41 protein-coding genes (1 of these 41 cut by a window edge) are annotated in these 57,671 nt (G+C 61.4%); 19 read left to right on the top strand and 22 right to left on the bottom strand.

Going from position 1 to position 57,671, the window contains the following annotated elements:
- Positions 1 to 848: the 5' end (the start) of a phosphogluconate dehydratase gene (gene edd, locus BLT26_RS04635; protein ID WP_091509323.1), read on the bottom strand. 970 nt of this gene lie to the left of the window's left edge; the window shows 848 of its 1,818 coding nt (coding positions 1–848); its start codon is at positions 846 to 848; the stop codon falls past the left edge of the window.
- A gap of 1,095 nt (positions 849 to 1,943) precedes the next feature.
- Between edd and BLT26_RS04640 the strand changes: the two genes are divergently transcribed.
- Positions 1,944 to 2,993: a LacI family DNA-binding transcriptional regulator gene (locus tag BLT26_RS04640; protein WP_091509327.1), complete on the top strand. Its 1,050-nt coding sequence runs from the start codon at positions 1,944 to 1,946 to the stop codon at positions 2,991 to 2,993.
- Positions 2,994 to 3,077: 84 nt separating this feature from the next.
- Here the strand turns inward: BLT26_RS04640 and nagA are convergent, their stop codons facing one another.
- The 3 genes from nagA to nagK all read right to left on the bottom strand — a co-directional run bounded on the left by nagA (position 3,078) and on the right by nagK (position 6,299).
- Entirely contained in the window at positions 3,078 to 4,214 is a 1,137-nt protein-coding gene (nagA, locus tag BLT26_RS04645) for an N-acetylglucosamine-6-phosphate deacetylase (protein ID WP_091509331.1), read from the bottom strand.
- A 27-nt stretch (positions 4,215 to 4,241) separates the two neighbouring features.
- On the bottom strand, positions 4,242 to 5,234 hold the full coding sequence (gene nagB-II / locus BLT26_RS04650) for a glucosamine-6-phosphate deaminase NagB-II (protein ID WP_245720592.1): 993 nt from the start codon (positions 5,232 to 5,234) through the stop codon (positions 4,242 to 4,244).
- A 108-nt stretch (positions 5,235 to 5,342) separates the two neighbouring features.
- On the bottom strand, positions 5,343 to 6,299 hold the full coding sequence (gene nagK / locus BLT26_RS04655) for an N-acetylglucosamine kinase (protein ID WP_091509340.1): 957 nt from the start codon (positions 6,297 to 6,299) through the stop codon (positions 5,343 to 5,345).
- 360 nt (positions 6,300 to 6,659) lie between these two features.
- On the opposite strand from nagK, the gene BLT26_RS04660 reads away from it, so the two are divergent.
- The 3 genes from BLT26_RS04660 to BLT26_RS04670 all read left to right on the top strand — a co-directional run bounded on the left by BLT26_RS04660 (position 6,660) and on the right by BLT26_RS04670 (position 10,414).
- The gene (locus tag BLT26_RS04660) at positions 6,660 to 8,003 is read left to right on the top strand and encodes a substrate-binding domain-containing protein (protein WP_091509347.1); all 1,344 of its coding nucleotides are present in this window, start codon (positions 6,660 to 6,662) and stop codon (positions 8,001 to 8,003) included.
- A 216-nt stretch (positions 8,004 to 8,219) separates the two neighbouring features.
- The gene (locus BLT26_RS04665) at positions 8,220 to 9,038 is read left to right on the top strand and encodes a DUF6279 family lipoprotein (protein ID WP_091509353.1); all 819 of its coding nucleotides are present in this window, start codon (positions 8,220 to 8,222) and stop codon (positions 9,036 to 9,038) included.
- A 101-nt stretch (positions 9,039 to 9,139) separates the two neighbouring features.
- Positions 9,140 to 10,414 carry an aspartate aminotransferase type Ic gene (locus tag BLT26_RS04670; RefSeq protein ID WP_091510925.1) on the top strand — a complete coding sequence of 425 codons (1,275 nt, stop codon included), beginning with the start codon at positions 9,140 to 9,142 and terminating at the stop codon, positions 10,412 to 10,414.
- Between the two features lie 1,149 nt (positions 10,415 to 11,563).
- On the opposite strand, the gene BLT26_RS04675 is transcribed toward BLT26_RS04670, so the two are convergent.
- The 3 genes from BLT26_RS04675 to BLT26_RS04685 form a co-directional block, all read right to left on the bottom strand.
- A complete protein-coding gene (locus BLT26_RS04675) occupies positions 11,564 to 12,352 on the bottom strand; it encodes a hypothetical protein (RefSeq protein WP_175453022.1) in 789 nt (262 codons plus the stop codon).
- Positions 12,349 to 13,722 (bottom strand): hypothetical protein, encoded by a 1,374-nt coding sequence (locus tag BLT26_RS04680; protein ID WP_139169403.1) that lies wholly within the window; start codon positions 13,720 to 13,722, stop codon positions 12,349 to 12,351. Before BLT26_RS04680 ends, BLT26_RS04675 begins: the two co-directional genes overlap by 4 nt.
- A 337-nt stretch (positions 13,723 to 14,059) precedes the next feature.
- Positions 14,060 to 14,392, bottom strand: a complete 333-nt coding sequence (locus BLT26_RS04685) for a DUF1820 family protein (RefSeq protein WP_175453023.1) — start codon at positions 14,390 to 14,392, stop codon at positions 14,060 to 14,062.
- Positions 14,393 to 14,593: 201 nt separating this feature from the next.
- Between BLT26_RS04685 and miaB the strand changes: the two genes are divergently transcribed.
- From miaB to lnt, 5 genes are all read left to right on the top strand, one after another.
- Positions 14,594 to 15,973 carry a tRNA (N6-isopentenyl adenosine(37)-C2)-methylthiotransferase MiaB gene (gene miaB, locus BLT26_RS04690; protein WP_091509363.1) on the top strand — a complete coding sequence of 460 codons (1,380 nt, stop codon included), beginning with the start codon at positions 14,594 to 14,596 and terminating at the stop codon, positions 15,971 to 15,973.
- 235 nt (positions 15,974 to 16,208) lie between these two features.
- Positions 16,209 to 17,243: a PhoH family protein gene (locus tag BLT26_RS04695; RefSeq protein WP_091509367.1), complete on the top strand. Its 1,035-nt coding sequence runs from the start codon at positions 16,209 to 16,211 to the stop codon at positions 17,241 to 17,243.
- Between the two features lie 20 nt (positions 17,244 to 17,263).
- Entirely contained in the window at positions 17,264 to 17,764 is a 501-nt protein-coding gene (ybeY, locus tag BLT26_RS04700) for an rRNA maturation RNase YbeY (protein ID WP_091509369.1), read from the top strand.
- Positions 17,765 to 17,837: 73 nt separating this feature from the next.
- On the top strand, positions 17,838 to 18,734 hold the full coding sequence (locus BLT26_RS04705; RefSeq protein ID WP_175453024.1) for a CorC family transporter: 897 nt from the start codon (positions 17,838 to 17,840) through the stop codon (positions 18,732 to 18,734).
- A gap of 31 nt (positions 18,735 to 18,765) precedes the next feature.
- Complete coding sequence (gene lnt, locus BLT26_RS04710; RefSeq protein WP_091509373.1) at positions 18,766 to 20,334, top strand: apolipoprotein N-acyltransferase; 1,569 nt, start codon at positions 18,766 to 18,768, stop codon at positions 20,332 to 20,334.
- Here the strand turns inward: lnt and BLT26_RS04715 are convergent.
- The gene (locus BLT26_RS04715; protein WP_091509376.1) at positions 20,331 to 20,801 is read right to left on the bottom strand and encodes an acyloxyacyl hydrolase; all 471 of its coding nucleotides are present in this window, start codon (positions 20,799 to 20,801) and stop codon (positions 20,331 to 20,333) included. The two genes, lnt and BLT26_RS04715, sit on opposite strands and share 4 nt — an antisense overlap.
- A gap of 346 nt (positions 20,802 to 21,147) precedes the next feature.
- Here BLT26_RS04715 and BLT26_RS04720 point away from each other — a divergent pair, with 346 nt between their 5' ends.
- Complete coding sequence (locus BLT26_RS04720) at positions 21,148 to 22,062, top strand: TIGR01777 family oxidoreductase (protein ID WP_091510936.1); 915 nt, start codon at positions 21,148 to 21,150, stop codon at positions 22,060 to 22,062.
- A gap of 48 nt (positions 22,063 to 22,110) precedes the next feature.
- Here BLT26_RS04720 and BLT26_RS04725 read toward each other — a convergent pair whose 3' ends face one another.
- From BLT26_RS04725 to BLT26_RS04735, 3 genes are all read right to left on the bottom strand, one after another.
- Positions 22,111 to 22,479 carry a hypothetical protein gene (locus tag BLT26_RS04725; protein WP_091509380.1) on the bottom strand — a complete coding sequence of 123 codons (369 nt, stop codon included), beginning with the start codon at positions 22,477 to 22,479 and terminating at the stop codon, positions 22,111 to 22,113.
- A 183-nt stretch (positions 22,480 to 22,662) separates the two neighbouring features.
- Positions 22,663 to 23,442 carry a YdcF family protein gene (locus BLT26_RS04730; RefSeq protein WP_091509392.1) on the bottom strand — a complete coding sequence of 260 codons (780 nt, stop codon included), beginning with the start codon at positions 23,440 to 23,442 and terminating at the stop codon, positions 22,663 to 22,665.
- Positions 23,442 to 23,891: a zinc ribbon-containing protein gene (locus BLT26_RS04735; protein ID WP_091510939.1), complete on the bottom strand. Its 450-nt coding sequence runs from the start codon at positions 23,889 to 23,891 to the stop codon at positions 23,442 to 23,444. Before BLT26_RS04735 ends, BLT26_RS04730 begins: the two co-directional genes overlap by 1 nt.
- A gap of 91 nt (positions 23,892 to 23,982) precedes the next feature.
- Here BLT26_RS04735 and leuS point away from each other — a divergent pair, with 91 nt between their 5' ends.
- From leuS to BLT26_RS04760, 5 genes are all read left to right on the top strand, one after another.
- Complete coding sequence (leuS, locus tag BLT26_RS04740) at positions 23,983 to 26,580, top strand: leucine--tRNA ligase (protein WP_091509396.1); 2,598 nt, start codon at positions 23,983 to 23,985, stop codon at positions 26,578 to 26,580.
- 91 nt (positions 26,581 to 26,671) lie between these two features.
- Positions 26,672 to 27,148, top strand: a complete 477-nt coding sequence (locus BLT26_RS04745) for a hypothetical protein (protein ID WP_091509398.1) — start codon at positions 26,672 to 26,674, stop codon at positions 27,146 to 27,148.
- Complete coding sequence (locus BLT26_RS04750; RefSeq protein ID WP_091509403.1) at positions 27,145 to 27,672, top strand: LPS-assembly lipoprotein LptE; 528 nt, start codon at positions 27,145 to 27,147, stop codon at positions 27,670 to 27,672. Before BLT26_RS04745 ends, BLT26_RS04750 begins: the two co-directional genes overlap by 4 nt.
- Before the next feature lie 12 nt (positions 27,673 to 27,684).
- Positions 27,685 to 28,686, top strand: a complete 1,002-nt coding sequence (gene holA / locus BLT26_RS04755) for a DNA polymerase III subunit delta (protein WP_091509405.1) — start codon at positions 27,685 to 27,687, stop codon at positions 28,684 to 28,686.
- A gap of 187 nt (positions 28,687 to 28,873) precedes the next feature.
- Positions 28,874 to 30,544: an acyl-CoA dehydrogenase family protein gene (locus BLT26_RS04760; protein WP_091509410.1), complete on the top strand. Its 1,671-nt coding sequence runs from the start codon at positions 28,874 to 28,876 to the stop codon at positions 30,542 to 30,544.
- A gap of 20 nt (positions 30,545 to 30,564) precedes the next feature.
- Here BLT26_RS04760 and BLT26_RS04765 read toward each other — a convergent pair whose 3' ends face one another.
- The 7 genes from BLT26_RS04765 to BLT26_RS16205 form a co-directional block, all read right to left on the bottom strand.
- Entirely contained in the window at positions 30,565 to 31,308 is a 744-nt protein-coding gene (locus BLT26_RS04765) for an SDR family NAD(P)-dependent oxidoreductase (RefSeq protein ID WP_091509415.1), read from the bottom strand.
- 16 nt (positions 31,309 to 31,324) lie between these two features.
- Positions 31,325 to 33,346, bottom strand: a complete 2,022-nt coding sequence (locus tag BLT26_RS04770) for an aminotransferase class I/II-fold pyridoxal phosphate-dependent enzyme (RefSeq protein WP_091509419.1) — start codon at positions 33,344 to 33,346, stop codon at positions 31,325 to 31,327.
- 128 nt (positions 33,347 to 33,474) lie between these two features.
- Positions 33,475 to 33,879 carry an NUDIX hydrolase gene (locus BLT26_RS04775; protein ID WP_091509422.1) on the bottom strand — a complete coding sequence of 135 codons (405 nt, stop codon included), beginning with the start codon at positions 33,877 to 33,879 and terminating at the stop codon, positions 33,475 to 33,477.
- 65 nt (positions 33,880 to 33,944) lie between these two features.
- Complete coding sequence (locus BLT26_RS04780) at positions 33,945 to 35,057, bottom strand: phospholipase A (RefSeq protein WP_245720593.1); 1,113 nt, start codon at positions 35,055 to 35,057, stop codon at positions 33,945 to 33,947.
- Positions 35,058 to 35,515: 458 nt separating this feature from the next.
- Entirely contained in the window at positions 35,516 to 36,238 is a 723-nt protein-coding gene (locus BLT26_RS04785) for a hypothetical protein (protein ID WP_091509423.1), read from the bottom strand.
- Between the two features lie 257 nt (positions 36,239 to 36,495).
- The gene (locus tag BLT26_RS04790) at positions 36,496 to 36,996 is read right to left on the bottom strand and encodes a GNAT family N-acetyltransferase (protein ID WP_091509426.1); all 501 of its coding nucleotides are present in this window, start codon (positions 36,994 to 36,996) and stop codon (positions 36,496 to 36,498) included.
- Between the two features lie 17 nt (positions 36,997 to 37,013).
- Complete coding sequence (locus tag BLT26_RS16205; RefSeq protein ID WP_139169404.1) at positions 37,014 to 37,226, bottom strand: hypothetical protein; 213 nt, start codon at positions 37,224 to 37,226, stop codon at positions 37,014 to 37,016.
- 211 nt (positions 37,227 to 37,437) lie between these two features.
- Here BLT26_RS16205 and can point away from each other — a divergent pair, with 211 nt between their 5' ends.
- From can to BLT26_RS04810, 4 genes are all read left to right on the top strand, one after another.
- Positions 37,438 to 38,094, top strand: a complete 657-nt coding sequence (can, locus tag BLT26_RS04795) for a carbonate dehydratase (protein ID WP_091509429.1) — start codon at positions 37,438 to 37,440, stop codon at positions 38,092 to 38,094.
- 145 nt (positions 38,095 to 38,239) lie between these two features.
- The gene (locus BLT26_RS04800; RefSeq protein ID WP_091509432.1) at positions 38,240 to 39,904 is read left to right on the top strand and encodes an FAD-dependent oxidoreductase; all 1,665 of its coding nucleotides are present in this window, start codon (positions 38,240 to 38,242) and stop codon (positions 39,902 to 39,904) included.
- A gap of 126 nt (positions 39,905 to 40,030) precedes the next feature.
- A complete protein-coding gene (locus tag BLT26_RS04805) occupies positions 40,031 to 40,543 on the top strand; it encodes a flavin reductase family protein (RefSeq protein ID WP_091510946.1) in 513 nt (170 codons plus the stop codon).
- Positions 40,544 to 40,692: 149 nt separating this feature from the next.
- Positions 40,693 to 41,466 (top strand): glycerophosphodiester phosphodiesterase, encoded by a 774-nt coding sequence (locus tag BLT26_RS04810; RefSeq protein WP_091509436.1) that lies wholly within the window; start codon positions 40,693 to 40,695, stop codon positions 41,464 to 41,466.
- Between the two features lie 72 nt (positions 41,467 to 41,538).
- Here the strand turns inward: BLT26_RS04810 and BLT26_RS04815 are convergent, their stop codons facing one another.
- The 4 genes from BLT26_RS04815 to BLT26_RS04830 form a co-directional block, all read right to left on the bottom strand.
- Positions 41,539 to 44,130, bottom strand: coding sequence for a TonB-dependent receptor plug domain-containing protein (locus BLT26_RS04815; protein WP_091509440.1), 2,592 nt, complete (start codon positions 44,128 to 44,130; stop codon positions 41,539 to 41,541).
- A 516-nt stretch (positions 44,131 to 44,646) separates the two neighbouring features.
- Entirely contained in the window at positions 44,647 to 46,977 is a 2,331-nt protein-coding gene (gene katG / locus BLT26_RS04820) for a catalase/peroxidase HPI (RefSeq protein ID WP_175453025.1), read from the bottom strand.
- A gap of 359 nt (positions 46,978 to 47,336) precedes the next feature.
- A complete protein-coding gene (locus BLT26_RS04825) occupies positions 47,337 to 47,915 on the bottom strand; it encodes a hypothetical protein (protein WP_091509443.1) in 579 nt (192 codons plus the stop codon).
- Between the two features lie 9 nt (positions 47,916 to 47,924).
- The gene (locus BLT26_RS04830) at positions 47,925 to 57,431 is read right to left on the bottom strand and encodes an RHS repeat-associated core domain-containing protein (RefSeq protein WP_175453026.1); all 9,507 of its coding nucleotides are present in this window, start codon (positions 57,429 to 57,431) and stop codon (positions 47,925 to 47,927) included.
- Positions 57,432 to 57,671 lie beyond the last annotated feature (240 nt).

Raw genomic sequence — 57,671 nt, forward strand, 5'->3', positions numbered from 1 at the left:
GTAAGGATTTTCGCGATCGGGGTGTGATGGCTTGGTTCGGTAATCTGCACAAGCTGCTTCACGGCCGCTTCGTTCAGGGCCTCGCGGAGCTCGGTACCGGGATTGACAAAGGAGCTGCCCGGCAGCTGCAGGCCCATGATCTCCACCAGCATCTGGTTGCTGTTGGCAGTGCCGTAGAAGGTGCAGGTACCGGGGCTGTGATAGGAGGCGCTCTCGGCGGCCAGCAGCTCGTCGCGTCCGACCTTACCCTCTGCATACAGTTTCCTGACCCGTGCCTTTTCCGGGTTGGACAGGCCCGACGGCATCGGCCCTGCCGGCACGAACACCGCCGGCAGGTGACCGAAGGCCAGGGCGCCGATTACCAGCCCGGGGACGATCTTGTCGCAAATCCCCAGGTACAAGCTGCCTTCAAATACGTCATGGGACAGGGCAACCGCGGTGGCCATGGCAATGACATCCCGTGAAAACAGGCTCAACTCCATGCCCGCACGGCCCTGGGTCACTCCGTCGCACATGGCGGGTACGCCGCCGGCCACCTGTGCGGTTGCCCCATTGCGCAGGGCGGCCTGCTTGAGCAGTTCCGGATAGGTACCGTAGGGCTGGTGCGCGGAGAGCATGTCGTTGTACGCAGTGACGATGGCCAGGTTAGGCCCGCGGCCAGAAGCGATCAGGTTCTTCTCCTCCTGGCTGGAGGCAGCAATGGCGTGGGCGAGGTTGCCGCAACCGAGGTGGCTGGCCGCCCGGCCCTCGATATGTGCCTTTTCAATCTGGTCGAGATACTCGGCGCGAGTTTGCTCACTGCGCTCGATAATGCGCTCGGTTACCGATTGGACCTTACTGTGTACCATAAACTTTCTGCTCTATTGTGTATTCGTCCGGCAACGTGTGGGATCCAGCCCCCAGCTTCGCGGAACGGCATTCCTGGCCGGGATAGGCTGCAGGAGCACTATCGGAGCGCTCCCGCGCCTGCTGACAACAACACCACCGCTTTCGTTGTAGTGCCGACAGGGGACCTTCACCCAATTGCGGGCCCCGGCGGCATAAAGAAGAATTTTCCAGGCCGCGATCTGTGGCAGAACCTTGTGCTTATATAGCGCAGCCGAGGGGCGCGAACCCGGCGGCTCTGCACGCCGGGGCGGGAAACTGTTTCCCTGGCGTTTTCTCGCCTCCTCCGACAAGGCACCGCTTCCCGGGGGGGGGGGTACCCGCCACTGCTGGCCGGGAGGCGACTCTCGGCCGCTGCCAGCCCCGGAAAATCGGCTCCGGCGCCACTGAAACGGCGCTCGCGATACTCCGTTACCGCGTACGCCGCCATTATGTAGTAAATTTACAAACTCTTTCAAGCCGGCGCACTCACACAGGGTCCTGCAGGTTATTTTTTGAACGCCCCACTGTAGTAAGCCTGCATTCGGCCAACCCGTGAGACCGGATTCGGGACCCGCCCTCACCCGCCACTCCATACGCCCCCCTCCCCCCTCTTCTGCGCTCGCGCCATCCCCAACTGCCGGCCGGCCATGGGCCAACGAGGGAGCGACCGTCCGCCATTGCGGTCCAGCCCGTGCCGGCAGAAAGAATGGAACCGCAAGGGCGAGCGATACTGACCGGCACGAGAATCAGCGGTCACATCGCTGCCTCATCCACGGGAGCCGTGCCGGGAAAGCCGCGCCTGCCCACCCACCTTGGCGAGTGTCGGCGGACTGAGGAAGGCCGGAGGCTGCGCTGCCAGACACGGGGCTGCCAGCATGCACCGGGATCGACAGAGTGTTTTGTAGTATTACTTCAGGAAGTCGGGAGATTCCGGTGCAGCCGCGCTTCCCGCCCGCGGATCTCTGAGGTGCCGGCTATAGTTGCGCCGCGGGGGAAGGCGATGCGGGCGGGGAATACTGATAGACTGCGGGACAGCGCCCCGAGGGACCGACACGGGAAAGACAAGGCCGCTACCAATGACAGTTACCATCACTGACGTCGCCGCTCGTGCAGGCGTATCCATAAAGACCGTTTCGCGCGTGATCAACAACGAGCCCTCCGTGCGTCCGGCCACCAGGAAAAAAGTAGAGGATGCGGTCAAGGCCCTGAATTACCAGCCCAACCTGGCAGCGCGCAACCTGGCCGGCTCCCGCGCCTATACGATTGCGTTCATCTACGACAATCCAAACGCCTACTATGTCATCGACATGCAGAACGGCATTCTCGAGGCCTGCAAGGCGCAGGGTTACGAACTCCTGATTCACCCAAGCGACTCGAAGTCGCCCACCGCACACCGGGAACTCAAGCAGCTTGTCGACCACTCGAAAGTCGCGGGGCTGGTGCTCACACCACCCTTCTCGGAAAGTGAGTCGATCATTGAAACCCTGGACCAGCTGGATGTCGCCTATGTCCGCATCGTCTCCAAGGCGGTGCAAGTGGCGAAGGCGGATAACTGCATCCAGGTAGACGACGCTGCGGCGGCGTTCGAGCTGACCGGACACTTGCTGGCACTCGGGCATAAACGGATTGGCTTTCTTTGCGGAGGCGAAGAGCACGTCTCGACCCACGGCCGTCTCGAGGGCTATCGGCGGGCGCTGGAACAAGTCGGCCTCTCGATCGACGAGTCGCTGATCCTGCGGGGCGAGTATTCATTCGAATCCGGTGTAGACGGGGCGAAGAAACTCATGAATGGCGACGCCCCGCCCACCGCGATCTTCGCCAGCAATGACGAAATGGCGGCCGGGGCGCTGTTTGCCGCGCGGCTGATGAACATTGAGATCCCCGGCCAGCTGTCGATTGTCGGTTTTGAAGACAGCCCCTTTTCCCGCCAGACCTGGCCCAAGCTGACCACCGCCCACCAGCCAAACAATGAAATTGCAAAGTGTGCTGCGGCGCTTGTGCTCAGCAAGGCTCGCGGCAAGACATCAAGCGAGGGTGGCACTGGCAGCCAGGAAAGCGCTATCCAGCGCGAATTCACGCCCGAACTGGTGATACGGGACTCCAGCGGGCCAGCCCCCGGCCTGTAACAGCTCCCCCGGCGGTAAAGCTGCTCCCCCCTGGCAGTTTTCCCTGGGCATTCCTCCTATCGTGGATATTTTCCAATCCGCGCGCTACCGCGCAGGAAATACCTCCCTTCCCGAAATCCAGGTCCGGCTAACACTGCAGTCACTGTCCAGCAGGATCATGTCCGCGGCCCTGCCGGGCTCGAGCCGTCCCCCATCAAGCCCGAGGAACTGCGACGGGTAGAGCGACGCCATGCGCAGCGCCTCCGTCAGCCCCACCCCGCACCACTCGCTGATATTGCGCACCGCACTGATCATGTCCAGCTGGGACCCGGCCAGTTCACCGGTGCTAGAGGTAAGACGGTCACCTTCCCGGGTCACGATGCGGTCAAACAGTGGAAAGCTGCTTTCATTGCTGCCCACCAGGGACATGGCATCGGTCACCAGCATGACTTTCCCGCGCGGCTTGGCTTTCAGGGCCAGGATCATGGCCGCGGGACTCACGTGATGGCCATCTGCGATTAGCCCACACCATGCGTCATCACTGATCAGGGCCATCCCCACCATGCCCGGCTCCCGCGAATGGAGCGGGGACATGGCGTTGTACAGGTGGGTGAAGCCGGTGGCGCCCGCCTCCAGCGCGGCCGCGACGGTAGCCCCGTCAGCATTGCTGTGGCCGAGGCAGACCTTGACCCCCAGCTTCACCAGCCTGTGAATATCGCCGGTGGCGACGTTCTCCGGCGCGATGGTAACCACCTTTATGCCCAGGTCGTCGCGGGCGTAAATCTCCAGCTCTGTATCTGTAAGCGGCCGGATGAACCTCTCCTCATGAGTACCCTTCTTGGGCGCGCTGAGGTGGGGCCCCTCGAAATGCACCCCCAGGACGCCGGGAATCCCTTCGCGCAGTGCTGTGCTGACCGCGCCAGCCGCCTGATGCATTACCCGGATTTCATCGGTAATCAGCGTGGGCAGGAAGCCGGTGGTGCCGTAGCGGGAGTGGGCAGCGCTCATCTTCCTCAGCGAATCGACGGTTGGATCGTTGTTGAACAGAGCCCCGCCGCCACCGTTAACCTGGACATCGACCAGGCCGGGAGCGAGCAGGCCCTGCAGCCGCTCCCCTTCTCCCGAGATACCATCGCCGACGGCAAGGATTTTGCCGGTGCTGTCAATCTCGAGCGGAATATCAGCGTGCAGTTGTTCACCATCAAAGAGCTGCTCCGCGATGAGAATCCGTGACTCCGCCATATTTCACTCCCTTTTTTTATGCGGTGCTCAGACAGTCTGGGTAACTTTTTTGAGGCCGGCCGGCTCGTCCGGGTTAATCCCGCGACTCACCGCCACATGGGCAACGTCGATATAGAAACGCTGCAGGAGCGCCAGTGGCGCCACACGGGGATGCACGCCCTGGCTCGGCACATGCAGATTGATCAGGGTACCGCCGCGGCGAATAATGTCGGCGATCTGCTCGCTGTGGGTCTGGAAGGATTCATCTTCAATCGGTACGTTGATCACGGTCAGTTTCTGCTCCACGAGCGTTACAGGTCCGTGCAGGAATTCGGCACTGGAAAAAGACTCCGCATGGATATTGCAGACTTCCTTTAGCTTCAGGGCCAGCTCCCGTGTAATGCCGTAGCCGGGCCCGCGCCCCAGGACCACCAGGTTCCTCACCGAAGCCACATCCTCCGGCCGCAGCTGGATTTCCGCCGCTACTGCGTCGCGCAGGGTCTGGGGCAGCGCTTCAACTGCCCCCAGCAATCCCTGGTCCTCCGTCCAGTTGGCCACCAGCTGGAGTACCGCAGAGAGGGTGGCGAGGTAACTTTTCGTGGCTGCGACGGCTTTTTCAGGGCCCGCCTTGAGCGGGACCATAAGGTGGACGATGTCTTTGATCGGCGCCGACTCATCATTGACCATCGCCACGGTGTAGGCACCGGCCTCCCGCGCCATTCGCGCCTGGGCGAGTATGTCGGGACTGCGGCCGGACTGGGAAATGACCAGTACCAGGGCCCCTTCCAGTTTGAGCCTGCGTCCATAGACGCTGGAAACCGAAGGTGCGGCGGCAAAAGTCGGCACGCCGGTTTCGATCTCTATCAGGTACTTGGCAAAGACCCCGGCATGGTCAGAGGAGCCGCGCCCCACAATCATTACAAACCGCGGTGGGTCGCGACGCAGCCTTTCACCCAGCTCCGCCATTATGTGGGCATTACCCTGTAACTGCTCGGCAATCCTGTCGGGCGCCTCGCGGGCCTCCGTTTCCATAACCGTCATGACCATTGTTCTGCCTACCTGTGTTATCCCGTCGGGATCCCCTGAAGCCATAGTATTGTCACGCCGCTCTCCCTGTTAACCGCCCTTCTGCTAACCGGGCACTCCCTGTTAGCCCAGCACGGTTCTACTGTCATTTTGGGGGAATCCGTCTGCACCGGCGGCGCCCGCTCTCAGTTCCGCTGCCAGTGACTGCCGGGCAAAGTACACACAACCGATTTCGGGCGGATCCAGTGGATCCGCCAGGCGCTCGGCGATGGGAGGCGCCAGCCAGGGACGCAGCCGCAGTGCCAGCCCACCCATAATCGACAGCCGCGGAGCGCCGGACTCCAGCAACTTGCCGGCAAGATCACTGATATAAGACGCTCCATCCCGCATGATCTCGCTGGCTATCGGGTCACCCGCCTCCGCACACTCAACCACCTGTACTGCAAGACGAGCGTAGTGACTGGAGGGCCCGCCTCCAATCTTTTCAAACACCTCGTTCGCATCGCGACTCTCCAGTGCCCGCAGGAGTTCGCCCTTGAGCTGCGAATCCGGCGCCAGCCCGTCGAGGGCGAGGAACAGGTACTTCACCGCCTCCATGCCCATCCAGGCGCCGCTGCCTTTGTCGCCATGGGGAAAGCCGTGTCCTCCCAGGACTTTGGCACGCCCGCCTACCCATGCGTAGCCACAGGAGCCAGTGCCGGCAATGATCACTGCCCCGTCCTCGCCGCCATGGGCGCCCAGGCAGGCCGAATGCTGGTCAGTGGTCAGGTACATTTTGCCGAACGGGTGTGACCAGGAAGCCACCCTGTTATAGAGGCTGGGCATATTCACGCCGGCAAGTCCCACCCCGGCCACAAGTTTGCCCAGCAGATTGCTGGGAAGCCCCGCATCGGCCAGCGCCAGGGAAGCGGAACGGACCACCGAGTCGATCGTTTGTGCGAAGCCGTGGTGCGGGTTGGCGGGCCCGGCGACTCCGCTACCCAATACGCGGTTACGGGCATCGACGATAGAGGCACGGCACTTACTGCCGCCGCCGTCGATTCCGATAAAAAGGCAGCCACTGTCTCTCGCCGTCACCATCTACATCTGTCTCCCGGAATATCCGCTGTCATGCGCTTGCCTGAGTTCCCGCTATTTCTCTCCCGTGACGCCCGGGCAGCGGCGCTGAAGAAACGCGCCAGAGCAGCTGGGTCCTGATCTCCGGGCATACTACAGCATGACTGACAGCGCTGTCATAAATTTCAGGTCCTTTAGCGATTTTGTGCCGCCATTCCGCCCCAGCTCTCCAGGTTGGCGCCCCCCCCCACAAACCGCGCCGTACGGCAATGCAATAAATCTGTCACATTCTTTTGCGATAACGGCGCCCGCTTCGCAGTCCCCCGGCCGTAACACCAGGTGGCCTCGAGAAGGAATAACAACAGAATATACGAGGATGTATCGATGCGGTTTACGCAGGCTTTCGCCCTGACATTAACACTGTGGATCGCCACAGCCCCGGTGGCCGGCACCCCGGTGGCCGGCACCCCGGTGGCCGGCATGGAGTCGCAGGTCCTGTTCAGGCTGACAGGTTCAAACACCATCGGCGCGGAGCTGGCCCCGGCCCTCGTCATGGGTTACCTCGAAAGCCTCAACGCCCGCACTATCACCCACCGAAGTGAGGGTGAACGCCACTTGGTCAGGGCCGAGCTGCATGGCCGACAGGTAGAGGTGCCGATCATTGCCCTCGGTTCCGGCACCGGCTTCAAGGCCCTGGACGCTGGCACAACAGACATCGCCATGGCCTCGCGCAGAATCAAGGAGGGGGAGATAAACCGCCTGGGCCGCTTCGGCGACATGACCGGTGCGGCGGCGGAGCATGTCATTGGCCTGGATGCACTCGTGGTAGCGGTCCACCCGACGAACAGTGTGCGGCAGCTGGCTCTGGGGGACTTGCGCGATATTTACTCCGGCAAAATACGCAACTGGAGGGAGCTCGGTGGCGCCGATCTCGCTATCCGGCCCCTCCACCGCGATATTGAATCCGGCACCCGGGCGACCTTCGACAAAGAGGTATTCGGCGCCGGCCGCCCGGCGGCCTCGCACGTGTACGAGGTCTCTGGCAATGCAGAAACACACCAGCTAATCACCTCCGAGGCAGCCGCCATCGGTTACCTGCCTTTCGCCGATGCCGCCGACATACACAAGGTGGCGATCAAGGCTGGTGAACTGGCCGCCGTGGTGCCGCACAGGGGCATCGTAGCCACGGAAGATTTCCCCCTCACCCGGCGGCTCTACCTTTACCGCAATCCCGGCCATTACGATCCACAAGTGGACGGCTTTCTCGACTTCGTCGAGTCGGGGGTCGGCCAGGCACTCGTTGCGCAGACAGGGTTCATCGACCTCTCTCCCGTGACCCTTAAAATGGCGCCCTATCCCAATGCGCCCGAGGCCTATCAGTCGCTTATGCGCGAGGCGGAGCGACTGAGCATCTCCTTCCGCTTCACAGACGGCAGCGCCGAGCTCGACAATCGCGCGCTGAAAGACCTGCGCCGCCTGGAAGAGTTTCTCGCACAGGCCGATCGGGAAGTGGAGTTGACCCTGGTCGGGTTCTCGGACCAGCGCTCCAGCGACAATGTCTCTGAACTGATCTCCCGCTTCCGTGCGCTCAAGGTGCGGGGCGCGCTGTTGCGCGATCATGACATCAGCCGTATCAGGGTGCTGGCCCTGGGGGCCTTTGCGCCCCTCACCGCCGATGCCGAACACGCTCCGCTCAAGAACGGCCGGGTGGAAGTCTGGGTCAGATAGGAACCGCCTCCTCCCGACTACCGACAAATTCGCGCCACTTCGCACCCTGAACCCGAATCGGAGCCCCCAAATTGTGTCTTAATGAAAAGGAGACTTTCCTGTTCCAGCGGGAAACGGTGTCGCATAAGGAAGGCGTGAATGGTTCCCGGTCCTTTCAAAACCAGATCTGTTCAACCGGGGCCCGGGGCTTTCCGTGCCAGGCTGCATGGATACCTTTTGCTCCTGGCCCTCGTCCTTCTGCTCCCCGGCTGCTCCAGCATCCAGTTCGCGTACAACCAGCTGGACCGCTGGATGCGCTGGCAGATTGACGACTATGTAGATTTCACCGACCAGCAGGAACAGCAGCTGCGCCGTGCCCTCACCCAGTTCCATGCCTGGCACCGGCGCACACAGCTACCTGAGTACGCGGACTACTTCGAGAACCTCGCCGCCCGCATAGAGTCGCGGCAGCTGGGTCCCGGGGACCTGCCCGCCGTCGAACAGCAGGCCACCGCTTATTGGGAGACATCCAGCGCAAAACTATACGATCTGTTGCTGCCTCTCACTGCGACCTTGCAGCGGGAGCAGGTTCAGGAACTCGCATATAACCTGCGCGAGAAGCGGGAGGAAAGCCTGGAGAAGTGGCGCAAGTCGCCGGAAAAGGTCCAGAAGCGGCGCCTGAAGCGGATCCGCAAACAGAGTGAACGCTGGCTCGGCTCACTCAGCGACACCCAGGAACAGCTGATTGCCGCCTGGGTAGAGCAGGTTGCCTACAATCCGCTCCTGCGCGACCAGCAGCGCCGCAAGTGGCAGGCCAGCTTCATCGACCTGCTGTGGCGACGCCCCGGGAACTGGCTGGCCCGGCTGCGCGACCTCATCGATAATCCCGAGCAGCTCTGGTCGGCGGAGTACCGCCTGATACAGCAGGAAAGGGAGAGGCGGGCCCGGGAACTCGCAGAGCAGATTTTCGCCACTATCACCGACGAGCAGCGCCAGCACCTGACCCGCACCCTGCGGGAATACGCCGCCGATTTCCGCGCTCTCAGCGCGCAATAAATGATCGGATAATGGACGCCCCGCCAACAATAGTTGCTGACGTCGCCCATCCAGGCCTGCTAAGCTCGCCCCCTCAGTAAGCAGCTACACGAGGCATGACCGTGCGAATCGACTCCGCCACCCGCAATCAATTGCAGGAATGGGAAAAGGAACTGGAAACCCAGTACCAGCGAATTTGCCAACACGAACTCAACCTTGACCTGACCCGCGGCAAGCCGTCCGCAGAGCAGTTACACCTGTCCGACAGGCTGGATGGCATCCTGAATGGCGACTATCGCTCACCCGACGGCATCGATACCCGCAATTACGGCGGCCTGGACGGCCTGCCCTGCAGCCGCGCGCTCGGCGCCGACATCCTGCAGGTACCCACCGAGGAAGTGATGGCCGGTGGCAACAGTTCCCTGACCCTGATGTATCACGCCGTGCTCACGGGATACCTGTTCGGTTTCGCCGGCACGAAACCCTGGCGCGAAATGGCGGCGCCCAAGTTCCTCTGCCCGGTACCGGGGTACGACCGCCACTTCACCATCTGCGAGCAGCTTGGCATCGGCATGGTGAACGTCCCCATGACCGCCACCGGCCCGGACATGGATACAGTGGAAAAACTGGTGCGCGAGGACCAGGAGATTATCGGCATGTGGTGCGTGCCCAAGTTCTCCAACCCGACTGGGGTGACCTACAACCAGGACACGGTTACCCGGCTGGCCCAGCTGGGACAGGTGGCCAATCCCGGCTTCCGGATCTTCTGGGACAACGCCTATGCGATCCACGACCTGGACCAGCACGTCAACTTGCCCAGTATCCGCTCGGCCACCATCGAGAATGACACCACCGATTCAGTGATCCAGTTCGCCTCCACCTCCAAGGTCACCCACGCCGGCGCCGGCATCGCCTTCGTAAGCGCCAGCTCCGCCAACCTGGACTCGCTGAAGAAGCAGATGCAGGCCATGACCATCGGCCCTGACAAGGTGAACCAGCTGCGCCACTCGCGGCTCTTCCCCGAGTTCACCCTGCTCAAGGAGCACATGCAGCAGCATGCCGAAATCCTCAAACCCAAGTTTGAGTGCGTGCTCAAGCACCTGGAAAACGCGTTTGGCGATTCCGACCTGGGCAGCTGGGAAAAGCCTCACGGCGGCTACTTCATTTCCTTCGACACCCGCCCCGGCTGCGCCACCGAGGTAGTACGCCTGGCCGCGGAGGCGGGCGTGAAGCTGACCCCCGCCGGCGCCACCTTCCCCTACGGCAAGGATCCGGAGAACCGCAATATCCGCATCGCGCCCAGTTTCCCACCACTCGAGGAGCTGGATACCGCCATGTCGGTCCTGGTGCTCTGCATCAAGCTGGCCAGTGTGCGGGAGCAATTGCAGAAAGCCTGATGACGGCCGAACCAAGCCTGGGCGTAGGTAACACCCCAGGCTTTGGCCTCATTTACTTTGGTCTACATTGGCAAAATCGCATAAATTAAGACTTCCATGAAATATTTTGACCGCACCTAAAGGCAATCGAAAAGCCAAAAAAAACCAATAAAACCATGGCTTAGCATCAAAAGACCGAGGCCAAAAAAACAATGCAAGCGCTTCTCCACTGTTTATCTCAATCGACAGATTTCTCATACCAGTAACAGGCCACACCGATGGTAGCCATGCGTGATAACTCAGCGCGCCTTACTGGAGAAACCTTACTTCGACCGACAAAACGCTCACCCCTGACCTAAAAACCCTGCACCAGCACTCTGACAGAAAGCATCCCACAAATCTATTAATTGAAATTACTTTCAACTAAATCAAACTTATTTTTACGTTCGAATTATAAAATTCAAAACCACGCCAAATATTATCTTTCTCTTTGACAGGGACTAAATAATGAAATACAAAAAAGAGAGCCGGGAAAACATGCAAGGTGATTTATCCTCATAACACCAGATGCCTTATTTGTTAATTTTCCTGGAGTAAAAATTTTTCTATTCACCCTAAAGATAGAAAGAAATCTAGGAGAAATATTATGTATGAATTAACTGAGACGGAAAAAATTCAAGTATCAGGTGGAAACATAACTGCACGCGACGTCGTCGGGACCCTCGCTTGCGGATCGGCTGGCCTTATATCCGGCTTCATTGGATCATTAGTGTTTTCTCCTATAGCGGGCGCCTTAATTGGCACGACTGTAGGTAGTGCATGCAGTATCGGTTGGTCAGCGGCAAACTAAGGCTTTGGGCCGACAGCTAAACACTGCCGGCCTTTGAGGAAACATGAAATCTGAAATAGTTTATTTAACGAAATTCATCTTCTGGATTTTCGCACCAGTAACCACCCTGTATGTTTTGCCTACGCTATGGATATCCCCATCTCCTATCATGGCAATAATGATCGCCCCATCCGTTTTGGTAAGCTATTTCTCCATCAAGCGACTAAAAGTTCCGAATAATGACTGATTTCGCCTGCCATCATTTGCTGTCCCGCTAACAAGAACTGGCGAGCGAGAGTACCGAGATGACCAACGCGGGCACATTCGCTCCTCAGCCCTCATCAGGGCCTCACCCGTTCAATATCAGAGAAATCCGATACACTCGCCAGATACTCCTCCCAGCTCCGCTCCAGCTCGCTGGTCTGGTACTGCCGGTATTTTTCCCGGTCCAGCCACAGCACCGAGGTCCGCGCGCGCCGCAGGTTGATCGGTGGAAGGCCGGTTATCGCCGAGGGGCCGCTATTGAATACGGAGCCTGCCGTGGAATTCTGGATCATATCGCTGACGATCGTCAGGTGAACCTCCTGTGCCTCCCCATCCAGCCTCCTCAGGGCCACCAGGTCAGACAGGGCCTCGTAGATGGGTGAAATTTCCTGCTCACCGCCCATGACCACACTGGCCAGGGCTCGCTCCAGCGGTTTCTCGAACCTGTCAGCGTACAGGCGATCGACAAAGGCCCGGTTCGAGGTAAGCAGACTGACATCTTCACCGGTCTTCGGTTTACATACATCTACCACTGGGTCGGACAGGCCGCGGAACTTCTCATCCAGGACATAGAGGCTGAAGCGATCATTGGTGCCAGCCTGCTGCAGCTCCGTGGCGATATATCGGCGCAGGAATCGCTTCTGGTATCCGGACAGCGCATCGGAGACGTCGATGACGAATACCTTGTGCGCGTGCCGGGGAAGGTTTTCATTACAGAGTGTGGCCCGGTCGTAGTTGTTCTCGGGGGCGTTGAGCGTGCTGACGGCTATCGCGACCAGGGTGGCGAGCACCGCCAGGCTGGCGAGGAAGATCGCAATCCCTTTCCTGTCTTCGCCCGACAGGCCTCCCGGTGGGTACTTCATCACAATCCACTCAGGCCGTGGTCGTCTTCAATCTTCCGGATCAGCCCCGCCACCTCTGCATTGATTTCCTCGAGGCGCTCACTGATGGCCTCCATCGCGCCCTCGTATTCATTATCGAGCTTCTCCAGCAGGCGCTCGAAAAAGGAAAGGTCGGCCTTGTGCTGTTCCAGGCCGGCGGTATTGAGGTGGGGTAGTTTCTCCAGCTCTACCTGCAACAGCTTGCCGAAATAGGCAGCGCGTCGATTGCTGATGCGCTCGGCGAGGGACTGGTAATGGCGGATAAGCTCATCCAGGAGCCCCTGGGCCTTGACGATATCCTCCTCGTACTCCCGCCGGACATGGTCACTTCGCTCGATACTGGCCTTGAATCCGATAAATTCAGAACGTATCTGCTGTTCCCGTTTGGATACCTCCTGCCGGGTCGCATCGGCCTGCCCGCGGAGCTCAGTAAATGCTGCTGCGCATTGCGCCATCCACTGCGCCTGCAGGACTCTCAGCCGTCGCGTGACGGCCGTATAGCCCGGATAGCGGTCATCCACCACAAAGAATTTTGCCACCAGCAGCATTACCGCCATCGCACTCACGACGACCATGATCCACGAATTGAAGTCGCGAATGGAGAGAGGCTGCTGCAGCAGGCTGGTGACCGCCAGCCCGGAAGCGGCAAACGGGTCTGTTTCCAGGGCCTCGCGGTAGTGCCCGACACCGAGCACAAAGAATGCGGCCATCGCCGTCACAGCTAGGAAGAGCACGAGAGAGAGCGACTTGTGCAACAGGTTCACATGAAAGAGGTTGCGCAGGGAAAAGGCCATGAATGCAGCCAGCCCCAGGTTCACCACGGAGATGATAAACGCCTGGAAAAAGCCGCCCACCAGTCCCAGCTGGCTGCCCTTGGAGAGGAAAAAGGAGTTCAGCGCCGTCTCGCAGATGACGATAAAAAAGATCACCGAGTAATGCAGCAGCTTTGACTCCCGGTAGACCGCATCCCGGGTCAGCCCGTTCCGGTTCCGGAAAATTTCCAGGTCCATGCGTGCAGACGACAGGGCCGTCGCCGTTCGCTCCAGTTGCCTCCGAAGCAGCTCAGAGGTGTTGCCAAGCCGCTGGCCGATGATCCGCCCAGTGTCCCTGAGCTCCTGGTAGTGCTGGCGGATTTTAACCTCTCCGCGCAGGTTGGCCTGCTCGTCGAGGGCGGCCTGGCGCTCGCGGTGAACCCGGCCGATGATCTCGCTGGTGACGTACGCGCGGAGGCTCTCCTCGCTCTCGGTGTGGACGCTGCGGTCCAGCTCCGGGATCCCCGCTTTGACATCCCGTTCAACCCGCTGCTCTATTTTCAGTGCAGAGATGGCGGCCCTGCTCGCCGGAATCGAGGCCATATCCTTCACCTAAAAGACTTCCCTTACATTTAGGCTACAGCGTTGCGCTGTCTTGCCGTCGGCAGGCAGCTGCGGGACTCCGCCGCGGCGGCCGGCCCGGAGACACACGCCTCCCTAACATTCAAGGATAGTCGCCCGGTCAGGGAGCAGAGACAGGACAGGGGTTGAATGGCGTGCCCGCACACGGTGTGCGGCCGGCATGGATCGGCTTTCCGCTGGCGACCAGGGCCAGGGTCCCCCGTGAGGGGATGCGCCGATCAGGCTGCCAGAACGGGTAGAGGCAGGCCGCCCCGGCAGCGGGGCTCGGGCCGGCGCGGGGAAGGGGAAGCCCCGTGGCTCACTCGCCGTCCTGCGGCGGCTGGACCGGGCCCGGGAAGGGAAAACGGGTGACCTTGTCGCCTTTCACCTCGACAATTTTGCCGGTGCCCTCTTTCTCGACCTCGTCGATGCGCACGATGCTGTGCATGGGGATGTAGGAACGAGTCACAGAGGCAAACTCCGATTTCAGCTTTTCCTCGCTCGGGTCCACGACAAGTTGTGACTTCTCCCCGAATACGAACTCCTCCACCTCGATAAAGCCGTACATGTCACTCTGGTAGATCGCGCGGGCATAGAGCTCGTAGACCTGGTTCTGGTTGTGAAAGATGACTTTGTATATCGGGTTCGCCATAGGTTTCTCTGGTAGGGTCCTGCCCCGGGGATTACGGAGATTCGTCGGGGCTGCGTGCGAGCGCCCCCCGAAAAAGCGCGCAAGAATAGCACAGGATCGCGCACCCTAATATAGTCCGCCCCAGCGCCACCTATGCAGTGTGCGACTGTATCGCTATAATGCCCGCCCCTCATCATTGAACAGTTTTTAACCAGGCCAATCATGTCCGAAACCACGCCGGAAAACAGGGTGAAAAAGCTCTATATCAAGACCCACGGTTGCCAGATGAACGAGTACGACTCGGCGCGCATGCGGGACCTGCTCGGTGAGTCCCACGCCATGGTGCCGACCGACGATCCGGAGGACGCGGATGTCCTGCTGGTAAACACCTGTTCCATCCGGGAAAAGGCCCAGGAAAAACTGTTCCACCAGCTGGGCCGCTGGAAGCACCTGAAAGAAAAAAATCCCGACCTCATCATCGGGGTAGGCGGCTGTGTGGCCAGCCAGGAAGGCGAGGCGATTTCGAAGCGAGCGCCCTACGTGGACCTGATCTTCGGCCCGCAGACCCTGCACCGCCTGCCGGACATGATGCAGACCCGCGAGCAGAAGAACGGTGCGGTTGTGGTGGATGTCAGCTTCCCGGAAATCGAGAAATTCGATCGCCTGCCCCAGCCTGAGGCCGACGGCGCCACCGCGTTCGTCTCCATCATGGAAGGCTGCTCCAAGTACTGCACCTTCTGCGTGGTGCCCTACACCCGCGGCGAGGAAGTCAGCCGGCCGGTGGCAGATGTGCTGGAGGAGGTCGCCCACCTCGCAGACCAGGGCGTCCGTGAAGTGAACCTGCTGGGCCAGAACGTGAATGCCTACCGGGCCCCGGGCGACGACGGCCAGATCGTGGATTTCGCCGAGCTGATCACCTACGTTGCCGCGATCGACGGAATCGACCGCATCCGCTACACCACCTCCCACCCGGTGGAGTTTTCCGATGCCCTGATCGATGTCTACGCCGAGGTACCGGAACTGGTCAATCACCTGCACCTGCCGGTCCAGAGCGGTTCCGACCGCATCCTCATGGCCATGAAACGCGGCCACACGGCGCTGGAGTACAAGTCAAAGATCCGGCGGCTGCGGAAGATCCGCCCGGATATCTGCCTGTCCTCTGACTTTATCGTGGGCTTCCCCGGTGAAACCGACAGGGACTTCGAAGACACGATGAAGCTGATCCAGGATGTGGGTTTCGACATTTCCTTCAGTTTCATTTATTCCGCGCGGCCGGGCACGCCGGCCGCGGACCTGCCGGATGACACCCCCGAAGAGCTGAAGAAGCAGCGCCTGCAGCTCCTGCAGCATCGCATCAACCAGCAGGCGGCGGAGATCGCCCGGCGCATGGTCGGCAACACCGAGCGGGTGCTGGTCACGGGCGTCTCCAAGAAAGACCCCGGCCAGCTACAGGGACGGACCGAGAACAATCGGGTGGTCAACTTCCGCTTCGACGATATCGCCCTGATCGGCAAGTTTGCCGATGTGGTGATCGAAGAGGCACTGCCCAACTCCCTGCGCGGAACCCTGGTCGGGTCCGAGCTGGATGGGCCGCTTTTGTGACCGGCGAGCCGGTGCAGGCCCTGCGGTGCGACGTGCCTGGCGTCCCTGACCAGCCCGTCGCACGGCCTCTGCACTTGCCCGGACCGGGCCGCAGCGACATCTCCCGGTAATACCGGGGCGTTATAAAGGCGCAGAAGAGTTAGAACTGATTCGTCACAGTCCACCCTTTCCCCTACGGGGAAAATGGGTATACCCTAGCAATGAACCCCCCGGATAAAGGTGCACGGAAACCAATTTGGAAACACATACCCTCGCTCACAGCATCACCCTTGAGCCCAACGACGCCCGCCGCCTGGCCAACCTCTGTGGCCAATTTGACCAACACCTGCGCCAGATAGAACAGCGACTGGATATCGAGATCCGCAATCGCGGCAACGAATTCGAATTTTACGGCGAGCCCGAATCCGCACGTGCTGCCGGCGAACTGCTCAGTTCCCTGTACCGGGAGACCGATGCCCGCGACCACCTGACGCCGGACGAGATTCACCTGGCCCTGCAACAGTCAGACGTCGAGGAGCGGCTTCACAGGGGCAAGGAGGGTAACAACGGCGAAGCAGAAGAAGCCGAGCCGGTGGTTCTGATCCGCACCAAGAAATGCTCGGTGCGCCCGCGCGGCCTGAACCAGCGACGCTACGTGCGCTCGGTGCAGACCAATGACATCAACTTCGGAATCGGCCCGGCCGGTACCGGTAAGACCTACCTCGCCGTAGCCTGTGCCGTGGAGGCGCTGCTGAAGGACGAAGTTGAGCGAATCCTGCTGGTGCGCCCGGCTGTAGAGGCGGGTGAAAAGCTGGGCTTCCTGCCCGGCGACCTCAGCCAGAAGGTAGACCCCTACCTGCGCCCGCTCTACGATGCCCTGTATGAGATGCTGGGCTTTGAGACCGTGGGCAAGCTGATCGAGCGCAACGTCATTGAAGTTGCCCCGCTGGCGTACATGCGCGGCCGCACCCTGAACAACGCCTTCGTTATTCTCGACGAGAGCCAGAACACGACCCGGGAACAGATGAAGATGTTCCTGACCCGGATCGGCTTCGGTTCCACTGCCGTCATTACCGGCGACCCCAGCCAGGTGGACCTGCCCCGCGGCCAGGCATCGGGCCTGCGTCACGCTATCGAGGTACTGGGCAAGGTAAACGGGATCAGTTTCACCCACTTCGGGGCCAAGGACGTGGTGCGCCACCCGTTGGTCCAGCGGATTGTAGAGGCCTACGATATCCATGAGGCCGAGCGCGAGGCGCTGGCCGGCAAACCCGACGAAAATGCGGCCTGACAGGGTGATCCGGTAACGCAATGACAGACGTGTACCTGGATGTACAGCGGGCCAGCCGCTGTACCAACCTGCCACCGGATGAGCAGATAGGCCGCTGGGTGAGCGCAGCCCTGGAGGGGCATCGCGACGAGGCTGAACTCAGCATCCGTATCACCGACAGCGAGGAGAGCCAGCGGCTCAACCACCGCTACCGGGGCAAGGACAAGCCCACCAACGTCCTCTCGTTTCCCGCCGAGCTGCCACCGGGTGTGCCCCTTCCCCTGCTGGGAGACCTGGTAATCTGTGCCCCGGTGGTAGCAGCGGAGGCGGAAGCGCAGCACAAGTCCCTGCCTGCGCACTGGGCACACATGGTCGTCCATGGCACACTGCACCTGCTCGGCTACGACCACATCGAGGATCATGACGCCGAAATCATGGAGGCGCTGGAGGTCCGCATACTCGCGGAACTGGGTTATCCTGACCCCTACCAGCCCCTGGAGACACCGGCCGCGGGTGAAACCCGGCCCCACAGGCAGGATTGAACAGTGCCCGCCTATGCGGTGGGCGCACTGATGTACGACTAATGTACAGGATATACAGAGAGACATACGGAGCATGGCCACATCCATGACCACTGACGAACCCCCAAGTAGCCACTCCTCCAGCAAGCCCCGTTCCGGGGAAAAGAACTGGCTGGAAAAGCTGTTTGGCGCCTTTTCCGCCGAGCCCAAGTCCCGCGACGAGCTGCTTGATATCATCAAGGATGCCGCGGACAACAAACTGGTAGACGCGGAAGCGCTGTCCATCATCGAGGGCGCACTGGACGTCTCCAGCCAGCAAGTGCGGGAGGTCATGATCCCGCGCTCACAGATGGTGGTTGTGAGCCTGCAGGATTCCCCGGAGGAGTTCCTGCCCAAGATCATTGAATCCGGACACTCCCGTTTTCCCGTGATCGGCGAAAGCGTCGACGATATCCGCGGAATCCTGCTGGCCAAAGACCTGCTGCCCCTGGTCCTGAAAGGCCTCGAGGGTTTCAGCCTGGAAGAGATCATCCGGCCGGCCAACATCATTCCCGAAAGCAAACGCCTCAACATCCTGCTGCGGGAATTCCGCGAGAATCGCTACCATATGGCGGTAGTGATTGACGAATACGGCGGGGTTTCCGGTGTCGTCACCATCGAGGACATCCTCGAGGAAATCGTCGGCGAGATCGAGGACGAGACCGACGAGGAAGAGGAAGACAGCTATATTCGCAAGGTGGGCGACAATGACTACATCGTCAAGGCCCTCACGCCCATCGAGGATTTCAACGAGTACTTTGAATGTGAACTCAGCGATGAGGAATTCGATACGGTGGGCGGCCTCGTGATGCAGTCATTCGGTCACCTGCCCGGCCGCGATGAAGTCACCCGACTCGGTGAATTCCGCTTCCGGGTACTCTACGCGGACAATCGCCAGGTGCACCTGCTGCGGGTGAGCCGCCAGAAGCCGCAGGCCGCCGACGCGGAATAAACCCGCACGGCCGATAGTGAATCATTTAGTAATGCGCAGACTTACCTACCCCCTCGGCAGTGTCGCCAGCGGCGCGCTGATGACCCTGTCCTTCGCCCCCTTCGATATCTGGGCCTGCGGCCTGCTGTCGCTGGCCGCGCTCGCCGGACTCATCCTGCACCGCGCCGGGGGACGCCAGCTCAGCGGTCGCAGCTGCGCCTGGCTGGCTTTCTGGTTCGGGCTGGGCCTGTTCGGTAGCGGCGGCTCCTGGGTGTATGTGTCCATCACCCAGTTCGGCGGCTCATCCGTACCACTGGGCTTACTCCTGACCGGGGGTTTCGTTGCCATCCTGTCCGCCATGCTGGCAGCCCCGTTTTACTTCCTCGGGCGCTTCACCGACCGCGCGCCCGCCTTTGCCCTGGCATTTCCCGCGCTTTGGTTTTTCGGTGAATGGCTGCGCAGCTGGCTGTTCACCGGGTTCCCCTGGCTATACGCGGGCTACGCGCATACCGGCAGCTGGCTGGCGGGCTGGGCACCGGTGCTGGGGGTCTATGGCATTGGCCTCATCCTGGCATTTGCGGGGGCGGTCCTCGCCCTGTTGACCGTCGGCCGGGCCCTGCCGCTGGCACGGCGCGGCCGCATTGCCCTGCTGGTGTCGGCCCTGCTGCCGTGGCCCGCCGGCGCGCTGCTCGCCCAGCTCGAATGGACTGAAGCCCGGAGCGAGCCACTTGCCGTCGGCCTGGTCCAGGCCAATATCCCACAAGAGAAAAAATGGCTGCCGGAGTTTCGTGCCGAGACCATCAACCGTTACCAGGAGGGCCGCCGCGCACTGAGTGAAAGCGGCGCTGATGTTATCATCTGGCCGGAAGCTGCATTGCCGCTTCTCTACGGCCAGGCCCCCAACCTGATGTCCGCCCTGCAGCGCAACGCGGAAGAGACCGGCATCGACCTCATTACCGGCATACTCTACGACCGCAACGACAACGGCCTGCGCGTCGTGCACAACTCCGCAGCCGTGTTCGGCACCAGTCCCCACGTATACCACAAGCGCCACCTGGTCCCCTTCGGTGAATATGTACCGCTGGAGGAATGGATCAGGGGCACCATCGAATTCTTCGACCTGCCGACTTCCTTCATCCGCTCCGGGCCGGACGAACAGCAGCCGCTCAACGCCGGTGGTGTAACCTGGGCTCCACTCATTTGTTATGAGATTGTCTATCCCACCCTCGTCGCACAATCGGCTCGCACAGCGGGGGTTCTGCTGACCATCAGCAACGACGCCTGGTTCGGGGATTCCATCGGCCCCCTGCAGCATATGCAGATGGCGCAGATGCGTTCCCTGGAGACGGGCCGCTACCTGGTGAGGGGAACAAATACCGGGGTGACGGCCATCGTCAACCCGCAGGGCGAGATCACGGACAGGCTGCCACAGTTCCAGCGTGCCAATATGATTGGCCAGGTCACCGCTATGGCGGGCACCACACCATTCATGGCGCTCGGCATATTCGCTGTGATGGCACTGGCCGTGGTGATGCTCGCCGGCGCAATAATGCTGCAGCGCCAGCGGTTGCCCCTGTCCACCTCCGTTCTGGGCGAACAACCTGTGGACCAGGTGGACTAAAAGGGCACGCGAAACTCCAGGAGGTTGATGCCTGTGTTCAGGGGCGTGAGGCTGGCACTGGAATAATGCATCAACTCGAAGGCAAACCCGCCGAAGTCGACCCCCACCCCGGTCCTGAAGTTGAAGTGTCCCACGAGGGGAGAACCGTCGACATAGGCGACCCCGACGCGGCCGTAAAGGCTCGCACGGCAAAACTGCCAGTCCGGGCGGAAGAGCCGTGAAACAGAGGCAGCATAAGCGAGTCGCTCCTGGGGACCATCATCGGTGTTCCCGTAGCCAAAAATAAAGGCTCCGGCTTCCCAGCGACGGTAACGGAAAGACATTGCCGCCGAGGTCATTTCGCCGGTCAGGACGGCCTTACCCACACTGACACCAAACCCGTCCGGCAGCGGTTCCGTCGCAGAGGCGGCGGTGGTAACCAGCGAAAAGAGCGCGGCAGAAGCCGCGACGATCATCTTGCCCTGCATCCTTGCAAAACCTTCTACAGCCGCGTTGAGCCACTCCGCTGGCCCTACGGAGAACTATAGCAAGCCGCTGTTGCCCCGAGCCGCTGCTCCCGCCGGGAAAACATGTTGTCCGTGTGCCTGCCGTTGCCTGGCCTGCCGGCCGCGCCCGGCGGGAGTAATCTGCCCTGCCAGCAATCCATTCGGCGTGGAAAATCACTGTGGGCCTGGCACAATTAACCTAGACTCGGCATATTTTGCACAAACCGCCATGCAGGCCGGCTGCTACTATGTATTCGCCGCCCTGCCCGCGGGCGGCGAACCCAGGCAACTCATTCACTTACTGGATTTCGGCAAGGATGCCCTCCAAATGCACTGTTTAATCACTGGCGGTACGGGGTTGATCGGCCGCCTCTTCTGCCAGCACTGGTTGGCACGGGGAAATACGCTCACCGTGCTGAGCCGGCACCCGGAGCGAGTCCACAAACTCTGCGGCGAATCAGCGCGGGGCTGTCGCGAGCTTCAGGAAGTGGCGGACCCGGTGGATGTGATCGTCAATCTGGCGGGAGAGCCAATCACCCATCGCTGGACCAGCAAGCGCAAGGCGGAGATCCGCCGCTCGCGTATTGAGACCACGGAAAAGCTGGTGCAGTGGGTGCTGGCCCAGCCGCAGCGCCCGAGATATGTGCTGTCCGGGTCGGCGGTAGGCTATTACGGAGACCGCGGGGGCGATCTACTGCGGGAGACCAGCTCCCCGGGAGGTGGCTTCGCGGCCCAGCTGTGCCGCGACTGGGAAGCCGCCACCCTGCCCCTGCAGCAGGCGGGAATCTGCGTGGGGACAATGCGCACCGCCATTGTCCTGTCGACTCGCGGCGGCGCCCTTGCCCAGATGCTGCCCGCATTCCGCCTCGGACTCGGTGGCCCCATGAGCACCGGCGAGCACTGGATGAGCTGGATTCACGAAGAGGATATCGTCGGCTTGATGCTACACGCGATCGATCATCACCTCTGCCTTCCCTTCAATGCCTGCGCACCCGAGGCGGTTACCAACAACAGCTTCTCACGCCTGCTGGCCAAACAGCTCCACCGGCCATGCCTGCTGCGCACGCCCGCCTGGGCACTGAAACTGATGTTCGGGCAGATGGCCGAGGAATTGTTGCTTGCCAGCCAGAAAATGGAACCGCGGGTAGCGCTGGACAGCGGTTACAGTTTCCGCTTTCCAACCCTGGAGCAGGCCCTGTCAGACCTGCTGCAAAACGGACACGCCAGCAAGGCACGGGCCTGAGGCAAGAGAAACCGGACGCTCTCGTCCTGGCCAGTCAGCAACGGGGGCTCAGGCCGCCTCGGTGCATACCTCGAGCGCTGCCTCCAGATAGCGGCGGCTTGATTCAGCTACCACCTCCTCGGCATGGCATTCCATGGGTGCCGAGCCCACCCACTGGGCGTGCCAGCGGACCAGCTGTCGCTCATCGCCGCTTTCACGCAACTCGATGAAGTCTGTCTCCGCCGGGTCCAGCCGGAATTCCCGTACAATCTGGCCGGCGAAGGTCTCGAAGTTCTTGCTGATGAGGCCACTGGTGGTGGCAGCCAGGAAAATCAGCTGGCGCTCCTCGCGTTCGACGCGCCTGATAGACAGGGATACGGGACGGTTCAGCCGGTTATGCAGCTGGAGCGGTGAGAAGGATGAGGGAATGTCCATCATCGCGGGAGTACCTCGATTATTCTTAGTGTTATTACCACTGCCCATGCTGGCCGCGACACCAGGCAAACCTGCCTGGAGTGTCCTCGCGACCACTTTGAGGCGGACATCTTAGTGGGGCCCACTCTTGCGGACAAGGTTAATTTGTGACCGCTTTTTTGGAGTCCGGCTTTTGCGTTTGGTTCCTCAGCAGGAACGCTCCGGCGGCAGGGGCTTCCAGTAATACCACAGCGAGCCGAGCAGCTCCCGCCAGTATACCTGCGTGCGGAGCAGGGCAGCCGCGCTCGGTAACCAGTAGAGAAGCCCCTCCTGGGCCCGCGGCAACAGCTCACCGGCACTACCCACCGGCTCCGGCTGTACCTGCAGGCCAGCCCGGGCGAAGGCCTTTGCCGCCCGGGGCATATGCCACCAGTGGGTGACCAGCACGACGCTCTCCACCCCTGAATCGTGCAGGATCCGGGCACTGTTTACAGCATTCTCCGCCGTTGTCCGGCTGCAATTCTCGCGCCAGGTTACCGGCCGCTGCAGCACATCCTGTATAAACCCGGCCATCAGGTCGGCCTCGGATGCCTGCTCGGACGCATATACCCGCCCACCAGACACCAGCACAGGCAGCTCTGTGGGAGCGTGCTGGGCGGCCCAGGCGACCCGCTCGAGGCTCGTCGCCGACAGGCGCTCTCTCGCAGCTTCCGCATCCCGGTAGCGCCCGGCCCCCAGAACCACCACGGCCTGGGGCACACTCTGGTTCCTGGGGCGCTCTCCGACCAACTGAGTCCCAAGCCAGCCGGAAAAGGCCGGCGTCGCGCAAACCCACAACAGGGCAAACGAAAGGATACCCAGTGGCAGTGACAACCTTGAGAAAAGCGACGTGTCCGGGAACCACCAGAAAACGAATGCGAGCAACATGCCCAAAAGTGGTGCAAAGGGCGGCATAACCAGGCTGGCCAGTACTGTCTGCAACTCCATTATTCCTGCAGGCCACCCTTTATCTGGCGGAAACAGCCATAGCCGCAGCGATGGCATGGCGTGATCTGGCTGCCGCGCGGCGGCATGGCCCGGTAGCCACAGCCCAGGCACTGCAGCTCCTCGTCGGGGCCCACCACCTCCCCGGCCAGGGCCCAGGGCTCACCGTTCCTGATACAGCGCATCAGGTTCGGCCAGGCGGTCTCTGTCGGGTCGGCGGCATCCAGCAGCCAGTCGCCGGTGCGCTCTTCGAGTGTCTGGACCTCCCCTCCCAGGCCGCGCAGGTAGTCTGCGGCCCGGTGCAGGTCATCTTTTAACCAGGCCTTGAGGAAAGCCGCCTTGGTGGCGGTCAGGTCCTCTACTGCCAGTTCATCCTCGATCAAATTCTCCAGATCGCGGCGCAGTTCGTCCGCCAGATCATCTTCCTGCGGCAACTTCGGTTCCTTCGCCATGGCATCCCCCATATAATTCGGCGCTTGCCAGCCTATCTGGCAGGCGAGTTTTTGACTAAGAATTGAATCACAAGAGTATAGGTTCCCGCCGATGGAAGAGCAGTACAACCCCTCCGCAGTCGAGGCCGCCGCCCAGCAGCACTGGGAGGAGCGGAAAAGCTTTGAGGTAACGGAGGACGCCAGCAGGGAAAAATTCTACTGCCTGTCGATGTTCCCCTACCCCAGCGGCAAGCTGCACATGGGCCACGTGCGCAACTACACCATCACCGACGTGATCTCCCGCTTCCAGCGTATGCAGGGCAAGAACGTGCTGCATCCCATGGGTTGGGACGCTTTCGGCCTGCCTGCGGAGAATGCCGCAATCCAGAACAAGACCGCCCCCGCCAAGTGGACTTACGCCAACATCGAATACATGAAAGGCCAGCTGAAGGCGCTGGGCTTCGGCTTCGACTGGTCCCGCGAGCTGGCCACCTGCCAGCCCTCCTACTATCGCTGGGAGCAGTGGTTCTTTACCCGCCTCTACGAAAAAGGCCTGGTGTACAAGAAGAACTCCGCGGTGAACTGGTGTCCCCACGACCAGACTGTATTGGCCAACGAGCAGGTGGAGGACGGCAGCTGCTGGCGCTGTGGCACCACCGTGGAGCGCCGCGAACTGGCGCAGTGGTTCATCAAGATCACCGACTACGCCGAAGAGCTCCTGAACGACCTGGACAAACTGCCCCTCTGGCCCGAGCAGGTGCGCACCATGCAGCGCAACTGGATCGGCAAGAGCAAGGGGGTGGAGCTGAGTTTCTCCCTGCCGCAGACCATCGCCGGCGTGGACCACTTCGATGTTTACACCACCCGTCCTGACACCCTGATGGGGGTAACCTACGTTTCGCTGGCCGCGGAACACCCGATTTCGCTGGCGCTGGCGGAAGACAACGCCGAACTCAAGGCATTTATTGAGGCGTGCAAGAAGCAGTCACTGTCGGAAGCCGACATGGCCACCATGGAAAAGAAGGGCATGGACACCGGCCTCAAGGCAATCCATCCCATCACCGGCGAAGAGGTCCCGGTCTGGGTGGCCAACTACGTGCTGATGGATTACGGCTCCGGTGCGGTGATGGCTGTACCGGCCCACGACCAGCGCGACTGGGAATTCGCCCGCAAGTACGGCCTGCCGATCAAGCAGGTGGTCGCGCCGGCCGGGGAAGAGACCATCGACCTGGAAAGCGAGGCCTTCGTCGAGAAAGGCGTGCTTGTCAATTCGGGTGGCTTCGACGGCCTCGATTTCGAGGCAGCGTTCAACGCCATTGCCGACGCGCTGGCCGCGGCGGGCAAGGGCCGCGTTACCACCAATTACCGCCTGCGCGACTGGGGTGTCTCGCGCCAGCGTTACTGGGGTGCACCCATTCCGATGTTCAACCTGCCAGACGGGGGCGAGATCCCGGTCCCGGCGGACAAGCTGCCGATCCTGCTGCCGGAGGACGTGGAGCTGGATGGCGTCCAGTCGCCGATCAAGGCCGACCCGGAGTGGCGCAAGGACGACCTCAACGGCGAGCCCGTCGAGCGTGAGACCGACACCTTCGACACCTTCATGGAATCCAGCTGGTACTACGCCCGCTATACCTGCCCCGATTTCGACCAGGGAATGCTGGACCCGGAGCGCGCCAACTACTGGTTGCCGGTCGACCAGTACGTGGGCGGCATCGAGCACGCCATCCTGCACCTGCTGTATGCGCGCTTCTTCCACAAGCTGATGCGCGACGAGGGGCTGGTCAGCAGCGACGAGCCCTTCAAGCAACTGCTGTGCCAGGGCATGGTACTGGCCGAGTCCTTCTATCGGGAAGACAATGGCCACAAGGTATGGGTCAACCCGGCCGACGTGGACGTGGAGCGCGACGAGAAAGGCAAGGCCATCAGGGCCGTGGAGCGTGCGACCGGCGAGGAGTTGGTCGCCGGCGGCGTGGTAAAGATGTCCAAGTCCAAGAACAATGGCATCGACCCCCACGCCGCAGTGGAGCAGTACGGGGCAGATACGGTGCGCCTGTTTACCATGTTCGCGGCGCCCCCCGAGCAGACCCTCGAGTGGCACGATGCCGGCGTGGAAGGCGCCAGCCGTTTCCTGCGCAAGCTGTGGAAGACCGTCCACGGCCACCTGGCCGCCGGCGGCAGCAGCACCGCCATCGACAGCGGCAGCCTGGGTGACAGGCAGCAGCAGTTGCGCCGCAAGACCCACGAGACCATCCACAAGGTCAGCGATGATTACGGCCGTCGCCAGACGTTCAACACTGCCATCGCGGCGGTAATGGAGCTGTTGAACGAAGTGAGCAAACTGGCCGAGCGAGACAGCCAGCAGGGCCTGGCAGTCGAGCGCGAGGCGCTTGAGGCCGCGGTGCTGTTGCTGGCCCCGGTGACACCGCACATCTGTCACCAGCTGTGGCAGGCGCTCGGCAACGAAGTCCCGCTGGTCGACGCTCCCTGGCCGCAGGTGGATGAGCAGGCGCTTGTGCGTGACACCATCACCCTGGTGGTACAGGTCAATGGCAAGGTGCGGGCAAAGGTCGAGGCCCCGGCCGAAGCCGACAAGGAAACCCTGGAGAAGCTTGCGCTGTCCAACGACAACGTACAGAAGTTCATCGGCGATGCCGTGGTCCGCAAGGTAATTGTGGTACCCGGCAAGCTGGTCAACGTGGTTGCCAAGTAGCGCCCGGGGTCACTGATCCGCAATGGCGCTGCGGTTTCACGCTGGCCGCAGCGCCATCGCGCACAGACCTTGACCCTCGGGAGACCTGATAATGAATAAGTTCGTGGCAACCCTGGCCGGCACCCTGCTCTTTTCCGTAGCCCAGGCCGGGACACTGGAGCGGCAACTCGTCGGCCAGTGGCTGAGCCAGTGCAAGCAGGCGTCCGGCAGTTACATGCAGATCACCAGCAGGTTTACTGCCGACGGCAAGTACTCGGCCCGGTCGAAGTTCTATCTCGATCCCGGCTGCACCCAGGCCATGGAGATGGAGATGGTTTCCAGCGGAAACTACCGGCTGGGTGGGCAGCTGACCGCCGAGGGCGGCGAAGCGGCGCGGGAAATCGACATCGACGTGGTGGAAATGCGCAGCGGCCAGATGCAGCTGCCCGGGGCGGGGCAGCGGATTACGCAGATCATAGCGATCATCGACGGCCGGATGGTATTCGGTGACGCACCCGGGTTACAGTCCGTCACGGCCGGCGAGCGCCCGCGCAAACTCAACAAGCAATTCTATTCGCACAAACAATGACAAGACGTTTCATCTTTTTCCTGAGTTCCTGCCTGGTAGCGGCCACATTGGCGGGCTGCGGCTGGCACCTGCGCGGTGCACCAAAGAACCTTCCCCCGGGAAGCCAGCTGTATATCACCGCGGAGGGCACCCAGAGCGATATCGCCGTGCGTCTCACGCGCCTGCTGGAAAACAGCGGGTTGCCCATGGCGGAGTCACCCCTGGTGGCCGACTACACCCTGATCATTCACGAAGAAGTTGAGCGCAAGCGCACCGTCGCCGTGGATGCCAAGGGGCGAGCCGCTGAATACGAGCTGATCACCAGTGCCAAGTACAGTGTCAGCGACAGCGACGGGCGCATACTGCTCAACAATGCGCAGGCCGACGTCTACCGGACCCTGGAATGGGACGACAACGAAGTGGTCAGCAAAGGTGAGGAGGAAATCCTGCTGCGCGAGGAAATGCGCCGGGAACTGATCAACCGGATCATCGATCGCCTCCGGAGGATCGACGTCAGTGCCGGTCCTGAAGATCGCGCCTACTGAGCCCGGATTCCCATGCGTATCAACCCCCGCCAACTGCAGCAGAACCTGAACCGGGAACTTGCTCCCATCTATGTCGTTTCCGGCGATGAGCCCCTGCTGGTGCAGGAGTGCTGCGACAGCATTCGCGCCGCCGCCCGCGAACAGGGTTTCAGCGAACGCGAATTGCTGCACGCGGAAGCCAATTTCGACTGGGGCCAGTTACTGGCCTCGGCCGGCAGCATGTCACTGTTCGCCGAGAAGAAAATCATCGAGGTGCGCCTGCCTGGTGGCAAACCCGGCGACAAGGGCAGCAAGGCACTGCAGGAGTTTGCCGGTCTTGCCAGCCCGGACCTGCTGTTGCTGCTGGTCCTGCCACGCATGGACCGCTCTCAGCTGAACAGCAAATGGGTAAAGGCCCTGGACCAGCGCGGGGTACTGGTACAGGTATGGCCGGTGGATGCGCAGGAAATGCCCCGCTGGATCCACCAGCGGCTGCGGGCAGCCGGTCTGGATGCAGAACCGGAGGCCATCCAGATCCTGGCAGAACGCGTGGAGGGCAACCTGCTCGCGGCCCGGCAGGAAATCGAGAAACTGAAACTGCTGAGCCAGGACAGCCTGATCACGGCGGACACCATGCGCGAAGCCGTTGCCAGCTCGGCCCGCTATGACGTGTTCGGCCTGATCGACCGGGCGCTGGCCGGTGACGCCGAGACCGCAGTGCGGACACTGCACGGCCTGCGCGCCGAGGGCGTCGAGGCGCCGGTAGTACTCTGGGCCCTGGCACGGGAAATTCGCAGCCTGCTGGAGATCGGCGAGAAGCTCGACGGTGGCCAGCCCATCAACCGCCTGGTGCGGATCCAGAAGCGCCAGCCACTGGTCCAGTCCGCACTGGCGCGCCTGCAGCCGCGCCAGCTGGAGGCCCTGCTGCTGCGCGCGCGCGCGGTGGACAACGCCATCAAGGGCGGCAGGGACCAGGACCCCTGGGCGGGATTACTGGAACTCACACTCAATCTCTCCGGCCGGCGCAGCCTCTGAGTATGAGCCGGCACAAGCCGGCCATTTTCGCTTCCCCTACACATCTATCACTGGGATTGGCAGGAAATACAGTTTGCTTTGGCTGTCCCCGCGGCTAAATTGAGGGTGACCAACGAGGCCCCCGGCCGTTCGCTGGCCACAAGAATAACAACGCCAACAGACCACAACATTCCCTGCGAGGTAGCTGATGCGTGAAGTCGACACCCGATCCAGGCTCGCCCACACCCATGAGGTCACCAACCAGACGCCGCCCCTCGCCGGGCACAACCTCTTCGCCGCTGATGCCGCCCTGCGCGACGCGGTCGATCGCAACGGTGGACACTGGGCGGAGGACGACCTGCAACGCTACGGCGAGGTGTGCGGCCGGCCGGAAATGATCGAGCGCGGCTTCCTCGCCAACGAGTACAAGCCCAGGTTTGAAAGTCACGACCGTACCGGCAACCGCGTGGACCTGGTGCGCTACCATCCGGCCTACCACCAGCTCATGCAGCTGGCCCTCAGTGAGGGCCTGCACAGCGCTCCCTGGACCGACCCCCGGCCAGGCGCCCACGTGGCGCGTGCAGCCAAGTACTACCTGCACAGCCAGCTGGAGGCCGGCCACAGCTGCCCCATCACCATGACTTTCGCGTCGGTACCCTCGCTGAAACTCAATCCGCACCTGGCAGCTGAATGGTTGCCCAAAGTGACCGCCAGGGGGTACGACCCCAGCAACCGCCCTTACACCGAAAAATCGGCGCTGACCATCGGTATGGGCATGACCGAAAAGCAGGGCGGCTCGGACGTGCGCGCCAACACCAGCCGGGCCGTGCACCTCACCGGCAGTGACAACCTGAACACCTACGAGCTGGTGGGACACAAGTGGTTCATGTCGGCGCCCATGTGCGACGCCTTCCTGATGCTGGCCCAGGCGCCCGGCGGGCTTTCGTGCTTCCTGGTACCGCGCTGGCGCCCGGATGGCAGCAAGAACCCGCTGCAGGTCCAGCGACTCAAGGACAAGTCGGGTAATGTGTCCAACGCCTCTTCGGAAGTGGAAATGCGCGGGGCGCTGGGCTGGCTGATCGGCGAGGAAGGTCGCGGCGTCAACGCGATCATCGAAATGGTGTCTGCAACCCGCTTCGACTGCATGATCGGCTCCGCCGCCGGCCAGCGCCAGGCAGTAGTACAGGCCATCCACCACGCTGCACACCGCAGCGCTTTTGGAAAGCCCCTGATTGAGCAGCCTCTGATGCAGAATGTCCTGGCGGACCTGCAGCTGGAAGTGGAAGGGTCCATCGCCATAACCATGCAAATGGCGCGGGCGCTGGACCACGCGGACGACGAGCAGCAGCGGCTGCTGATGCGCCTCGGCACCGCGGTCGGCAAGTACTGGATCTGCAAGCGCACGCCGCACCACGCCTACGAGGCCATGGAGTGCCTCGGGGGCAATGGTGTGGTGGAAAATTTCATCACTGCCCGCCTCTACCGGGACGCCCCTATCAACGCCATCTGGGAGGGCTCCGGGAATATCCAGGCACTGGACGTGCTGCGTGCCGTTGGCAAGACACCGGCGGTACTGCTTGCCTGGTACGACGAGCTGGCCCGCAGTGCAGGCGCCGATACATTACTGGACAGGGCCGTCACCACGCTCAAGAACGAAATGGCGAACCTGGAACAACTGGAATACCGTGCACGCCACCTGGTGGACCAGCTGGCGCTGGTGATGCAGGCGCATCTACTGGTCCAGGGCGGCAACAGCGCCGTGGCCGAGGCGTTCATAGCTTCACGCCTGGGAAACACCGGCGCACACAGTACCGGTACCCTGCCGGCAGGCCTGGATACCGGCCACATCATCGAGCGGGGCAACCCCCTGGTCTTCTAGCGGCAGGTGCGCCGGACCGGCTACCAGGGCAGCACTTCCCCATCCCAGAACAGCAGGCTGCCGCTCTTGTCACGGCCGAGCCCCTGCAACACATCGACGATCCGCCCGGCGCTCGTCTCCGGGCTGTAGAGCTTGTCAGGGGCGATATTCTCCTGGAACGGCTTCGACAGAGCAGTGTCCGTGGTGCCCGGGTGGATCGCCACTACACAGCATTCGTCCACCCGTCGCCCCCACTCGATAGACAGGTTGCGCACCAGCATGTTGAGGGCCGCCTTGCTCATGCGGTAGCTGTACCAGCCCCCCAGGCCATTGTCGCCGATACTGCCCACCTTGGCCGACAGCGAAGCCCACAGGAATGGCCGGCGCTTCTGCAGCAAGGGCCCTACGGCCTGTGCCAGGTGGAGGTGGGTGAGGACATTGGTGCGCATGGACTCCAGCAGCCAGTCATCCGTGCACTGTTCAAGCGACTTTTCCGGGCCGTGGCGGTCATCGTGCAGCACGCCGCAGCACTGCACCACCCAGGCGGGGGCAGCATCCTGTTCCTGCAGGAAGGCGCGCGCCGCCGCGACGGAATCGGGCTGTGCCAGTTCCAGGGAGCAGTGCCGGTGGCGCCCGCCCAGGTCCGGGCCGCTGTCGCGGCTGATGGTGAGGAGAGTGGCATCCGGCCAGCGGTGGGCCACCTCGGCGAGAATCGCGCGAGCGATACCACCGCCGGCGCCAGCCACCAGCACGCAACCGGGTCTGTCATGGGGTTGATCGTCCATGCCCGCCTCCTTTAATTCAGGGCCCCTGCCCGGAACTACGGGGTTCACCCGCAGCCGGTTCAGCCCCAGCCGGCTCCCGCGACGGCGCGTCGCGCACCACCCGCAGCATTGGCTCATCCGAGCGGAATATCAGTCCGTGGATCTCCGTGGCTGCCTGCCCCTGTAATAGCTGCTGCAGGAACTGCACGATTTCCGCCGAAATTTCCTGCCCCGGCACCAGCACCGGTATCCCCGGCGGATAGGGCACTATTTCGTCGGCGCTGGTGCGCCCCACCAGCCGCCGCTCTGCCTGGATACCATCGTCCATCAGCGGCAACTCCTCGGCATCCGAGAAGTAGGCGTCAGCCGGCAGGCAGGTAAGGCAGGTGAATTCTGGCAGGCGCCGCGGCCGGCCGGCCCGCAGCCGCCGGCGTCGCTGCTGGGCGAGTTGCTTCACGGCGTGGACCAGCCGCAGCAACTTGCTCTCGGTACTCCCCAGGGTCACCAGCACGCTGATGGTGTTGTAAGTAGTTTTCTCCACCTGGATGCCGTACCGGTCGAAGAGACGGATCTGCATTTCCTTGCCCGAATAACCACTTGCCGATATGTCGATGGTTACCTTGGTGGGATCCAGGCGGATATTGTCTGCCGCCAGCGGTCCCGGAATCAGCTCGTCCTGGCCGAGCGCGCGAAACACGCCGGTCTCATCCACCGCCCGGCGCAGTTTTTCCACCATACGCATGCACACGCGTAAACGACTGTAACCTTCCATAGCCATCTGTTTGCGCGCCACATCGAGGCTGGCGATCATCGCGTACTGGGGGCTGGTAGACGCGTGCATGTTCAGGTTTTCCCGGAAGCGGAATTCATCAAACTCCGGGTCCTGCACGTGGATCATGCTCGCCTGCGAAAATGCAGAGAGCATTTTGTGGGTACTCTGCGTGACGTAATCGGCCCCGCATTCAAGTGCCGTCGGGCGCAGGTCCGGGTGGAAGTAGCCATGTGCGTACCAGGCCTCGTCCACCAGCACTTTCACCCCACGCGCATGGGCGCGCTCGATGATCGGCTGCAGGTCATAGCGGAGCCCGTCATAGGTGCATGAAGTGACCACCAGCAGGCGTGCATCGCCGTGCTCCTCCAGGGCCCATTCGATATCGGCCCTGCGTACAGGGCCATAGATGCCGTACTGGGGATGCAGCACCGACTTGAGGTAAACGGGCTCGCAGCGGTTGAGTACGATGGCATGGTGCACCGACTTGTGACACGCCTGGTCGACGATGATCTTGCCCCCGCCGCCCAGGATCTGCTGGATCACCACCTTGTTGGCGGTCGAAGTGCCGTTGGTGAGGAAAAAAGTGTGCTCGGCACCAAAGGTTTTCGCCGCCAGGTCCTGTGCCTCCTGGATTACTGAGTGGGGTTCCAGCAGGCTGTCCAGCACCTGCACCGACACGGACAGGTCAGTATTGAAGATATGTTCCCCCATGAAACGGTAGAAATCCCCCACCCAGGGGCTGCTGCGCAGGCTGTCCCCGCCGGAATGGCCAGGCGTGTGCCACGCGTCCCTGGCGCTGAATACGTATTCCTTCAGGGTATCGGCAAAGGGAGTGGATGCGCGGCGGGCTATGAATGCCTGGACCAGGCGGAATATCTGGTTGAAGTTGCCCTCGCGTCGGTCAAACAGCTCATCAAAGCGCTGGCGGGCGGACACCGTCAACGAGCAGTCCTGGGCCACCAGGAAGACGTTCAACTGCGCCCGGAAGGCATACAGCCGGTCTGCCAGCTGCTCCGCGGCGGCCAGCCCCGCCGGCTCGATACCGGCATCGACGATCAGCGCCTGCAGGTTCGCCTCCTGGCGCAAAACGCGCTCTACTCCCGGCAACGGGACTGACTCGAAGCGCAGGCCAAAAGGATTCTCATGCTGGCTGGCAGTGATATTCAGTGCCTCGACCCACTCGCCCGCCAGTTGCTGGTCGGAACTGATCAGCACCACCCGGCATTCCAGCGACTGCCGGCGCTCGGTCAGGTTGCCCAGGTCAGGCATGGTCAGGCCCACACGCATAAGTCACCCATACAGCATAGTCGCTGCACCGGCACCGGGCGCCTCACGCCACACGCAACCTGCTGATTTTATGGGAAATCCGGGTGCTGGAGAGCCCGAGCAACAGGGACCTTCCCAACTGCCTGCGGTCAGAATTTATCGCTGCGCACCCGGCCGTCGAACTCCAGGCATTCCCGCACCCGCTGGCGCTGGACCGGGGAGAGCTCCCCAAGGGAAAAGTAGGCCAGTTCGGAATGCTCGTTCGACAGGGTGATGGCGCCGGAGTCCGCAAAATGAGCGCGAAATATGAAGACATGCGAGCGGTAGACACGGTGGTAATAGACGCCGCTAAGGTAATCGATCCGGACTTCGCGCCCCAACTCCTCGCGACACTCCCTCAACAGGGCCTCGTGTATTGTCTCGCCCGGGTCCAGGGCACCCCCGGGCAGCCCCCAGTTGCGATCCGCGTAGGTGGCCCGCAGCTGCAGGACCTGCCCGGTTTCATTGGTGATCACCGCGTGGGCGCTGAGGCGATAAGTGTCTTCGAATCCCATGCTGACTCCCGCCAGTTGAACCCCTGCTCATCCATTTCCGGGCGCTGCCGGCAGGCCGCGCGGCACTACTGGGTTCCGCGGGCGAGCTCGAAACCGACACCGAGCGTATTCACCGCCTCATCGTAATCGATCAGGCTCTCGCCGTAACCGGTAAAGTATTTGACGTATCCGCGCACCCGGCTGCCGAGGGGAAACCCCCAGCGTAGCTCGAAGGCCCCGTGGTTGTCCGAGCGCAGGTTATTGCGCAGCATCATGGACACACTGTGGCCATTCGCACCGGTAAATGTACCGGCCAGCTCGAAGTGACCCAGGTACGCCTCGATATCCGGATTGTCGTCATTCTCGCGATCCTCCGGAATCCGGTACCAGGGCTTGAAACTGATAATGACATTCTCCCGTTCGAAGAAGAAATTGGCATAAATACGGTTCCAGCTTCGCGACAGGCTCCCGCTGCGACCATTGGACTGGTGATTGATCGCCAGCTGGTTGGCCACGTTCTGGAAGCCGAGCACCGACCAGTCGTTGAGCCAGGTAACGATCATTTCCGGCTCGTGGTTCGTTTCCCGGAAGGGTGAGGAATCCTCGGAGTTGTAGGCCTGCCAGAAGCTTTTGTTTGTATAGGCCAGGCTCATGAACGAAGCCTTGCCCAGGAAGCCGCGCCAGACCGGAACCTGCACCGAGAGCTGGAACTGAACCTCGACCTTATCGAGCCTGGTGTCAGCCCCCTCCACATCAAAATCCTCGAGGCCGGCCTCGTTGGGCGACGGGTTGTAGACCACCGGCAACAGGTAATTGACCTTGTGCGAGGCGAGTGTGAAGGGGTTGTTGGCCGCGTCGCGGATTGCCTGCGCGGCCTTGCTGGTCTCGGCTTCAAGAGTGGTCTCGGTCTCGCCCGGCGGCGGTTCTGCCACAGTGCCAAAGAGCGGCTGCGGTTCCCGCTCTGCGGGGATCTCCCGCACCCGCACGGCACAGAATCGACGCATTTCCTCCAGCGTGATACTCGCGGGGGCCACCAACAGCTGCTCGCGCAGGCAGGCCTGCTCCTGCTCTTCGAGGCTGGCCTCCGGGGAAAGCTCACTCGCCTGCCCGGCGCTCTCTACCTCGCTTTCAGGTTCCGGCTCCTGCGCGTCGGCCGCAAATACGCCCGTCGCCAACAGCGCAAGCAACAGATGTTTCAAAAACCTAGTCAGTGGCAATTTGCCCTCCCCCGGATTCACGTTCGATAACTAGCGGGCATATTTTATCGTCGCAGCAGTCCCAGCGGCTGCCAGGTTTTCGTGGCTGGCGACTGTAGGCCAGGCCCCCTGGGATATTCACAGGCACGAAGTATTCATTGCCCGCTAAACGGTTTTTGTGAGTAGTGAAGTTTCCAGCCAAAATTGCGCGGCAGCGTCACTCGCCAATGGGGATGCCGCCTCCTGGGTGGCTGTGCACTTTAACCCGGGAGGAATGCGGCCGCCAGACCGGCATCAGAGGTTATACGCTCGCGCGCCGCCCACCGGATCGCGGCGGCACCGATGAAGGCCGTGCCGGAGAGAGGTTTCGGGAAATGTGCGGGGGCAATGGCGACTGATACCGCGCCGCTACCCCGCCGCCAGCCTCAGCCTCCAGCGCAACTCGCGCCGCAGGCGGGATTTCAGCCGAGCGCGCCCAGGGCGCCGGACCACTCCAGGTCGCGCAGGCGCACCTGCCACAGGCGACCGGTGCTCGATGGCCAGTCGTAACCCACCAGCAGGCCCCGCCGGTCGACATAGCAATGGGCATCGCGCTCCGCCTCATCGCCCTGGTAGATAAAGCCAGTCACATCGGCACCCAGCTCGTGGGCTCCCTGGCTTGCTCCGGCTCCCGACATGGGGCGGGCGGAGCGGTGGCTTACCCGGGGAGCGAGCAGCTTGCCGCGTTGCGACGGATCGACGATATCCGGGGATACCACCTCGAGTCCCCGCTCGCACTGTTGCAGCTTCAGCAGCAGTGGGCCCATGAAGATACGCATCAGGGGAAACAGTAACCGCGCGCAGCCATCGAGGCGCGCCTCCTGGGGACCATTGGGGCCGGTCCAGCAGGCCTCGATATCATCGCCCAGGGCGGGTTTGTCGCCGTCCGGGCATAGCAGCCGGTAGCGGGCCGTGACGTCGTCGACTTCGTCGCGCCAGGTCAACTCGCACTCGGTCACCAACCCCTTGTCGAGCACAGCCCCGACCTCCAGGCCGAAGCGCTCTGCCCCGACCAGGCGCTGGCTGACCAGCACCTGCCGGCCTTCTTCATCCCTACCCAGCTGCCAGTAATCGCGCACCGGCATCTCGCGGCCGTCACAGCTGTAGTAGTAGCGTCCCTGCGCCAGATTTGACTTCAATCGCATCGCACTCCTCCTGCCCGTCCTGTGATCACAACCTTGTGAAAGCACTGGACCAATGCTGCAAAAAGTATTGCACAACGGGAGAGAAATACGCCGCGATTGGCGCCGCAGGAAACGCAGAAAAGTATTTGCGCCAGAGTGGTGCAGGCGCGCCACCACGGGCCGGTAGCATGGCAATCGGCGCCCCGGAGGTGCCCCCCTCATACCCGCTACCTGTTCACAGCCGGGGGGCGTCGTCACGGACGCCCGCGGCCGTCAACTCAGAGGTAGCGCTGCCAGAAGATTGCCGCCCCGTGGGACTCATCGAGGGTGTAGGGTTTGAAACCCGCCTTGCGGTAGGCGGTCTGGGCAGGCAGGTTCTTCTCCAGCACTTCCATGGTCAGCTTTCCGCAACCGCGGGCGCGGGCTTCCGCCGCCACCAGCTCCAGCATTGCGGAACAGACTCCGGCACCCCGCGCGTCCCGGTGTACCACCACGTCATGGATATTGACCAGCGGCGCGCACTGGAAGGTCGAGAACCCGGTAAAGCAGTTCACCAGGCCGATGGCGCGCCCCCCCTGGTAGGCCAGCACGGTGAACGCGCCGGGAAAGCCGGCCAGCTTTTTCACCAGCTGCTCGCGGCAGAACTGGCTCAGCGGCTCTCCACCGCCGAAAGGATCGCGCGCATAATGATCCATCAGCGCGATAATATCTTCCCCCTGGCGCGCATCCGTATAGTCAGCCAGTTTCACCTCTACCGGTGCTTCCACAACTTCGCTCATCGCAGTTTTCCACTATCTCAGTCAGACGTTTGTTTGCCTGCAGCCACTGCCCCATCGCCGCTGGTCGCCACAGACTCTTCTTCCCCATTGAACAACCGCTTGTAGCTGCGCACGCGGGTGCGTTGCTTCCACAGCCAGCGTACCCGGGCTTTCCGTCGGCAAAGGGGCGTCGCGCGAAAGGCGCGGCGGCGCACGCGCAGGGACAAGCGGGCCGGTCGACGTCGGGCCATGGCCTAACTCCTCAGGTGCAATAACAACCGGACAGCGGCTGCTGCCGCAGCTGCTCCGGGACCCCGGCAGCTTACCAGATCATTGGCAAGGGTTCAGGCAGGCCGGCAGCGCCACGCAACTTGGCCGGAATTGCCAAAAACGCTATGCTCACCGATCACCAGAACCCAATGGTCACTGACCCGTTCCGACCATCGATACCGGGATAAGATTTTGCATCCACTCAAGCACCTACTGAACAATAACGAGCAGTGGTCCCAGGCCACGCGCCGTGAACAGCCGGATTTCTTCCTCAAACTGTCAAAACAGCAGACGCCGGAGTACCTGTGGATCGGCTGTGCCGACAGCCGTGTGCCCGCCAATGAAATTGTGGGGCTGCTGCCCGGAGAGCTGTTCGTACACCGCAATGTGGCCAACGTGGTGGTGCATACGGACCTGAATTGCCTGTCCGTGCTGCAGTACGCGGTGGAAATCCTCAAGGTCAAGCACATCATCGTGTGCGGGCACTACGGTTGCGGCGGTGTCCAGGCCGCGCTGGAAAACCAGCAACTGGGCCTGATCGACAACTGGCTGCGGCATATCCAGGATGTCCGAGAGAAACACCACACGCTGGTGGACCTGTTCCAGCAGAAGGAGCGCGTCGACCTGTTATGCGAGCTCAACGTGCTCGAACAGGTCATCCATGTATGCCAGACCACCATCGTCCGCGATGCCTGGCGTCGGGGCCAGGAGCTTTCCGTGAACGGCTGGGTTTACGGCCTCAAGGACGGGCTGGTGCACGACCTGGGCATCTCCATTGCCAACCCCGGGGAAATCTCCGAGGTCTACCACAGCGCGCTCACCAATATCGCCCAGCGCGACGTCGAGTAGCAGACTTAGCGCCATATTTTCCTTACACTGCCAGACCTCACCACCCCGGCCCCGGGGTGGCGGGTCGCATCCGTAATCAGCGGCAGGAAGTGCCGCGTCGCGGCCCGGATTCACGCACGAAGTACGCTTAAAGCCGGGGGAGTTGATGACGCAATACCGTGTATGGGAATGCCAGATCTGTGGCTGGATTTACGACGAATCCAAGGGCTGGCCGGAAGACGGCATTGCGCCCGGTACCCGCTGGGAGGATATTCCCGAGCACTGGAGCTGCCCCGAGTGCGGCGCCGCCAAGGCAGAGTTCCTCATGCTCGAGGTAGAGGCCGCGAGCGAGCCCCCCAGGCCCTCCGTAACGGAAACTGACACCAGATCGGCAGCAGACAGGGAAGGGACAATCCCCGCCCGCCAGACCGGCACCCGGATCTGGGAGTGCATGGTGTGCGGCTGGGTCTATGACGAGGCCAAGGGCTGGCCGGAGGACGGCATCGCCCCGGGTACCCGCTGGGAGGACATCCCGGAGGACTGGTGCTGTCCCCAGTGCGGCGTGGGCAAGGACGAATTTGACATGGTACTGGTGTCAGGCGGGGCGGAAGCTGCCGAACCCGCCACCCCGGCAGCCCCGGAAATCGACAGCGACGCGGACCCGCTGGTGATCATTGGCACCGGTCTCGCCGGTTACAACCTGGCGCGTGAATTCCGCAAGCTGGATCGCACCACCCCGCTGGTGCTGGTCACCGCAGACGACGGCACCTTCTATTCCAAGCCATTGCTCTCGGCCTCACTGGCCCACGGCAAAACCCCGCAGCAGCTGGCCACCAGCTCCGCCGAGGAGATGGCGCGGGAGCTTCACGCCGAGATCCTCGTCCACACGCAGGTGGACGATATCGATGCAGCCGCGCGTACGCTCACCCTGGTACCCGCCAACGGCAGTCACCGGGCTTCCCTGCGTTACGCCAGGCTGGTGCTGGCTACCGGCGCCAGCTGCCGTCCGCTGCCCCCCATCGAGGGCGATGGCCTGGCGCGGCTGTTCCGCGTCAACAGCCTGGACGATTACCATGGTTTCCGCACCGCACTGGCCAACCGGCGCCGGGTACTGCTGCTGGGCGCGGGCCTGATCGGGTGTGAGTTCGCCAACGACCTGGTGCAGGCTGGCTACGAAGTGGATGTGGTTGACCCGCTTGGCTGGCCGCTGGCCACCATCCTGCCGGAAACGGCGGGGCGCGACCTGCGCCGCAAGCTGGAAGCCGCGGGCGTGCACTTCCATACCGGAAGCCGGCTGGAGCGACTCGAGCGCCGCGGCACCGGCCTGTACGCGCAGCTGGACAACGGCAAGGCAGTGGAGGCCGATCTCGCCCTGGCCGCCCTCGGCCTGCAGGCGAACACCGGCCTGGCACAAGCAGCAGGCCTGGAGGTGGGCCGCGGTATTCGCGTCGACCGGCAGCTGCGCACCAGTGACGAGAATATCTTCGCCCTCGGTGACTGTGCCGAGGTGGACGGCCACCTGCTTTACTTTGTCGCCCCACTGATGGCCTGCGCCCGCTCACTGGCGCAGACCCTGGCGGGCAGCCCCAGCAGCGTCCAGTACGGCGCCATTCCGGTAGCGGTCAAGACCACACTGCGCCCCACCACCGTATGCCCCCCGGGGGCCGGTGCCGAGGGCGAGTGGCAGGTGCAGGCCGACAGCGACGGCGTGCAGGCGGAGTTCCGCGACGGCAGTGGGCGCCTGCTGGGCTTTGCCCTGACAGGGTCCCGTATCACCGCCCGGGACGCCCTGGTCGCCGAGTGCGCCCCCCTGATGAAAACTGACTCCTGAGTCGGAAGACTGTGCGGGGCCATAAATGGCCTCGCGCAGGCACTCACGAGGTAAAACGCGCAATTGGCGCCCTTTTCGCGTAGAATGGCCGCCAACCCGAAATTTGCTCAATTTTTGACCAACGGTATGACGACAGACAGCACCACAGCTCCCCATCCCGTACCCGACCAGAGTCGCGCCCTGCGCGACACCCTGGGACAGTTCGCCACTGGTGTGACCGTGGTGACCACGACCGATGCGAATGGGCAGCCCGTAGGCATGACCGTCAACAGCTTCAATTCGGTGTCACTGGATCCGCCGCTGGTACTGTGGAGCATCGACAAGGAATCCCTCGGCTACGACGCCTTCACCGCCGAGGGGCACTTCGCCGTGCACGTGCTGAGGGCGGACCAGCAGCATGTCTCCAACCTGTTTGCCGGTCGCGGCGCCGACAAGTTCGGCCAGGTGCGGTGGCAGGAGGGCCCCAACCAGGTCCCGCTGCTGGCGGAATGCGCGGCGGTGTTCCACTGCCGGCTGGCACAGTGCATTGAAGGCGGCGACCATACCATCCTGCTGGGTGAAGTGCTGGATTTCACCGCCAATGGCGGCGAACCACTGATCTTCCACCTCGGTCGCTATCGCGCCCTGGCCGGGGACTGATTTCCCGGTAGCGGCGCTCGCCTCCTCGCGGCGCAAACGCGTCTGCCAAAACTCTCACAGAATGCGCTGACCGGCCTTGGTTGTTCTGTCATCTTGACGTCATAATTCAAGGGCAGACTGGACATTGCGCAACTCTCGGGCGGTGACTTATGCAGACACCCGGTACCCTCTTCTGCTTTGCCCACCGGGGCATCCGGCAGAGAGCCTCAGAAAACACCCTCCAGGCCATCGAGCACGCGCTGGAGTACGACGTGGACGGTGTCGAGATCGACATCTGGAATGTCCGCGGCCAACTGCTGGTCAAACACGACCGGCGCCTGGGCCGGCTTATCGCCGGCAGCGAACTGCTCACCGACCTCTGCCCCGATGCCCTGCGTGAAAAACTTTTGCCCTGTGGTGGACGGGTCCCCACCCTGCGCGAAGTGCTGGAGACCGTGGGCAACAACTGCCAGCTCAACATCGAGATAAAGGGCCCCAACTGCGCCGCACTGGTGGCACAGGAGCTGGAGTCCTATGTTCGTGATACCGGCGCCTGCTTCGAGCAGTACCTGGTCTCGTCCTTCGATCACCGCCAGCTCTACGAAAGCCTGCAGCTGCTGCCTGAGGTGCGCCGCGGGGTGCTGCTGGCCGGCATTCCACTGGAGCTGGCCGCCTGCGCCGAGCCCCTCAAGGCCTATTCCATGCACCTGAGCCTGGACTTCGTCAACGCGGAGCTGATTGCCGACGCCAGGCGCCGGGGGCTCCGCAATTACGTGTTTACCGTCAACAACATCGACGACCTGCACCTGGTGGCTGCCATGGGCGCCGATGGCGTATTCACCGATGAACCGCAGCTGGTGATGGACTACAACGAGGCGAAAACCGCCGAGATGCTGTTCCTGGACCAGGATGGTCAGGATACACACACCGTAGGGCCGCTCTGAGATCGAGCTCCCCGCACAGGCAACAAAAAAGCCGGCGCAAGCGCCGGCTTTTTTGTTGGGTAGCGTGCTGGATCAGAACTGCGCGCTGGCGCGCAGGTACCAGAAGCCACCGTTAAAGCCAAAGGGCGAGGTCAACGACTGGCGTACGCCCAGGTACTGCAGCGTCGGGTCGGATTCCTCATCGGCCTCTACGTCGAAGATATTCTCCCCACCGACAGCAACTTTGTAGTTATCCGCCAGGTTGAAGGTAACCTCCATATCGGTCAGGACCTTGCCGCTGTAAGTGGCGGGGCCGGATCCGAACAAGCCGCCGGTTGACTCCCAGTCACTGAAACGGTTGAAGCGCAGGTAGCCATTCATCAGACCGCCGGTGTCGTAGTCGAATGTCAGTGCCGTGCGGTCGCTCGGCACCTGGTTTTCCAGGTCGTACACGCGCAGGTCATTGATGGTATTCGGGGCAACATCGGTAACTTCCTGCTGGTTGTGGTTGTGGCGCAGGTCCACGGTCAACAGGTTACCGGCCACTTCGAAATCGCTGGTGATTGCCAGGTCGATACCACTGACCTCTGAATCGTAGGCATTGACGAAGAAGTTGGCGTTGCTGCCGGCAAGCAGTGCGGCGTTATCAATACCGGCGGCACTGAGCTGTGCAACTTCCTCAGCACCGATGGCGTTGTTGCGCAGAGCCAGGCGATCATTGATTGCAATGGCGTAGTAATCGATAGTGACACTGGTGTTTTCGAACGGCGTAATCACTGCCCCCAGGGTAAAGCTTGCGGACTCTTCCGGGGTCAGCGGCACCGCGCCAAGGGCTTCAGCCACCGGGTGGCTGACCGGATAGGTACCGTTCGGGATCAGGTTGCCACTGGCATCCGCCGTGGTGGTGACGTTCAGCGTGTTGACCTGGCCGGGCGTCGGCGCCCGGAAGCCGGTATTCAGGGTGCCGCGCAGTGCAAAGGCCTCATTGAAGTCGAAGCGCCCGGAGAGCTTCCAGTCAAAGGTGGAACCAAACTGGTCGAAGTCTTCATAACGCGCTGCGGCACCGACAGTCAGGCGATCGGTGATGTCCGCCTCCAGGTCCACGTAGGTGGCCACACTGTCGCTGTCGTAGCTACCGGCTGCCTCAACGGGGAAGCCCTGGAAACCATCGGATCCCACACCGAATTGCGCCGCGGTTGGCCCGGAAACTATCGATGCCTCGTCGCCGGCGCCGATCTCGTAGGTCTCACGGCGCCACTCCATGCCAAATGCCACGTTCAGCGGCGAGGCCAGCACGCCCAACTCGAAGGGTTTCACGAAATCGGCATTAACGCTCGTTTCCTTCTGGGTCAGTGTGCCCGGGTTGAAGGTTGTGGGCGAGAGTGAGCCCAGGCTCGGGTTGATGGAATCCTTCAGCACGTAAGCCACTTCGTTTTCCGCAGTGCGCGCACGCAGATCCCAGGACATACCGGACGCCAGCTCACCGCGGCCGCCGAATACGGCAGACATATCGGTGATGCTCGCGCCGAACTGGGGGTTGTAACCGCCCGGGAACTGGCTGTAGATCGGGTTGCGCAGCACGTAGCCACTGGCGCTGGAAGCATCGGCAACCAGGTAGTTCGAGGGGTCGAGCCCATCGGCAAGGATTGAATCTACCAGCGACTGCGGAGCGGGATCCGGCATAAAGTCGCCATCGCTGTCCACCTGCAGTGTGCCGCGCGCGGTGAATTCATGCTGCGGTTCCAGCACCGGGCCGCGGTAGAAGAAGTCCGAGATAGTCTCGTTGTCGGAATACCCGAAGTTACCATACAGCTCGACACTGTCGGTGATGTCATAGCCGGTATTCACGAACAGCTTGGTGGTCTCCACTTCCGGGTCACCCCAGCGCTGGCCGAGTCCTTCCAGCGGCACCAGTTCCTCGCCCACAACACTGCCCACGTACTCGGCATCCGGACGGGCCGCGCCGCGCCAGGTCTTGTCCGCGGTGGAACGTTCGATGGTAGTATTCACGAAGCCGCGCTCGCCCAGTGCGAAGCCGGCATTGGCGGATACGCTGTTGCGCATGCCGTCGCCCGCAAAATATTCCCCGGTCTGCGCCGATACGTTAAAGCCTTCGGCATCGTCTTTGAGGATCACGTTCACCACACCGGCAATGGCATCAGAGCCATACTGGGCCGAGGCGCCGTCCCGCAGCACTTCCACCCGCTTGATCGCGGCGGAGGGCAGCGCGGAGAAGTCCACCGCCTGGGCGCCCTGGTTTACAGTGCCCAGCGGTGCCACCTGCAGGTTCACCAGCGCCGAGCGATGGCGGCGGGTACCGTTCACCAGTACCAGCGTCTGGTCCGGCGACAGGTTACGCAGCGTTACCGGACGGATAAACGCGGTACCGTCGGCGATCGGGAAACGCTGTGTATTGAATGATGGTGCAATCTTGGTCAGCGACTCGGTCAGGTCAAAGCTCGCCTGGTCCGCCAGGTCCGCGCCGCCGACCACATCCACCGGTGACAGTGTTTCGGTGGGGGCTGTGCCCTCGCGGCGGGTACCGGTGGCAATCACCTCTTCCAGTACCCGGTTGTCCGTGGCAGGAGCCTCGTTTTCCTGCTCCTGGGCAAATGCGCCGGAAACCGGCACCGCCAGGGCAGCGGCAACGGCCAGTGACAAGGGCTTGAATGAATATCTACGCATGATGGGACCGTCCTCTCTCGTTTATAGTTTTTATGCTTATGCCACCGACTCCCACGCCGCCGGATATCCGGCCAGGACGCGCGGTGATTAATATTTAATCAGCCATACGGTGTGGCTGCTCTTTTTCGGCAGGTCAGAGTATGCAAACCGGGCATAGTGGGCAATGCTTCAGAACAATTGACAAAGATCAAGTGGCGCAGAAGAAAAATTTGTTACAGGCGATACTGAATTGCCCGCCAAATGAGGCCACCATTACAAATTGAGGGGAACAAAGCGGAGAGCCATTTCTTACTCATGGCTGGTGCGGAATACTCATCCCCAAACAGACCGGAAAAGCCGTGACCAGTCGCACAGTCAGATCCAGCGTGACGGGATGAAGCGACACTTGTGGCAGTAAAGTCAGGACAAAGAACAATACTCCAGCCTCAGAGCCCGACCATTTCCCTGCGGCGCGGTATTTGGTTTACCCGTCTGGACAGGGAGCGGGTGGCCATCCCGCTCCCCCTGGCTATCCAGTTATCGGGCCGCGGTTTGTGAACCCGCGGATTCTGGGGTATCGAAACGGTCCAGGTTCATCACCTTCACCCAGGCATCCACAAAGTCATCGACGAACCTTTCCTCACCACCTTTAATCGCATAGGCCTCGGCGACCGCCCGCAGCTCCGAGTTGGAGCCGAAGATCAGGTCCACCGTAGTGGCTGTCCATTTCGGCTTGCCCGATTTCCGGTCCACACCCTGGTAGATGCCCTCGCCCTTCGACGACTTCTGCCAGTCGGTCGACATATCCAGCAGGTTCACGAAGAAATCGTTGTTCAGGGTGCCCGGGTTTTCGGTGAACACGCCATGTTTTGCGCCGCCGGTATTTGCTCCGAGCGCCCGCATCCCTCCCACTAGCGCGGTCATCTCTGGCACGGTGAGCGTCAGCTGGTCGGCCCGGTCCACCATTGCCTCGGCGGGGGGCATGGCGCTGTCCTTGCTGTAATAGTTGCGGAAAGCATCTGCCTTGGGCTCGAGCCACGTAAATGACTCCACGTCTGTCATTTCCATGGTGGCATCTGTCCGCCCGAGCTTCACGGGCACTTTCACATTGTGCCCTCCCTTCTTCGCCGCCTGCTCAATGGCGGCAGATCCGCCCAGCACGATTACATCGGCGAGTGAAACCTTCTTTCCACCGGACAGGGACTTGTTGAAGTCCTGCTGAATGCTCTCGAGCTTGTTCAGTACCTTTGCCAGTTCCTGCGGATTATTCACCGGCCATTCTTTCTGCGGCTCAAAGCGGATACGGGCACCGTTGGCCCCGCCCCGCAGGTCGCTGCCGCGGAACGTAGAGGCCGAGGCCCAGGCGGTGCGCACCAGCTCGGGCACTGTCAGTCCGGAGTCGAGGATCCTGGCTTTAAGTTGTTCCGCATCGCCGTCGCTGAGGAGCTTGTGATCCACCGCTGGGACCGGGTCCTGCCAGATCAGGTCCTCTTTCGGAACTTCGGAGCCCAGGTAGCGCGCCCTGGGGCCCATATCCCGGTGGGTCAGCTTGAACCACGCCTTCGCGAACGCCTCATCGAGCTCCTCGGGATTGTTCTTGAACCGCTCGGAAATCTTGCGGTAGGCCGGATCCTTCTTCAGGGCCAGGTCCGTGGTCAACATCACCGGCGCATGGCGTTTCTTGGGATCGAAGGCATCCGGCACCAGGTTTTTCGCATTGGGGTCGGTGGGAATCCACTGGATGGCGCCCGCCGGGCTCCGGACCTGCTTCCACTCGAAGTTGTAGAGGTTCTGCAGGTAATTGTTACTCCACTGGACAGGAGTAACGGTCCAGGCGCCCTCGAGGCCACTGGTAATGGTATCGGGGCCTTTGCCCTTGCCACATTTGTTTTTCCAGCCGAAACCCTGCTGCTCGACAGGGGCAGCCGCAGGCTCCGGGCCGATACAATCCTGCTTGACCGCGCCGTGGTTCTTGCCGAAGGCATGGCCGCCGGCAATCAGCGCGACGGTCTCCTCGTCGTTCATGGCCATGCGGCCGAAAGAGGTGCGTATCCGTTCGGCGGCGGCGAGCGGGTCACCGCTGGAATTCGGCCCCTCCGGGTTCACGTAGATCAGGCCCATCACCGTGGCCGCCAGGGGGTTTTGCAGCTTGCCACCTTTACCAAAACGTTTGTCGTCCTCCAGCATTTTGGTCTCCGGCCCCCAGTAGACCAGGTCCGGCTCCCAGTCGTCCTCGCGGCCGCCGCCGAAGCCGAAAGTCTTGAAGCCCATGGACTCCAGGGCCACATTGCCGGTCAGCACCATCAGGTCGGCCCAGGAAAGCGCATCGCCGTACTTCTGCTTCACCGGCCACAGCAGGCGCCGGGCCTTGTCCAGGTTGGCGTTGTCCGGCCAGCTGTTCAGGGGATCGAAGCGCTGCTGGCCGCCACCGGCACCGCCGCGACCGTCCGCAACGCGATAGGTGCCCGCACTGTGCCAGGCCATGCGGATCATCAGCGGGCCATAGTGCCCGTAATCCGCCGGCCACCAGTCCTGGGAGGTCTTCAGCGCTTTCTCGATATCCGCCTTCACCGCCTTGAGGTCGAGGCTGTTGAAGGCCTTCGCATAATTGAAGTCGTCACCCAGGGGATTGGATTCAGCGCCGTGGTCGCGCAGCGGTGAGAGATCCAGCTGGTCGGGCCACCAGAACTGGTTCGACTTGGGCCTGCCCAGGGGCTCCCTCTCGGGGCCCTCGGGCTTTCCCTTGGCCGAGAGTGGCGGCTCCTCCTCGGCGCCTTGATTTTCATCCTGTGCCAATGCGGGATTGAACAGCAGCATCGACGCAGAAATCGTCAACAGGGCCCAACGCGAAATATTCTTATTGAACATGGAAATGCCCTCCCGGGAACAAGAAATACGGCCTGAACAGTAAGATAAAAGAGATTTGAGGAGGCGGGGGGTTAAGTGGTGGAGAAACGCGACCAGAGGAGAGCTTATGCGCCAAATGCCGTGATTAATTTTACCAATAGGACTGGAAAGCAATAGAAAGCTGGGAAGAGGCCCTTGGCGGCCTGTAAATGTAGACCTGTGAAACTAGAGACCGCTGAACAGGACTTTTTATAACCACTTTAAATTCCATTTGGCGCTGGCCGCCTCTTCTACAAACCTATAGCAGGCCAGATCCAGAGGGCATGCTTATCGGTCTTCTATTCTGAATAAATAGACATAATTATTTTTTGAGAATTACTTTACTCCAACTCACTTATAATTTTTTGTTTGAGAACTTCATATGAACCTACTACCTCTCTACAGCCGGCTTCAACCCTCTCCATTCTTTCCGCACTCGCCTCAAACAGTATTGGCATATCATCTTCGCAGCTTACTGCACTATATTTTTCAACACCATTAACATCAGAAAAGATTTCAAACAAACCCACCAAGTAACCAAGAGTAACCTTCATATTTTCATACCGAGCAGCTTCCCCCGCCCTACAAAAATCGTAATAGTTCTCCGGCATCTGCATCACCAAAATCAGTTGCTTCTGCCCAGGCTCAACAGGGAATGACTTAATATTTAATCCTACACTTATAACTTCCGACTCGGAAATCAAACCTTTATAGCTCTTTTCAACCCTCAACTGATACACATAACTAAAGCACGCATTACCAATTGACGGAGAAAATACTGTTTCAGCGAGAACCTCTCCCTCAACCACATCAAGCGCCAATTCGAGAGCTTTAGTTTCGCTTGTCGAATACACAGCTTCTGAATTAGCGATAGCCAACTCAGAACAAAAGAGTAAAAACGACAATAAATATCTATTCATCTCTTCCCCTTAAAAGGACCACCCCTGGGAAGCACACATATTCGCGGACAAGCATCGACTATAACCATTTAAGTTAGACCAAACATGGGAAACGTTGTTATTGCCAACTTCAAATCCATTTCTGTGGGCCAACTCATGACCAAAAGTTATATAACCTCGCTCTAACGGTGAAAAATAGCCACTTAGCTCCATGCCATCCGGGAGAAATATCCTCCCATTAAAACCCATTACGGAAGTGCGATATAAGGTTATTTTCTCAAAGAACAAAAATTTTGACCTTTGCCCATTAATGTAACTTCTCCTGGCATCAACAGGTTCAGTACTTAACCACTCTTGAAATTCTTTAGCGCTTTTCGTCTCATATCTTGTAGTTGAACCATCAGCATTCCTTTGCTTCCCAACATATTTATCTTCAAATTTTACATTATCTTCACCAGCGGTGATTTTCGAAAAGCGCTCCCTTCTTTCGGATTCGGTGCCTTCCGTCGAAAAGTCTATTTCACCTTCTGCAGAACTTTCGCTAATTTGAGCTGTACTTGCGGCCTCAATAGCTACGGAAAATGCAGCAAAAGCAGCTCCGTTGCCAAATTTACCACCAGTAGCTCTGGATACAGTACCAGCAATCGTGACACGGGCGACAGCCCTGCCCAAATTAGCCCACCCCTGGCCAGACTGCAATTTCAATCCCTTAGCTGACCCAACAGCCGCACCAATACCAGCACTTACGAACCCGTGACCAAACTTGCCCCCCTGGAGAACACTAGTAATACCGCCTACCACTCCCGAGGCCAGCATCCTGGCGGGCACATTCTCCATTCCAGGCAGTGCCTGCCCTATTCCCGCAAAGGCTGCAGCCGATACCCCCTGAATAACCCCGGCTTTGAGGGCCTCACTAAAGCTCGCCCCCTGGGACAGAGCATCCAGGAAGCCGGCTGCTCCCATGATCAAACCTATCGCCCAGACTGCAGTGACGTCCGCAGCGGCAATAAGTGCCATGGCACCCAGGGTGAAAATAAAGTATCCACTAGGATCAGTCGCATTCAGCGGATTATTCCGCACGTAGGAATACCGATTGAACATCTGCGTATCCGACGCAGCCTGCACAAACGGGTCCGCCTGCATAAACCGCCCCAGACGCGCATCGTAAATGCGCCCGTTCATATGCACCAGGCCCACCTGGTCCAGCATCTCGTGGCCGGTGTAACCGCGGGTGGTCAGGCTGGTGTCGAAGCCGGTCAGGTCGGCTTTCACCAGCGCCTCCCAGCTCTGCGCGTTACGGCGCTGGCCCCAGGCGTCGAAGGACATCTCCTGCACCACGGCGCCATTGGAGTCGGTAATCACATCGATGGAGCCCAGGTGATCTTTATGCAGGTAGCGGCTGGTGCGCTGGGTGCTGCCGTCGGACTCGGTCGCCAGGGTGACCACGGCGCCGCCGGGCAGGTAGCGCTTGATCTCACGGAAGCCGTCCGACCGCTCGATCTTCTCCACGTTGCCGATATAGCGGGTCTCGGTGCGGGTGCCGCTGCTGTCGGTGTCGATGCGGAGGTAGCGGCTCCGGTCCGGCCCGTACCTGAACTCGGTGGTATGGCCGCCCTTCTGGATCAGCAGTGGCTTGTCGAAGGTGCTGTACTCCAGGCTGCGGCCGCTGGTGTCGCTGACCATGTTGCCATTGGCATCGTAGTGGTAAGCCACCCCGTCCGAGGTCTCGCAGACTGCATTGGGACCATAGCCCCGGTCGCACCCACTGCCATAGCGGTAGTGGCCGACGTCAGACTTGTAGTCGATATTGCCGAAACCGTCGTACTTCACCGTCTGCGCTGCCCGGCCGCTGACCTGGGCACTGCGCAGGCGGTTGAGCCCGTCGTAGTCGAACTCCTCGTACAGGTCCTTGTTGCCGCTACGCTCGTGGCGGTATTCCAGGTTCCCCAGGTTATCCCACTCGTAGGTAAGGTCCTGGACCTGGGTGACGCCCAGCACCGATGCCGACTGGCGCTCCAGGCGGCCGGTGGCCGGGTCGTACTCCCGTACGGTGGTGACACCGTTGCCCTGCAGGGAGCGGGTTACGTTGCCGCGCTCGTCCATTTCCAGCACGGTGTAGTAGTTCTCGGCGGCGGCCTGGTTGATGTTCTCGGCATCCACCACGGCGCTCAGGTAACCGTACTGGTTGTAGCGGCTCTCGGTGGCGCTGCTCCGCCAGCTGCCGTCACCGGCCGCGTCGAACTGCTGGAACGGGCGACCGTACTCGTCGTAGGTTGTCCGGGTCCAGTGATCATCACCCTCCGCAAGGCTGGTCAACTCACTGTCCGGGCGACCGAAGCGATCGTAGCTCGGCACGCGGGCAAAACCGGACTGGGCGTCGATTACACCCAGCAGCGCGCCGGGGGGCACGTCCTCGTCCCAGCCCGCTTCGTTGTTGTAGGACCAGAGGGTATCGCCCTCGATATTGCCCGCGATGCTGCTGTCAGGAACAAAGTCCTCGCCCCGCTCCTCGCCGACACTGCCATGGTCGGTCCGGCTCACCAGGCGGCCCAGGCGGTCGTAACGGTTGATCACCACCTGCTGTTTGGCGTCTATCTGCCACTCCAGCTCGCCGAAGCCGTTGTAACCGTAGTGCCACTCGCCCTTGTCCGGATCGTTCATGTACTCCTTGCGACCCAGCTTGTCGTAGCGCATCTCGGTCACCGGCACGGTTCCGCTGTCCGCCGCCCGGCGGGTCACGAACCGCAGGTTGCCCTGGGCGTCGTACCGGTACTCGATTGTGCCTTCCAGGTGGTCCCGCACATAGACCAGCTCGCCCTGGGCGTTCCTGGTTTCGGTCTTGGTGTGGCCCTCGGGGTTAGTGGTGACCGTGGTGTAACCCCGGTAGTCGACGTGCACGTCGTGAGGGATACCGCTCTCGAGGCCCTCGTAGCCATTATTGCTAACGGTACCGGGCATATCCGTGCCGATGACCCGGCCGAGGATGTCATAGTCCATGACAGTCCAGAACTCGCCGGCCCCCGGGCTGCCGCCATAGGGTTCCGACTTGCGCGTTACCCGGCCCAGGTTGTCGTACTCGGTATCCGCGTAGACCCACTGACCGTCGAAGCCCCTGGTCGCAGTGCGCGTTTCCCGCGCCAGTACGTCGAAGCAGGTCAGGGACTCGCCGCCCCCGGCCTTGCGGGTAACCTGCTGGTAGGCAGTACCCTCGGGACAGTGGCTGCCCGCCGCGGCCAGCAGGGTGATGGAGTGCGCGCCCGTCTCGCTGTAGTCCAGCACCTTGCGGCCAAAAGCGTCATACCGGTGGAAACTCGACACGCCCGCCATGTCCGTGACATGCACTGGCTGGCCGAGATGATTTCGGTCTTTTACGCGCTGCGCGACCTGGCCGTAGACGTTCTCCTCTCTTTCCAGGTAGCGACCGCGGTTGCCCTTGAAGAAGGAGTAGCTACTGCGGGACTCCTCGCCCGCGGTGGAGCGGGTGATGCCGGCCTTGTTGCCGAAGTCATCGTAGGTATAGGTGGTGGTGAGGGTGAGGACCGCATCCTCCGCATCCGGTTCTATCACTTCTTCCTTCAGCAAGCCCGCCCATTTACCGCTGGTGTAGTAGTCGAACTCACTGGTACGGAGCTCGCTGTCGTAAACACCATCGACGGTACGGCTGTGCTCGACCTCGGTCCGGGTCAGGCGACCCAGCTCGGCGAAGGTGGAGAGTGTGCGCTCACCGCCGCCCAGGGACAGGCTTCTGCCCGGACCGTACTCGTTGGTGGTAGCGGTGACAAAAGTATCGCCATCACCTGAAGTGGTCACAACGATGGACAGCGGGTTGCCGTGGGTGTCGTACTCATTCTCAGTCATCACGGACTTCAGCTGGCTGCCCTGCTCAGCACCGTTATTCACCAGCTCGTAAGAGGTCTCTTCCGTCTTCTCCAGCCAAGGCTGCAGCGGTCCGAGATCGGCACTGCCTTTTTCCCGCGCCCGTTCTGACCAGGCTTCCTGCCAGGCGTTGCCGGCGGCATTCTTCAGCCGCCAGGTATTGCGGGACTCGCTCAGCAGGTGGCCCTGGGCTGACCTGACTTCCGTGCTCTGCGGGTAGCCCTGGAACGGAAAGTCCTGGCGATAGGTGGTGGTGGTCTCCACCCCGGTCTGCTCATCGACGGTGGTAAGCTGCTCGAAGCCGAGCATGCCACGCCCGCCGGCCTGTACCTTGGCCTGGGCGTAGTAATAACTCACCGCGCTCTTCGCCGCGGGATTTGCGGCAGCGGGCGCGCTGCTGTCGACCCGGGTGACCACGTACATCGGCCCCATCAGCTCAAGTGTTGGCGATACCTTGCCCAGACGGTCCTCTCCCTCCCAGGCGTCGTTCAGGTAGCCGTAGTAATCGGCCAGGTCGGCCACCGCGTAGTCACGACACCATTCCGCGAAATCCCCAAGGCCTGGTTCGTACAGGCCGTCGCTGTATTTGGCGGACTTGCAGCGTTCCTCGGTAGTGGCACTCACGTCGCGACGCTTGTAGTGGCCGCTGTTGGTGAGGGAACCGTAACTGATATCCGTTTCCGCCCCCAGGCCGTTGGTGACCTTCTCCACCACGTTTACCGGTACGCGGAAACCACGGGCCAGATACAACTCGGCGATGTCGTCCTCGATGTTGACGTAATCGGTAACGCCGTCGCCGTTCATATCCACAAACAGGTGCGCCGCGTTCTTATCACCGCTGGTCTTGCGGAACGAGCCCGCCGGGCCAAAATCCTGCTCAAGGGTACGCCAGAGCCGAACCTTTAGCCGCGCAGCCTTGTCGTCATGCCAGACCAGGTCCACATTGCCGTCACTGTCGTAGTCGAAATACTGGCGCTCCCTGGGCAGCTCGCCCAGGTTCACTTCCGGCTCGAAGTCGCGACCGTTGTTGAGGCGGTAGTAACCGGTCGCGCCCCGGCGATAGATGATATCCGGCAGTCCGTCACCGTTGATATCCATTGATTCTACGGTATCAACCTCGCCGAGGAAGGCGTAGCTGCCGTACTCACCTACTGCACTGGAGGCCATTACCATCAAGCCGTTGTAATACTTACAGCCCCTGCTACCAGGCTCCTCGCCGGGGGGGCAGTCGGCGGTTACATTCAGGCTGGCCACCGGATCGACGATGCCATCGCCATTGAAGTCCGCGGGTCTGGTCGCGCTATTAATGGTGACAGTAACCCTGTCGAAGGCGCTCCTGGTGAAGCCATCGAATTCCACCAGTTTCCAGTCGATCCCCAGGTTAGCGGTGTGGCTATCACCGAAGCCGTAATAGGTACTGCTCGACGGGGCCGTAGATGGCTCCAATAGCCGGTATTCGTTGCCGGTGAGGTAATCAACCAGGCCATCGCCATTGATGTCGATGAACTTTGCGCGCCGCTCGGTAAGCTCCGGCAGGTAGCGCGGGCTCCCGGACAGGGTCCAGTTGCCATCCGCATCCGGCTGGGCGACCACCACGCCCCAGTGCTTGCGGTCGTTAAGATAAGTGACCAGGTCCGCACGGCCGTCGGCGTTATAGTCGATCATCTGCCATTCGTAGGGCCGCGAGGTGTCGTCGTCTTCGCGGTACACATTGCGTTCCGCCCCGAAGCCGTCGCCCTCAGCCAGCACGTACTTGAACCACTGATAGTCGACCTCGCTGCCACCGTCGCCGTCAGGATCGAAGTCCGGCTCCAGCCAGACCAGGTCCATGCGGCCGTCACCGTTAATGTCCGCGGGGCGGGTACCAACTGCAACGCGGTCCTCCTGAGTGCTCAGTGTTACCGTGTCGGCCGCATAGGAGGCGAAATTGCCGGGTTCCGGCAGGCGCCAATCGAACACGGTCCAGGGTTGGCACAGGTTATCTGCACACTGGCGAATGCGGGCGAGGCGGCTCAGCCGGTCTGCCGGGTAGTCGTCATATTCCAGCTCGTACTTGCGAACCTGTTGCAGGCTGCCAGCGACCGAATTCTGGACAAAGATGTTTGCCAGTCGTTCATTCGTGACCACGGCCTCGCCCGCGCTGAAGCCCTCAATGGGATCCAGTCGCTCTTCGTAATCAAATACGATCTTCGCACCGGGGTTGCTGCCGGCACCGGTGTAGGCATAGGCGATTTCCTCGATGCGGTGGCCTGCGCCAGTGCTGTAGAAAAACTGAAAAGGATTGCCGGCGCTGTCCTCGAAGCGGCTGATGGCCCAGGCCAATGCGCCGGAGTCGGTATCCAGCCGCGCCTGGTGATCCTGGCCGTAGTAGCTGATTGAGCCGTCCTTGCGCTCGACAGTGAAGTAGCCGGGATTCCCCGGTTCACCGCCGTGGGCCGTCACCACGGCAAAGCTGTCGATCTCGGTACGATAGCGGCTGCCCGGCTCACCATATTCGCCGGACACTACCAACAATCGCTGGCCGTCCAGGCAGAAGCGGTCCTCGGCGGTCCAGGTGATCGGCCGGGCCTGGCCGTCCTGGCCGAGCGTCTGGCGGCAACGGGAAATCGCCGACAGGCCGCCAATGCTCCAGCCGTGGCCCAACAAGCCATTGCCGGCCTGGCTGGAATAATTCAGGGAAACCTCGGGCACCACACCGGCGGTGCCGGCCGGCAGACTGAGCGGGATGCTGTAGGTGGCGGCGCCGGCCTCGTTGACCCGGAAGTTGCCGGGCAGGCTGCCTACCTGCGCGGCTACAGCCAGCTTGCCGGGATCGAGGGTGGGCATGGGTGCCGAATCGGGAGCAGTGGTAGTCACACCGTAACGACAAAGGTTCGCGCAGGGATCCAACCCGGCGAGGAAAGCCTCCCGGTTGGACGTACCATCACCATCCGCGTCACCCTCAGCGTCCTCGCTGTCGGTATCACCGAAGAACATGATCTCCCAGTAATCCGGCAGGCTGTCTCCATCGCAGTCGCGGGTGTATTCATCGCCCTCGTCGCAGCTGAATACCGCCCAGCTGTAATCCTGCGTGTAGAAATAATCGAAGCTACGCCGGGTCACCTCGTTAGTGGCCGCAGTGTATTCCATCGACTGCGCGAAGAGCGCCGCCACTGCTGCACGACTGGCACTGCCAGCGAGAGCGTCCAGCAGGCTCGTCCGGGTCCAGGTCTGGCCACCGGAGGTAAATTCAGGGTGGCCAGTGCTCCCGAACGCACGCGCGTAGAGAGCGTCCACAAACGCTGCATTGCCCTGCGTCGACGGGAAATTGGACTTGCCGGTATCCGAGCGCAGGAAGGCTCCTGCTACTTCGTCCACGCTGGCGCCGTTGACCAGTGCGTAGGTCCAGAAGGTGAGAACGTCCCTGCTCAGCTGCAGCGGTGGCTGAAGCAGCAGGCGATAGAGTCGCGCCGCCGCCTGGTACTCCGGTAGCTGGCTTTCAGCCGGTTGCCAGCTCAGCTCTTCCAGCTGCGCCGCCAGCAGGGATTTATCCCGGCTCTCCCACACCAGCTGATCCGGCCCGAGAATGCCACGGCCCAGGGCATAAACCTCGCTGCTGGCAACGGTGGTAAAGTACAGGGTGCCGTTACCAGCAAGCACCGGAGTCTCCGCAATTCCCGCGCCGGCCGGGTAGGTCCACTGAATGGCCCCGTTTTCAGCCTGTACCGCGTAAAGTACACCGTCCATGGACCCCTGGTAGATGATGCGCCGGTCGTCGAGCACGGCGGAGGACACCAGGTCGCCGCCTGTCTCCAGGCGCCACTTTTCCAGCCCCAGTTGAGTAAGGGCATAGAGGTTATCGTCCAGGGAACCTACATAAATATTACCGTTGACCGAGTCGATGGTCGGGGTGGCCTTCACGAGGTCACCGGTTGTATAGGGCCAGCCAGAGACTATGGAGCCGTCTTCGGGATTGAGTGCGAAAACCTTCTGCCCCGAGCCTACATAGATGGTTCCGTCGGCACCCACCGCAGGGCCTGAGGTAATCTGGCTCAGGAGCTCGATCTTTTCATCGCCGTAGGCAGTGATGCCGGCCTTCTCACCATTCAGGTTGTCTACTGAAACCCGCAGGCCTTTTTTCTTTTCGTCAAAGAGGATCGCCTGTGCAGCTTCGTCCAGGGATAACCGCACATAGGTTGCCGCATCTTCCCCGATCGGGGCTTGCCAGATCAGGGATTCGCCCGTCAGCTGCTGCTGCCCGCCGGTTTGAAGGTCGGTCAGGGTGAAAGTCGACCGCGGGTCCAGCCCGCTGCCTCTCAGTTGCAGGCACTGGCCGTCACAGGACGGTTGCGCCTCAAGGAGAGTTGGTGGTTGCACGGTGAGGGTAACTATCTCACCGGCCGGACTGCAGTCGAAGGCATTACAGGCTTTTGCCCGGTAGCTGAAGCTACCGGGTGATTTCTTTTCAAATTCGACTCTTGAAGACAGGTCGCCAGGTGAAACCCTCACCCATTCGGCGGTTGAATCCAATCCGCCGGCCTTTTCTTCCAGCAGGTAGTAATCGGGGCGTGGATAGGTGGTGACCTCCTTCCACTGCAGCGCGTATTGGCCGGTGAGATCGTAATTGGCGAAGTCCGGGGCCACCTGCAGCTCTTTGGGGGCCCGGGGGGCAGAGAGCACCACATCCATCCGGATTTCAGTGCCGAATTCACCGCAACCGGCCGCATTACAGGATGCCACCCGATATCGGTAAGTACCCTGCGCCTGGTTCGGAAGATAGGCAGACAGGGCGCCGTGGGGAGTGGGCACATCCTGGAAATCGGTATCCACGCCCTCCTGCAGCTGCTGGAGCATGTAGCCGTGCGTAGCTCCGGCACGCTCCTTCCAGGAAACGGTGTAATAGCCGGTGGTATTATCGGGGATCGGCGCCAGCTGCCCATCAACTTTGACCCATTCCGGGGCTTCCGGGGGCGCCAGGGCCAGGAAGGTTACGTCATGGTATGTCTCTGCTTCCGCCCCTTCGTTGTCGACAACCAGGGCGCCGACACGATAGGTACCCGCTGAGGGGACCGTCCATTGATACTCGTAAATATCCCTGCCCGATAACTCACCAACTTTGGCGCCGGCCCCGGCCACGGTCCCACCAACGAGGAAATTCACTCCATCAATGCTGCCATCAGGGTCGCTGGCCTCAGCCCGCAGGGTGACCTGCTGCCCTGCAACGATTTCTTGTGGCAGGGCATCCAGGTCGAAAAACACCTCGGGTTGAGAGTTCTCTGAAACAGTGACTGGAATGGTGGCTTTCGTTACCTTACCCGCGCTGTTGGTAGCCCTGACGATAAGCTGCGTCGTCTCCGACTGAACAGAGGGCCAGTTAAGGTAGAAACAGTTATTGCAACTCGTGTCGACCTGGGGCTTTTCATTCCTATTGATAATATAGTCTTCCGAATTGCGGAAGAACTCCAGGGATATAGCTCTCCCTCCCTCATCAACGGCATATGCACGCAGCGTCACGAAATCGCCGACCTTGAGCGTATCGCCGGCTTTTGGATCCAGCCAGGCAACTTTGGGGGCGGGTATCTTCTGGACGTTGACCGTTACCGGATCGCTCGGGGTACCACATTCCAGTGAGTTACAGGCAAAGACACGGTACTGGTAGGATCCATAGCTCCGACCATCCACCGGGAAGTTTGTCGCTTTATCCGCCGCTGACTTCTGTGAATAGCAGTTGCCATGCTCCTTCTTCGTGCCCGTAAGACTATTATCTGCGGAACACCAATCTACCTGGTTACCCTCCCTCTCCTGCACCAGGTAAAATTCTACGTCGCCGGCGGTGACCCTTTCCCAGCCTATATCGTAAGCACCATCCTCTGCATCGATTGGGTCCGGAATCTCAGTTATTTCCGGCTGTCCGGGCTTTTC

Origin of the sequence: Microbulbifer yueqingensis, assembly GCF_900100355.1 — a bacterium.
GTDB lineage: Bacteria > Pseudomonadota > Gammaproteobacteria > Pseudomonadales > Cellvibrionaceae > Microbulbifer > Microbulbifer yueqingensis.

Excerpts from the sequence above, each read along its gene's own strand:
- holA (WP_091509405.1), top strand. The coding sequence starts at position 27,685 with ATGCGTATCAACCCCCGCCAACTGCAGCAGAACCTGAACCGGGAACTT.
- BLT26_RS04735 (WP_091510939.1), bottom strand. The coding sequence starts at position 23,891 with ATGGCGAAGGAACCGAAGTTGCCGCAGGAAGATGATCTGGCGGACGAA.
- nagB-II (WP_245720592.1), bottom strand. The coding sequence starts at position 5,234 with ATGACGGTTATGGAAACGGAGGCCCGCGAGGCGCCCGACAGGATTGCC.
- lnt (WP_091509373.1), top strand. The coding sequence starts at position 18,766 with ATGCGCAGACTTACCTACCCCCTCGGCAGTGTCGCCAGCGGCGCGCTG.
- BLT26_RS04790 (WP_091509426.1), bottom strand. The coding sequence starts at position 36,996 with ATGAGCGAAGTTGTGGAAGCACCGGTAGAGGTGAAACTGGCTGACTAT.
- BLT26_RS04815 (WP_091509440.1), bottom strand. The coding sequence starts at position 44,130 with ATGCGTAGATATTCATTCAAGCCCTTGTCACTGGCCGTTGCCGCTGCC.
- leuS (WP_091509396.1), top strand. The coding sequence starts at position 23,983 with ATGGAAGAGCAGTACAACCCCTCCGCAGTCGAGGCCGCCGCCCAGCAG.
- ybeY (WP_091509369.1), top strand. The coding sequence starts at position 17,264 with ATGACAGACGTGTACCTGGATGTACAGCGGGCCAGCCGCTGTACCAAC.
- BLT26_RS04640 (WP_091509327.1), top strand. The coding sequence starts at position 1,944 with ATGACAGTTACCATCACTGACGTCGCCGCTCGTGCAGGCGTATCCATA.
- BLT26_RS04785 (WP_091509423.1), bottom strand. The coding sequence starts at position 36,238 with ATGCGATTGAAGTCAAATCTGGCGCAGGGACGCTACTACTACAGCTGT.
- BLT26_RS04685 (WP_175453023.1), bottom strand. The coding sequence starts at position 14,392 with ATGGCGAACCCGATATACAAAGTCATCTTTCACAACCAGAACCAGGTC.
- nagK (WP_091509340.1), bottom strand. The coding sequence starts at position 6,299 with ATGGTGACGGCGAGAGACAGTGGCTGCCTTTTTATCGGAATCGACGGC.
- BLT26_RS04660 (WP_091509347.1), top strand. The coding sequence starts at position 6,660 with ATGCGGTTTACGCAGGCTTTCGCCCTGACATTAACACTGTGGATCGCC.
- BLT26_RS04775 (WP_091509422.1), bottom strand. The coding sequence starts at position 33,879 with ATGGGATTCGAAGACACTTATCGCCTCAGCGCCCACGCGGTGATCACC.
- BLT26_RS04825 (WP_091509443.1), bottom strand. The coding sequence starts at position 47,915 with ATGAATAGATATTTATTGTCGTTTTTACTCTTTTGTTCTGAGTTGGCT.
- BLT26_RS04800 (WP_091509432.1), top strand. The coding sequence starts at position 38,240 with ATGACGCAATACCGTGTATGGGAATGCCAGATCTGTGGCTGGATTTAC.
- BLT26_RS04680 (WP_139169403.1), bottom strand. The coding sequence starts at position 13,722 with ATGGCCTCGATTCCGGCGAGCAGGGCCGCCATCTCTGCACTGAAAATA.
- BLT26_RS16205 (WP_139169404.1), bottom strand. The coding sequence starts at position 37,226 with ATGGCCCGACGTCGACCGGCCCGCTTGTCCCTGCGCGTGCGCCGCCGC.
- BLT26_RS04760 (WP_091509410.1), top strand. The coding sequence starts at position 28,874 with ATGCGTGAAGTCGACACCCGATCCAGGCTCGCCCACACCCATGAGGTC.
- BLT26_RS04725 (WP_091509380.1), bottom strand. The coding sequence starts at position 22,479 with ATGATGGACATTCCCTCATCCTTCTCACCGCTCCAGCTGCATAACCGG.
- BLT26_RS04705 (WP_175453024.1), top strand. The coding sequence starts at position 17,838 with ATGGCCACATCCATGACCACTGACGAACCCCCAAGTAGCCACTCCTCC.
- BLT26_RS04750 (WP_091509403.1), top strand. The coding sequence starts at position 27,145 with ATGACAAGACGTTTCATCTTTTTCCTGAGTTCCTGCCTGGTAGCGGCC.
- miaB (WP_091509363.1), top strand. The coding sequence starts at position 14,594 with ATGTCCGAAACCACGCCGGAAAACAGGGTGAAAAAGCTCTATATCAAG.
- BLT26_RS04715 (WP_091509376.1), bottom strand. The coding sequence starts at position 20,801 with ATGCAGGGCAAGATGATCGTCGCGGCTTCTGCCGCGCTCTTTTCGCTG.
- BLT26_RS04810 (WP_091509436.1), top strand. The coding sequence starts at position 40,693 with ATGCAGACACCCGGTACCCTCTTCTGCTTTGCCCACCGGGGCATCCGG.
- katG (WP_175453025.1), bottom strand. The coding sequence starts at position 46,977 with ATGTTCAATAAGAATATTTCGCGTTGGGCCCTGTTGACGATTTCTGCG.
- BLT26_RS04720 (WP_091510936.1), top strand. The coding sequence starts at position 21,148 with ATGCACTGTTTAATCACTGGCGGTACGGGGTTGATCGGCCGCCTCTTC.
- BLT26_RS04765 (WP_091509415.1), bottom strand. The coding sequence starts at position 31,308 with ATGGACGATCAACCCCATGACAGACCCGGTTGCGTGCTGGTGGCTGGC.
- BLT26_RS04745 (WP_091509398.1), top strand. The coding sequence starts at position 26,672 with ATGAATAAGTTCGTGGCAACCCTGGCCGGCACCCTGCTCTTTTCCGTA.
- nagA (WP_091509331.1), bottom strand. The coding sequence starts at position 4,214 with ATGGCGGAGTCACGGATTCTCATCGCGGAGCAGCTCTTTGATGGTGAA.
- BLT26_RS04805 (WP_091510946.1), top strand. The coding sequence starts at position 40,031 with ATGACGACAGACAGCACCACAGCTCCCCATCCCGTACCCGACCAGAGT.
- BLT26_RS04770 (WP_091509419.1), bottom strand. The coding sequence starts at position 33,346 with ATGCGTGTGGGCCTGACCATGCCTGACCTGGGCAACCTGACCGAGCGC.
- BLT26_RS04730 (WP_091509392.1), bottom strand. The coding sequence starts at position 23,442 with ATGGAGTTGCAGACAGTACTGGCCAGCCTGGTTATGCCGCCCTTTGCA.